This is a genomic window from Roseinatronobacter alkalisoli (genome assembly GCF_028745735.1).
GTDB lineage: Bacteria > Pseudomonadota > Alphaproteobacteria > Rhodobacterales > Rhodobacteraceae > Roseinatronobacter > Roseinatronobacter alkalisoli.
In genome coordinates, this window is the sequence record NZ_JAQZSM010000006.1 from 172,000 (window position 1) to 221,764 (window position 49,765).

Annotated in this window: 47 protein-coding genes and 1 tRNA gene (1 of these 48 cut by a window edge); 19 read left to right on the top strand and 29 right to left on the bottom strand. The window is 60.2% G+C overall.

What is annotated here, in order from left to right; genetic code table 11:
* The 4 genes from PUT78_RS09120 to PUT78_RS09135 form a co-directional block, all read right to left on the bottom strand.
* On the bottom strand, positions 1–946 hold the beginning of the coding sequence (locus tag PUT78_RS09120; RefSeq protein ID WP_274351939.1) for an LPS-assembly protein LptD. The gene continues 1,241 nt to the left of window position 1, outside the view; only the first 946 of its 2,187 coding nucleotides appear in the window; its start codon is at positions 944–946; its stop codon lies off the left edge, out of view.
* Positions 946–2,040 (bottom strand): LPS export ABC transporter permease LptG, encoded by a 1,095-nt coding sequence (gene lptG, locus PUT78_RS09125; RefSeq protein WP_274351940.1) that lies wholly within the window; start codon positions 2,038–2,040, stop codon positions 946–948. The genes PUT78_RS09120 and lptG overlap by 1 nt, the downstream gene beginning before the upstream one ends.
* Complete coding sequence (locus PUT78_RS09130; protein WP_274351941.1) at positions 2,037–3,170, bottom strand: LptF/LptG family permease; 1,134 nt, start codon at positions 3,168–3,170, stop codon at positions 2,037–2,039. Before PUT78_RS09130 ends, lptG begins: the two co-directional genes overlap by 4 nt.
* Before the next feature lie 290 nt (positions 3,171–3,460).
* Positions 3,461–4,231: a DUF1223 domain-containing protein gene (locus PUT78_RS09135; protein WP_274351942.1), complete on the bottom strand. Its 771-nt coding sequence runs from the start codon at positions 4,229–4,231 to the stop codon at positions 3,461–3,463.
* Positions 4,232–4,432: 201 nt separating this feature from the next.
* On the opposite strand from PUT78_RS09135, the gene acnA reads away from it, so the two are divergent.
* Both acnA and PUT78_RS09145 read left to right on the top strand, forming a co-directional pair.
* Positions 4,433–7,183, top strand: a complete 2,751-nt coding sequence (acnA, locus tag PUT78_RS09140; RefSeq protein WP_274351943.1) for an aconitate hydratase AcnA — start codon at positions 4,433–4,435, stop codon at positions 7,181–7,183.
* 137 nt (positions 7,184–7,320) lie between these two features.
* Positions 7,321–7,716 carry a hypothetical protein gene (locus PUT78_RS09145; RefSeq protein ID WP_274351944.1) on the top strand — a complete coding sequence of 132 codons (396 nt, stop codon included), beginning with the start codon at positions 7,321–7,323 and terminating at the stop codon, positions 7,714–7,716.
* On the opposite strand, the gene PUT78_RS09150 is transcribed toward PUT78_RS09145, so the two are convergent.
* The 16 genes from PUT78_RS09150 to PUT78_RS09225 form a co-directional block, all read right to left on the bottom strand.
* Positions 7,717–8,118, bottom strand: coding sequence for a GNAT family N-acetyltransferase (locus PUT78_RS09150; protein WP_274351945.1), 402 nt, complete (start codon positions 8,116–8,118; stop codon positions 7,717–7,719).
* Entirely contained in the window at positions 8,115–8,651 is a 537-nt protein-coding gene (locus PUT78_RS09155) for a DsbE family thiol:disulfide interchange protein (protein WP_274351946.1), read from the bottom strand. Before PUT78_RS09155 ends, PUT78_RS09150 begins: the two co-directional genes overlap by 4 nt.
* On the bottom strand, positions 8,644–8,799 hold the full coding sequence (gene ccmD, locus PUT78_RS09160) for a heme exporter protein CcmD (protein ID WP_274351947.1): 156 nt from the start codon (positions 8,797–8,799) through the stop codon (positions 8,644–8,646). Before ccmD ends, PUT78_RS09155 begins: the two co-directional genes overlap by 8 nt.
* The gene (locus PUT78_RS09165; RefSeq protein WP_274351948.1) at positions 8,799–9,530 is read right to left on the bottom strand and encodes a heme ABC transporter permease; all 732 of its coding nucleotides are present in this window, start codon (positions 9,528–9,530) and stop codon (positions 8,799–8,801) included. Before PUT78_RS09165 ends, ccmD begins: the two co-directional genes overlap by 1 nt.
* Positions 9,531–9,582: 52 nt before the next feature.
* A complete protein-coding gene (ccmB, locus tag PUT78_RS09170; protein ID WP_274351949.1) occupies positions 9,583–10,239 on the bottom strand; it encodes a heme exporter protein CcmB in 657 nt (218 codons plus the stop codon).
* The gene (gene ccmA / locus PUT78_RS09175) at positions 10,236–10,859 is read right to left on the bottom strand and encodes a heme ABC exporter ATP-binding protein CcmA (protein WP_274351950.1); all 624 of its coding nucleotides are present in this window, start codon (positions 10,857–10,859) and stop codon (positions 10,236–10,238) included. The genes ccmB and ccmA overlap by 4 nt, the downstream gene beginning before the upstream one ends.
* A gap of 59 nt (positions 10,860–10,918) precedes the next feature.
* A complete protein-coding gene (locus tag PUT78_RS09180) occupies positions 10,919–11,275 on the bottom strand; it encodes an Mth938-like domain-containing protein (RefSeq protein WP_274351951.1) in 357 nt (118 codons plus the stop codon).
* Between the two features lies 1 nt (position 11,276).
* Complete coding sequence (gene secF / locus PUT78_RS09185) at positions 11,277–12,248, bottom strand: protein translocase subunit SecF (RefSeq protein ID WP_274351952.1); 972 nt, start codon at positions 12,246–12,248, stop codon at positions 11,277–11,279.
* A gap of 14 nt (positions 12,249–12,262) precedes the next feature.
* On the bottom strand, positions 12,263–13,930 hold the full coding sequence (gene secD, locus PUT78_RS09190; RefSeq protein WP_274351953.1) for a protein translocase subunit SecD: 1,668 nt from the start codon (positions 13,928–13,930) through the stop codon (positions 12,263–12,265).
* A gap of 150 nt (positions 13,931–14,080) precedes the next feature.
* On the bottom strand, positions 14,081–14,404 hold the full coding sequence (yajC, locus tag PUT78_RS09195; protein ID WP_274351954.1) for a preprotein translocase subunit YajC: 324 nt from the start codon (positions 14,402–14,404) through the stop codon (positions 14,081–14,083).
* A 182-nt stretch (positions 14,405–14,586) separates the two neighbouring features.
* Positions 14,587–15,357 (bottom strand): squalene/phytoene synthase family protein, encoded by a 771-nt coding sequence (locus PUT78_RS09200; protein ID WP_420793487.1) that lies wholly within the window; start codon positions 15,355–15,357, stop codon positions 14,587–14,589.
* Positions 15,350–16,081, bottom strand: coding sequence for a class I SAM-dependent methyltransferase (locus PUT78_RS09205; RefSeq protein WP_274351955.1), 732 nt, complete (start codon positions 16,079–16,081; stop codon positions 15,350–15,352). Before PUT78_RS09205 ends, PUT78_RS09200 begins: the two co-directional genes overlap by 8 nt.
* Entirely contained in the window at positions 16,069–17,697 is a 1,629-nt protein-coding gene (cimA, locus tag PUT78_RS09210) for a citramalate synthase (RefSeq protein ID WP_274351956.1), read from the bottom strand. Before cimA ends, PUT78_RS09205 begins: the two co-directional genes overlap by 13 nt.
* 184 nt (positions 17,698–17,881) lie before the next feature.
* The gene (cysS, locus tag PUT78_RS09215) at positions 17,882–19,411 is read right to left on the bottom strand and encodes a cysteine--tRNA ligase (RefSeq protein WP_274351957.1); all 1,530 of its coding nucleotides are present in this window, start codon (positions 19,409–19,411) and stop codon (positions 17,882–17,884) included.
* A 269-nt stretch (positions 19,412–19,680) separates the two neighbouring features.
* Positions 19,681–20,037 carry a DUF5368 domain-containing protein gene (locus PUT78_RS09220; protein ID WP_274351958.1) on the bottom strand — a complete coding sequence of 119 codons (357 nt, stop codon included), beginning with the start codon at positions 20,035–20,037 and terminating at the stop codon, positions 19,681–19,683.
* A gap of 67 nt (positions 20,038–20,104) precedes the next feature.
* Positions 20,105–21,427, bottom strand: a complete 1,323-nt coding sequence (locus PUT78_RS09225) for an NAD(P)/FAD-dependent oxidoreductase (RefSeq protein WP_337994668.1) — start codon at positions 21,425–21,427, stop codon at positions 20,105–20,107.
* 188 nt (positions 21,428–21,615) lie between these two features.
* On the opposite strand from PUT78_RS09225, the gene PUT78_RS09230 reads away from it, so the two are divergent.
* Entirely contained in the window at positions 21,616–22,389 is a 774-nt protein-coding gene (locus PUT78_RS09230) for a DUF4394 domain-containing protein (RefSeq protein WP_274351960.1), read from the top strand.
* A gap of 267 nt (positions 22,390–22,656) precedes the next feature.
* Positions 22,657–23,172 carry an RrF2 family transcriptional regulator gene (locus PUT78_RS09235; RefSeq protein ID WP_274351961.1) on the top strand — a complete coding sequence of 172 codons (516 nt, stop codon included), beginning with the start codon at positions 22,657–22,659 and terminating at the stop codon, positions 23,170–23,172.
* Between the two features lie 24 nt (positions 23,173–23,196).
* Here the strand turns inward: PUT78_RS09235 and PUT78_RS09240 are convergent, their stop codons facing one another.
* Genes PUT78_RS09240 through ihfB form a run of 3 tightly spaced genes read right to left on the bottom strand, consistent with a single transcriptional unit; the run spans position 23,197 to position 24,514 of the window.
* Positions 23,197–23,862, bottom strand: coding sequence for a phosphoribosylanthranilate isomerase (locus PUT78_RS09240; protein WP_274351962.1), 666 nt, complete (start codon positions 23,860–23,862; stop codon positions 23,197–23,199).
* 6 nt (positions 23,863–23,868) lie between these two features.
* Positions 23,869–24,222: a lipopolysaccharide assembly protein LapA domain-containing protein gene (locus tag PUT78_RS09245; protein WP_274351963.1), complete on the bottom strand. Its 354-nt coding sequence runs from the start codon at positions 24,220–24,222 to the stop codon at positions 23,869–23,871.
* 1 nt (position 24,223) lies between these two features.
* Positions 24,224–24,514 carry an integration host factor subunit beta gene (gene ihfB / locus PUT78_RS09250; protein ID WP_274351964.1) on the bottom strand — a complete coding sequence of 97 codons (291 nt, stop codon included), beginning with the start codon at positions 24,512–24,514 and terminating at the stop codon, positions 24,224–24,226.
* Between the two features lie 276 nt (positions 24,515–24,790).
* Between ihfB and PUT78_RS09255 the strand changes: the two genes are divergently transcribed.
* The 4 genes from PUT78_RS09255 (at position 24,791) to clpX (ending at position 28,696) form a co-directional block, all read left to right on the top strand.
* Entirely contained in the window at positions 24,791–25,981 is a 1,191-nt protein-coding gene (locus PUT78_RS09255) for an RSP_2647 family RNA methyltransferase (protein WP_274351965.1), read from the top strand.
* Positions 25,981–26,523 carry an RSP_2648 family PIN domain-containing protein gene (locus PUT78_RS09260; RefSeq protein ID WP_274351966.1) on the top strand — a complete coding sequence of 181 codons (543 nt, stop codon included), beginning with the start codon at positions 25,981–25,983 and terminating at the stop codon, positions 26,521–26,523. The genes PUT78_RS09255 and PUT78_RS09260 overlap by 1 nt, the downstream gene beginning before the upstream one ends.
* Before the next feature lie 126 nt (positions 26,524–26,649).
* Positions 26,650–27,273, top strand: coding sequence for an ATP-dependent Clp protease proteolytic subunit (locus PUT78_RS09265; protein ID WP_274351967.1), 624 nt, complete (start codon positions 26,650–26,652; stop codon positions 27,271–27,273).
* A 160-nt stretch (positions 27,274–27,433) separates the two neighbouring features.
* Entirely contained in the window at positions 27,434–28,696 is a 1,263-nt protein-coding gene (gene clpX, locus PUT78_RS09270; protein WP_274351968.1) for an ATP-dependent Clp protease ATP-binding subunit ClpX, read from the top strand.
* A gap of 432 nt (positions 28,697–29,128) precedes the next feature.
* Here the strand turns inward: clpX and PUT78_RS09275 are convergent, their stop codons facing one another.
* Positions 29,129–29,782 (bottom strand): thiamine phosphate synthase, encoded by a 654-nt coding sequence (locus PUT78_RS09275; protein WP_274351969.1) that lies wholly within the window; start codon positions 29,780–29,782, stop codon positions 29,129–29,131.
* 95 nt (positions 29,783–29,877) lie between these two features.
* Between PUT78_RS09275 and PUT78_RS09280 the strand changes: the two genes are divergently transcribed.
* The 3 genes from PUT78_RS09280 (at position 29,878) to PUT78_RS09290 (ending at position 33,589) form a co-directional block, all read left to right on the top strand.
* On the top strand, positions 29,878–30,639 hold the full coding sequence (locus tag PUT78_RS09280; protein WP_274351970.1) for an RNA methyltransferase: 762 nt from the start codon (positions 29,878–29,880) through the stop codon (positions 30,637–30,639).
* 329 nt (positions 30,640–30,968) lie between these two features.
* Complete coding sequence (gene ctaA, locus PUT78_RS09285) at positions 30,969–32,123, top strand: heme A synthase (protein ID WP_274351971.1); 1,155 nt, start codon at positions 30,969–30,971, stop codon at positions 32,121–32,123.
* The gene (locus tag PUT78_RS09290; protein WP_274351972.1) at positions 32,120–33,589 is read left to right on the top strand and encodes a carboxypeptidase M32; all 1,470 of its coding nucleotides are present in this window, start codon (positions 32,120–32,122) and stop codon (positions 33,587–33,589) included. The genes ctaA and PUT78_RS09290 overlap by 4 nt, the downstream gene beginning before the upstream one ends.
* Here the strand turns inward: PUT78_RS09290 and PUT78_RS09295 are convergent.
* The gene (locus PUT78_RS09295) at positions 33,584–34,936 is read right to left on the bottom strand and encodes an ATP-binding protein (protein ID WP_274351973.1); all 1,353 of its coding nucleotides are present in this window, start codon (positions 34,934–34,936) and stop codon (positions 33,584–33,586) included. The two genes, PUT78_RS09290 and PUT78_RS09295, sit on opposite strands and share 6 nt — an antisense overlap.
* A gap of 125 nt (positions 34,937–35,061) precedes the next feature.
* Between PUT78_RS09295 and PUT78_RS09300 the strand changes: the two genes are divergently transcribed.
* From PUT78_RS09300 to PUT78_RS09320, 5 genes are all read left to right on the top strand, one after another.
* The gene (locus PUT78_RS09300; protein WP_274351974.1) at positions 35,062–35,949 is read left to right on the top strand and encodes an MBL fold metallo-hydrolase; all 888 of its coding nucleotides are present in this window, start codon (positions 35,062–35,064) and stop codon (positions 35,947–35,949) included.
* A gap of 60 nt (positions 35,950–36,009) precedes the next feature.
* Positions 36,010–36,084, top strand: a tRNA-Asn gene (locus PUT78_RS09305).
* Positions 36,085–37,199: 1,115 nt separating this feature from the next.
* Positions 37,200–38,060 (top strand): hypothetical protein, encoded by an 861-nt coding sequence (locus PUT78_RS09310; RefSeq protein WP_274351975.1) that lies wholly within the window; start codon positions 37,200–37,202, stop codon positions 38,058–38,060.
* A gap of 126 nt (positions 38,061–38,186) precedes the next feature.
* On the top strand, positions 38,187–39,908 hold the full coding sequence (locus PUT78_RS09315; protein ID WP_274351976.1) for a type I secretion system permease/ATPase: 1,722 nt from the start codon (positions 38,187–38,189) through the stop codon (positions 39,906–39,908).
* Complete coding sequence (locus PUT78_RS09320) at positions 39,905–41,338, top strand: HlyD family type I secretion periplasmic adaptor subunit (RefSeq protein ID WP_274351977.1); 1,434 nt, start codon at positions 39,905–39,907, stop codon at positions 41,336–41,338. The genes PUT78_RS09315 and PUT78_RS09320 overlap by 4 nt, the downstream gene beginning before the upstream one ends.
* Before the next feature lie 456 nt (positions 41,339–41,794).
* On the opposite strand, the gene PUT78_RS09325 is transcribed toward PUT78_RS09320, so the two are convergent.
* On the bottom strand, positions 41,795–42,727 hold the full coding sequence (locus PUT78_RS09325; RefSeq protein ID WP_274351978.1) for a pirin family protein: 933 nt from the start codon (positions 42,725–42,727) through the stop codon (positions 41,795–41,797).
* Between the two features lie 177 nt (positions 42,728–42,904).
* Between PUT78_RS09325 and PUT78_RS09330 the strand changes: the two genes are divergently transcribed.
* A complete protein-coding gene (locus tag PUT78_RS09330; protein ID WP_274351979.1) occupies positions 42,905–44,437 on the top strand; it encodes a VOC family protein in 1,533 nt (510 codons plus the stop codon).
* 59 nt (positions 44,438–44,496) lie between these two features.
* On the opposite strand, the gene PUT78_RS09335 is transcribed toward PUT78_RS09330, so the two are convergent.
* The 3 genes from PUT78_RS09335 to PUT78_RS09345 all read right to left on the bottom strand — a co-directional run bounded on the left by PUT78_RS09335 (position 44,497) and on the right by PUT78_RS09345 (position 47,863).
* Entirely contained in the window at positions 44,497–45,039 is a 543-nt protein-coding gene (locus PUT78_RS09335) for an NADPH-dependent FMN reductase (protein ID WP_274351996.1), read from the bottom strand.
* Positions 45,039–46,817 carry a monovalent cation:proton antiporter-2 (CPA2) family protein gene (locus PUT78_RS09340; protein WP_274351980.1) on the bottom strand — a complete coding sequence of 593 codons (1,779 nt, stop codon included), beginning with the start codon at positions 46,815–46,817 and terminating at the stop codon, positions 45,039–45,041. The genes PUT78_RS09335 and PUT78_RS09340 overlap by 1 nt, the downstream gene beginning before the upstream one ends.
* 104 nt (positions 46,818–46,921) lie before the next feature.
* Positions 46,922–47,863 (bottom strand): ring-cleaving dioxygenase, encoded by a 942-nt coding sequence (locus PUT78_RS09345; RefSeq protein WP_274351981.1) that lies wholly within the window; start codon positions 47,861–47,863, stop codon positions 46,922–46,924.
* A 73-nt stretch (positions 47,864–47,936) separates the two neighbouring features.
* Between PUT78_RS09345 and PUT78_RS09350 the strand changes: the two genes are divergently transcribed.
* Both PUT78_RS09350 and PUT78_RS09355 read left to right on the top strand, forming a co-directional pair.
* The gene (locus PUT78_RS09350) at positions 47,937–48,905 is read left to right on the top strand and encodes a LysR family transcriptional regulator (RefSeq protein WP_337994669.1); all 969 of its coding nucleotides are present in this window, start codon (positions 47,937–47,939) and stop codon (positions 48,903–48,905) included.
* A 745-nt stretch (positions 48,906–49,650) separates the two neighbouring features.
* On the top strand, positions 49,651–49,765 hold a 115-nt coding region (locus tag PUT78_RS09355; RefSeq protein ID WP_337994670.1), incomplete at its 3' end, for a LysR family transcriptional regulator.

Below are 49,765 nucleotides of genomic sequence, written 5' to 3' on the forward strand. Positions count from 1 at the left end.
TCAGGTTGAAGGACAACTCATATCCGCGCCCCAGCACGAATTCCCCACGGGTATAGCCCATGGCCCGCGTTGACCCCGGGCGAATGGAATCGCGCGCGACCAGCCCGCCCAGTTCCAGCATTCCCGTGGCAAATGCCTGCCGGTAGCGCAGTTCCAGCGCACGCGACCCTTTGGACGCAAGAAAAGGCGTCAGCGTCAGATCCTTGTCATGCGAAATCGCAATGAAATACGGCGCGCGCAGCCCGACACCATGCCCTGTATCCAGCGAAAAACGCGGGCTAAGCCAGCCTGTCGCACGGTCAAGCCCCGGATCGGGCACGCGCAGGCGCGGCAGATATGCGACCGGCAGACCAAACAGGCGGAACTGCGCATTCTCGAAATAGATCTGCTGTTCCTGCTGGTCATGCACCACCCGAGAGGCGCGCACCTCCCATAGGGGGGTCTGCGTTTCCTCACAGATTTCACATGCCGATGCGATGACCGAATTCATCTGGGTGAACCGGTCATCGACACGTTCCACCTGATGCGCTGCGATCTGCAACTGCTGATCCAGGATGACGCGCGCAGACCGGATCAGGCCGCGCCGGAACCCGTCATGCATTTCCGCAGCATCGGCCAGCACCAGCACCCTGTCCCCTTCCCTGAGGGTCAGCGGTCCTTCGATCTGCAATGCGCCGGACTGGCGGTCATAGATGATGCGTGTGGCGCGCATGCGTGTCTGACCCGACAGCGCTTCGACATTGCCTTCGGCAATCAGCCGGTGCGGACCATCCAGATACAGGCGGTCGGCAACCAGTGTCGCAAACCCCTGTTCCGGCCCATCCACCTGCGCCGATACCGGCAGTGGTGCCGCCAGCGCCAGCGCGCAGGCCAGAACCAGCGCGGCGCAGCCCGACCGCGCGACAGAACGCAATTCCCGGCGATGTTGCGGGCAGGCCCGAGGCATCAGCCTTCCTCCAGATTCAGCAGCAATCCGACTGCAAGCAGCAATGTTGCGACAGGCGGCCCCCACGCGGCAAGCATGACTGTCACCTGTCCGGTTTCCCCCAAAACCTGCGCAAAGTTACGCAGAAAGAACAAGGTGAATCCAGCCAGAATCGTGATCAATGCCCGAATTCCTGCGCCACCCGCGCGGGGGTGGTGAATACACAACCCGAAGGCCAGCAACATCATCCCGGTCATCAGAACCGGCAGCGCCAATTCCATGTTCAGCCGCATGCGGTGTTCCAGCGCGGCAAATCCCGCCCGTTCCAAGGCCGCGATGAAACCGGGTAGCTGCATCAGCGGGACAGTGCGCACCTGCGCGAAGCTGTCCCTTATCTGTTCAGGTGTCAGGTCGGTGGGCAGGCTTACGCGCGGGCTTTCGGTGGCGTCCTGTTCGGGGTTCATGTCGGACAGGCGCCATTGCTTGACCTGATGCAAATGCCACGCCCCTTGCTGCAATTCAGCGCGCGCGGCACGCAACCGCAGCGACAACCCGTCATTGGCATGAAATATCAGAAAGGTCGCGTCATAAAGGATGGTACCCGTTTCTGCAGCGCGCGGCGCGTGGATGACCGTCTGGCCCAGCACATCGGCCTGACGCAGCCAGACATCCTGCCCGCTGATGATAACGGCACTGCCCGGATCGCCCCGCAACTGCGCCTGGGCGCGGTTATATTCGCGTGCCGTACTGGCCACCAGCGGGTTCATGACACCGACGAAAATACTGCTCAGCACCAGAAACGCCAGCGCGGGCACAACAATCAGTCGCGGGACCGACCGCCCCGCCGCGCGGATGACCACAAACTCCGAACTGCGCGACCATGCCAGCGCCACCCACATCGCAGCCAGCATCAGCACCAGCGGCGCAATTTCGTAAAGCGCCTCTGGGGTGTTCAACGCCGACAGGTGCAGAATCCGGCCCATCCCTGCGGAGTAGCCGCTGAAGCGACGCATCTGTTCAACCATGTCCAGCAACAGCAGCATGCCGACAAAGACGCCCAGGACCATGATGAAGGCCGCCAGCAAACGCCGGATCAGATACAGATCAAGTGTCATGCCGCCCCTCCTGCGCGGGCGCGCGCGGTCCACCCTGTGCCGCGCGAACGGCTGGCCCACCACAGCATGCCCGCCACCACGCCCCCGCCCAGACCGACAGGCACGAAGGCCAGCCATGCCAGCGCGGCATTGCGCAATGCGAATCCCGATGCCGCGTTGCCCGCCAGCTGGACCAATGCCAGCACAATGATTGCGCCAAGAACCTGCCGCCACACCCCAAGCCGGCTGAACTGGCCCAGACAGATAGCCACAAACCCGATCATCGAAGTCATGACCGCAAGCAAAGGCTGCGCAAAGCGGCTGGCCAGTTCAAAGCGAATTTCGGGCAGGGTAATTCCTAGGGCGGCCATTTCATCAGAATCGGGCGACAGCAGCAGATTCGTCGGCAGTTCGCGTACATCCGCGCGCCGCCCCGCCGGACCGACCAGCCCGCCCACATCAAAGGTGAGTTCATCGAAACTCAATGTGCCCAGACGGTCCGGCCCATCACGATAGATCAGCGCAACCCCGTCCAGCATCACCAGTGCCGGCCCCTGCCCGCCGGGCACCAGAAGCGCGGAACTTGCACTGTATTCAACGCGCGTTCCTGTGGTTCTGGAATCGGACAGGAACACATCGACAAGTTTGCCTTCTGGTGTGATCTCGCGCAGAAAAACCACAACCCCGTCGGCAGGTTGCAGGAATTCTCCTGCGCGCAGCAGACGTGTGGAAATATTCTCGGCGATCTGGACCTGGCGTTCTGCCAGTTGCATCCGCGACAGTGGCATCAGCACATGCATCAGGAATGCCAGCATCAGCGCGACCACCAGCCCGAATATCGCCACAGACCGCAACATGCGCGCATATGACAGCCCCGTCCCCTGCAACACAACCAGTTCATTGTCGCGCGTCATGCGCATGGCCACATACACGGCTGCAGCAAAAGCGGAAAGCGGCAGAACCACACGGATGACATTGGGCAGAGTCAGCGCCGAAAGTTCCAGAAAAACCCAGAAACTCTGGCCATCACCGACAATCGCATCAAACAGCCGAGCCGCGCGGTTGACCCAGTAAACCGAAATCAGCACCAGCGAGAAGAAGGCAAAAACTGTCAGCAACTGAACCAGAAGATATCGGTCAATCCTGCGCACTTCGGCCACACTCCAGATACTGTAAACTGCGCAAGACAGTATGGCCAAGGGCAGATAATTGAAAGCGATTCGGATGAGGGCCGCACCACAGATGTTACGCAGACAGCCGCTTGCGCGCCCAGGCATTACCCTAGCCGCGTATAGCGCAGGATCATATCTCAAGGAATCGCAAAGCGGTCAGTTCCGGGGCAGAAGCAGGTATCCGCACACCGCAAAAGCGCGGGGCGGACCCCTAGGCCCGCCCCGCCGATACCCGTTTCAGGCCGGAAAGCGAAAAGCGAAGACTGGCATCAGCGCGCGCGCGCGGCCGCCAGAATCGGCCCCTGTCCGCCTTCCTGTATGATGACAACCACAGGCCCCGCCTCATCCAGTGCAATCTCACGCTGAAAAGGCCGCACGCCGTCCCATTGCGCGATCACCTGCCAATCGGTGACAATATTATGATAGGTGATCGTGCGCCCTTCATTCTCGCCGCCGGTGATTTCCACCTGCGCGGTATCGCGATAGCGCACAAGCTGAATATCGGCGGCAGGCTTCAACGCCTGATCTGAACGCGCCTCAATACGTATATGCGGATCAGCCCCGCTGCTGATGGAAACCGTGACCCGCGAATCAGACCCGGCCTGCGCCAGTTGATCCTGAATAAGCCCCATGACCCGCATGGAGGCCGATCCCTTCGCTTCATCGCGGCCACCAATGATCATCTGCGGCGTATAGACAGATGCGCGACCATTGTTGCGTGCATAGACCTGCTGGCGACGGCTGAACGCAGCCTGCCCGAAACTGTCGGCCCAACCGATGTAATCCCAGTAATCCACATGCAGGCCCAACGCGATGACATCTTCGCGCCCCGCCAGTTCCCGCAGGACCACATCAGCGGGCGGACAGGCGGCACAACCCTGCGATGTATAGAGTTCCACCACAACGGGATTGGTCTGCGCCTGGGCAACGGATGCATATCCCAACACCATCCCGATCATGGCATAAACAGCAGCTTTCGGGCCGGGCGCCAATCGCATGTCTTTCCCTTCCAGTGTCATCGGATGGTCCGATCTAACCATGTCTGCCGCCGCACGCCAATCAAGGTTTTGAGAGGATGCGAAATCCGCAACCAGAAGGTCACAATGCCCCATTGCACCCCAAAAACCGTCTTTTGTGCACAATGGTATACAAAAAATGCGCATTCCCACTTGAACGAAAGCCATTGTTAGGGCAAATGCTAACGCAGCAAAACCCTTCAACCCCTTAAGGGAGGCCACCTCATGACAATTATCGTCGGACAGGACAGTGCAAAAGCACGCAGAACCCTGAACACAGGCGGAAAGACCGTCGCTTACTATTCGATTCCTGCTGCTGAAGCCGCAGGTCTGGGGGAGTTTTCGAAACTGCCCGCCAGCCTGAAAGTCGTGTTGGAAAACATGCTGCGCTTCGAGGATGGCAAGACCGTGTCGCTGGACGACATCAAGGCCTTCTCTGACTGGGGCAAGAATGGTGGCCGCAACCCGCGCGAAATCGCATACCGTCCGGCCCGCGTGCTGATGCAGGATTTCACCGGCGTTCCGGCGGTGGTTGATCTGGCGGCAATGCGCGACGGAATCAAGGCACTGGGCGGGGACGCACAGAAAATCAACCCGCTGAACCCGGTTGATCTGGTCATTGACCACAGTGTGATGATTGACGAATTCGGCAATCCGCGTGCGTTCCAGATGAATGTGGACCGCGAATATGAACGCAATATCGAACGCTACACCTTCCTGAAATGGGGACAGAAGGCGTTCAACAATTTCCGCGTTGTGCCGCCGGGCACCGGCATCTGCCATCAGGTTAACCTGGAATATCTGGCCCAGACTGTCTGGACCGATGAAGACCAGAATGGTGACACCGTGGCCTATCCCGACACGCTGGTCGGCACGGACAGCCACACCACCATGGTCAATGGTCTGGCCGTGCTGGGCTGGGGCGTTGGCGGTATCGAAGCAGAAGCCGCAATGCTGGGCCAGCCCGTGTCGATGCTGATCCCTGAAGTGGTGGGTTTCAAGCTGACCGGCGCGATGAAAGAGGGCACCACTGCAACCGATCTGGTGCTGAAAGTCGTTCAACTGCTGCGCGCCAAGGGTGTGGTGGGCAAATTCGTCGAATTCTATGGCGACGGGCTGGACCATCTGCCACTGGCCGACCGTGCGACAATCGCCAACATGGCCCCCGAATATGGCGCGACCTGCGGTTTCTTCCCGATCGATCAGGAAACGCTGCGCTATCTGGAACAGACCGGCCGCGACAAGGACCGCATTGCACTGGTCGAAGCCTATGCCAAGGAAAACGGCTTCTGGCGCGGTGCGGATTACGCGCCCATCTATACTGATACGCTGGAACTGGATATGTCCACAGTTGTACCAGCGATTTCGGGGCCGAAACGCCCGCAGGATCACACTGCCCTGGATCAGGCCGCACGGAAATTCCTGGATGTCGTGTCCGAATACCGCGGTACTGCGGTCGGTTCGCAGGCGTCCGAAATGGCGGATGAAGGCCCTGCCCCCACTGCACCCGCGGACCCGCGCAAAACCGCCAGCGTTGACGGCGAAGATTACACGATCCGCGACGGGTCGGTGGTGATCGCGTCCATCACGTCCTGCACCAACACATCGAACCCCTATGTGATGATCGGGGCCGGTCTGGTGGCACGCAAGGCGCGCGCGCTGGGTCTGACACGCAAGCCATGGGTGAAAACCTCGCTCGCGCCCGGCTCTCAGGTCGTGTCCGCCTATCTGGAAGCGGCGGAGTTGCAGGAAGATCTGGATGCCATCGGCTTCAACCTTGTGGGCTATGGCTGCACCACCTGTATCGGCAATTCCGGCCCGCTTCAGGAAGAAATTTCCAAAGCCATCAGCGAAAACGACCTGATTGCCACATCCGTTCTGTCGGGTAACCGCAACTTTGAAGGGCGCATCAGCCCTGATGTGCGCGCCAACTATCTGGCCAGCCCGCCGCTGGTGGTGGCCTATGCGCTGGCCGGTGACATGAATATCGACATCACCAAAGACCCCATCGCGCAAACGCCTGACGGCAAGGATGTCTACCTGAAAGATATCTGGCCCACCCAGAAGGAAGTCGCCGAACTGGTCGAAAGAACCGTCACGCGCGAAGCCTTCATGTCGAAATATGCCGATGTCTTCAAAGGCGACGAGAAATGGCAGTCGGTCGAAACCCCGGATTCAGAAACCTATGACTGGCCCGCATCCTCGACCTATATCCAGAACCCGCCCTATTTCCGTGACATGGGGCCCGAAGCCGGCACCATTTCCAACCTGAAAGGCGCGCGCATTCTGGCGATGCTGGGCGACATGATCACCACCGACCACATCAGCCCTGCAGGCAGCTTCAAGGCCGAAACACCCGCTGGCAAATACCTGACCGAACGCCAGGTTCCGGTGCGCGAATTCAATTCCTACGGGTCGCGCAGGGGCAACCATGAAATCATGATGCGCGGCACATTCGCCAATATCCGCATCAAGAACGAAATCCTGGACGGGGTTGAAGGGGGCTATACCAAGGGTCCGGACGGACAGCAGACCTCGATCTTTGACGCCTCGATGGCGTATCAGGAACAGGGCACGCCGCTTGTCGTGATCGGCGGTGTGGAATATGGCGCGGGTTCAAGCCGGGACTGGGCGGCCAAGGGCACAAACCTGCTGGGCGTCAAGGCCGTGATTGCGCAGTCCTTTGAACGCATCCACCGTTCCAACCTTGTGGGTATGGGGGTCATTCCGTTTGAATTCACCGGCGATGACAACCGCAAGACACTTGGCCTGACCGGACAGGAAACCATTTCGATCAGCGGGCTGGAAGGCGATCTTAAACCGCTTTCCGAAGTGCCCTGCACCATCACCTACGCGGATGGCACCGAAAAGGAAATCACCCTGAAATGCCGTATCGATACCGGCATTGAAAAGGAATATGTCGAACATGGCGGCGTGCTGCATTACGTGCTGCGCGATCTGGCAAAATCGGCATAACGCAGCGCTTCGGGCTACGAAAAATCATCAGACCCCGGCCATTGCGCCGGGGTCTTTTGTTTTCGCCTGCCTGTCGGTTGACGCCACCAGCCTTAGACATTAGGCAACATCATCACCCCCCGGAACGAGATGCACATATGTCGACACGTGTCATTGCCCTGGCCCTTCTGGCATTTGTGCTGGGGTTCATCTTCCTGATGGCTTCGGTCACATGGCTTGTCCGCGACCCGTTACCCATTGTCGGGGCCAATCAGACGTTGTTGCTGCATTCCGTTGAAATACAACCGCAGATCAGAACCGCAGTCGCCATTGACGGGGGCTATCGGGTCGATCTGACGCTTACGCATGACGGCGCACAAGACCCGCATGCCCTGCTGCGCCCCGCTGGCGGTCAGCCGATCGCGCTTGATGCGGGCACCGACAGTGCAGGCGCATGGTCCGCCGCAGGGCAGATGACCCAGCCGGGACGCTGGGAACTGGTGCTGACCGAAGGCACCGCACGCGAAGTGATCGCGTTTATTGTGCGGGAATGATCACGTGCGCTGCGCGAAAACGAACGCGCCGTCATGGCGCTTGAAACCCGCAGCGTCATAGAATGATACCGCCGCAGGCGCCGATAGCAGCAGGCATGTCCGCACATCCGGTGCGGCCAGCGCAGTCCGTTCCAGAAGCGCCTTGCCTATCCCCCGGCCCTGATAAGCGCTGTCGACGCACAGATCCGAACAATACAGGCAATAGGCCCAGTCGGTTATGGACCGCGCCACACCGACAAGCCGTGTGCCATCACGGGCCGTAATTATGACCTGCGCACCGCGCAACATGGCCTCCAGTCGCGCCGGATCGGACGGTCTGCGCGCGGCCAGCCCCGATGTTTCCAGCACGCTCTGGAATTCCTCTGCACTCAGCTTGGGTTCAGACTGATACGTAATGCTCATCGCGCAGCCGCCCGTTCAATCGCAGGGCGGATGCGGTTTGCCACCACCTCGCGCGTGATAGGCCCGGCGAAGCGCAGAACAATTGTTCCGTCACCGGCCACGACATAGGTTTCAGGCACCCCGTAAAGGCCCCAATCCAGTGCCATGCGCCCCGATGCATCCTGCCCGCTGGCCGCAAACGGATTGCCCAGTTCATCCAGAAAATCCAGCGCGCGGTCGGCCTGATCACGGTAATTGACCCCGTAAACCGGCAGTTCCGTGGCCAGTTCTTCCAGCAACGGGTGCTCTGCCCGGCATGGGGCGCACCAGGACGCCCAGTAATTGACCAGCTTGACCTCTCCGTCGCGCAAAGTGTCATCGTCGAACGAGGCCAGATCACCCAGTTGTGTCAGCATCACGCCCGGTGCCTGCTGCCCTTCGCGCGCGGATGGCAATGCATCGCGGTCATCACGCATATTGCCGAACCAGAACAGCGCCGCCAGCGCCACAAAAAGCAGCGGTGGCAGAAACATCAGCGGTCTGAATTTACCCATTTCCAGTCCTTCGTTTTTCAACCTCGTCCAGTTGCTGGCGCACGGAACGCCCACGCAGCCAGTACCACAACACCAGCGCCCCGATCAGCCCGAGAGAGGCCAGATAAGCCAGCGAAACTTCCAATGCGTAGCGGCCAAGATCAGGCATCAGGCCATCCTTTCGCGCGCAACAAGCGCCTTCATCCGGCGCGCGCGGATTTCGGTGCGCGTACCCGCCAGAACAAGCGTCACGAATATCAGGCCGAACCCGACCATGCAGATATAAAGCGGTGCCTTATAGGCCCAGTCCATGCGCGTTCCCGGTGCAACCGACAGGGACGCACCCTGATGCAACCCTTGGTTCCAGAACAGCGCGGCATAACGCGACAGAACCGCAAAGACCGAACCGACAAGACATAATACCGCAGTAAGGTCCGCGCCTGTATCGGGATCATCAATCGCCGACCACAGCGCGATATATCCCAGATAGAACAGAAACAGGATCAGGAAGCTGGTCAATCGCGGGTCCCAGGCCCACCATGTCCCCCACATCGGCTGGCCCCAGACCGCGCCCGTGATCAGCCCGATCAGGGTCATCACCAGCCCTATGGGGGCTGCGGCCTTGGCGGCCAATGCACTGACATGGTGCCGCCGGATCAGCCAGACGAGCGACGCCACCAGCATCATCACCCAGGCATTGATGGCCATCATCGCGGCGGGCACATGGATGAACACGATCTTGACAGTGGCCCCTTGGCGGAAATCATCAGGCGTGAAGAAGAACCCCCAGACCAGACCGATTGTTGTGACCACCACCGCCGCCACTGCCACGACCGGCAACAGCCAGTCCGTAGTGCGCATGAATTTCAGCGGGTTTGCATATTCCCAAAGCGATGCCATGCCGCTCACCTATCCTTAGTTCGGGCCGCTCTCAAGCCTGCCGAGATGGCGTTCACCGAAGGTTTATCCGGATCACAAGGGCAGATGCAAAGGGCAATAATGCCACAGCCCCTGCCGTGATCCCCGCCAGCAGGGCAAGCGGCGTGGCCACATCCAGCCCCTGCGCGCCGCGCGCCACCACTTCAGCCCCGAAAACCAGCGTCGGAATATACAACGGCAGCACCAACAGCGACAGCAACAAGCCCCCGCGCTTCAGCCCCACAGTCAGCGCGGCCCCGAATGTGCCGATCACCGACAGGGCCGGTGTGCCAAGCGCAAGCGACAGAACCAGCCAACCATAAGCCTGTGGCGGCAGATATAGCAACAGGCCCAAGACCGGCGAAATCAGGACCAGCGGCAACCCTGTTGTCAGCCAATGCGCCAGCGCCTTGACCGACACGACCCCTTCCATCGGTACAGGTGCAGTCGCCAGAAGATCAAGCGATCCATCCTCATAATCCAGCGCAAAAATGCGGTCCAGCGACAGCAGACAGGCCAGCAGCGCCCCCACCCACAGAATACCGGGCGCAATGCGCGCAAGTATTTCCGGCTCCGGCCCCACACCAAGCGGCACCAGAACCGCAATGATCAGGAAAAACGCAAGCCCCAGTCCAAAGCCACCACCCGCCCGGAAGGCCAGCCGCAGGTCACGGACCAGCAGCGCAATCACAGGAATGCCTCGTCGAAATGGCCGCTGCCGGGCGGGGGCAGAACCGCCCGGAACGTCGTCAGATCCAGTATTCCGGCCTCTGGCAAGCCAAGGTCGATATGGGTGGCCATCAACGCCATCCCCCCGCCCGACAGATGGGCGCGCACCACCTCGCCGAATAGTGCGACTGACGCGGTATCCAGCGACACGGTCGGTTCATCCAGCACCCAGATGGGCCGCCCTGTGACCATTAGCCGCGCCAGTCCCAGCCGCCGTTTCTGTCCCGCCGACAGGTTTTGCGCCGCGCGTGGCGCAAGGGCGCGCAGGTTCATCTGCTCCAGCGCGGCATCAATGCCTTGCGTGCCATAGACGGCCGCCCAGAAGGACAGGTTTTCAGCAACGCTCAGGGTGGTTTTCAGCCCGTCCGCATGCGCGGCATAGGCGATGGAATCTGGCGGGCAGTCCACCTGCCCGGCCAGCGCTGGCTGCAACCCTGCGACAGTTCGCAAAAGCGTTGTCTTGCCGCAGCCATTGGGACCACGTAGCACCAGTGCCTGCCCGGCATTCAGGGAAAAACTAACCCTTTCCAGCAGCGGAAAGCCCCCGCGCGCGCACGCCAGGTTCGTGACGGTCAGCCCCAAGATGCGCTCCTGTTCGACACTGCCCGCCCCTTCATCTTGCAAAAATGCTCAAACGCGCCCTATCCGACAGGCAGCAACGCAACGGCAACGCGCCGCTGTTCGGACAATACCACATTATAGGTGCGACAGGCAGCGGGGCTGTCCATGATCTCCACCCCCAGCCCTGCGGCTTCCAGCTTGTCGCGCAATGCAGGCGGGATATGTGCGATCGCGCCGCCAGTGCCAATGAACAACACATCGACATGCCCCGCCAGTTCCAGCAGCGCAGCATCGTCGTCATACCCGCCCCAAGGCAGCACCTCTCCGGCGACCAGCAGCAGTGGCGCGGGATGAACATTTCCCCCTATGCGGAAGAAATCCTTCCCATACCCGTCAACGGGTCGCGCCGCGCCGAAATCAACCTCGGACAGGTGCATGTTACCCTTCCTTGACGCCGAATTGCGTACCCGCGGAATCGCCTGCGTTCTTCGACCAGTCGCGTTTCACGCCCAGCCGCAGCAGCACCGCCGATGCGACAAAGACGGATGAATAGGTGCCTACGATCACGCCCCAGATCATTGCGAAGACGAAACCGCGGATCACATCACCGCCCAGAATGAACAGCGCCAGCAGCGCCAGCAATGTCGTGACAGAGGTCATGACCGTGCGCGACAAGGTGTCATTGATCGACAGGTTCAGAACTTCCTTGAGGGGGCGCTTCTTGAACTTGATCAGGTTTTCGCGCACGCGGTCAAACACAACCACCGTGTCATTCAGAGAATAACCCACGATTGTCAGAAGTGCGGCAATGATCGCCAGATCGAACCGGATCTGCAAGATACTGAACACCCCGATGGTCAGCACCACGTCATGCACCAGTGCGGCAACAGCGCCCACCGAGAACTGCCATTCAAACCGCAACCAGATGTAGAACAGCACCGCAGCAAGCGCCAGCACAACCGAAATCACCGCAGAGCGGATCAGTTCGCCCGATACTTTCGGCCCGACGGAATCCACTGCTGCGAATGTCAGGCTGGGGTCCAGGCTTTGTAACGCATCGCGCACCGCGCTGATTTGTTCGGGGGTGATGGCCTCCACCCCTTCCTGCGCCTGAATCCGGACCATCGCAACATTGCGGTCCGTTGCGAAGGCCGGGTCAAATACCTCCGTTATCGCAACATCTCCGAACCCCAGTTCCGCGATTGCACCGCGATAGGCGGCAATATCGACAGGGGCCTGCGCTTCGGTCCGGATGGACGTGCCGCCGCGAAAATCGATGCCGAAATTCAGCCCCATCACCAGAAAGGCCGCAACGGAAAGCACCATCGCCAGAATGGACGCGCCGAAGGTCATCTTCCAGTAGCGGAAGAAGTCGACATTTGTGTCCTGTGGAACAAGTTTCAATCGCATATGCCTGTGTTCCTTCAGATGGTCAGAGTTTTCGGGCGACGACGTTCAAAATAGATGACCATCATCAGGCGGGTCACCATAAGCGCGGTAAACACGGATGTCAGAATTCCCAGTCCCAGCGTGACTGCGAACCCCCGCACCGGCCCCGACCCCATTGCGAACAGAATCAACGCCGTGATGAACGTGGTGATATTGGCATCCAGAATGGCAGACAGCGCTTTTTCATAGCCCAGCTCAATCGCGCGCGCCGGTCCTTTTGCAGTGCGCATTTCTTCGCGGATCCGCTCAAAAATCAGCACGGTCGCATCAACAGCCATACCGATGGTCAGCACAATGCCCGCAATACCCGGCAAGGTCAGCGTGGCCCCGATCAACGACAGAAGCGCGAAAATCATCGAGACATTCAGCACCAGTGCGATATTGGCAATAATGCCGAAAATGCCGTAGCTGGCCAGCATGAAACCCAGCACCGCAATCATGGCAACAATCGCGGCAATCTTGCCCGCGTCAATGCTGTCCTGCCCCAGTTCTGGCCCGACAGTGCGTTCTTCCAGAAAGTCCATTTCCGCAGGCAATGCGCCGGACCGCAGCAGCACAGCAAGGCGACTGGTGTCTTCAACCGTGAAACGGCCGGTTATGATACCGGACCCGCCCGCAATATGGCTTTGGATAACAGGGGCAGACACCACTTCGCCATCCAGAACAATCGCGAAGGGATTGCCTATATTCTCAGCCGTATACAGACCAAAAGCGCGCCCGCCCGCCGGGTTGAACCGGAAATTGACTGCAGGGCGGTTATTCTGGTCCATGCCCGGTTGCGCATCGACCAACTGGTCGCCTGTCACAACGGGCGTCTGCTCCACAATGTAATAGACACCCTGCTCGTCCATGGACGGATAGATCACATTGCGCGGCCCGGGCACGTCGTCAGGGTCTGATGTAACACGGACCACCGCATGAAATGTCAGCCGCGCCGTGGTGCCGATAAGCGCCTTCAACTCCTCCGCCGAACCGATACCCGGCACCTGAATCAGAATGCGGTCTGCGCCCTGACGCTGGATCGTTGGTTCGCGCGTGCCAGCTTCATCCACGCGGCGGCGGATGATTTCCAGCGACAGGCGCATGGTGCGTTCATCGGTCGCGGCGCGCTCTGCTTCGGACAGGGTGACGACAATTTCCTCACCCTCCACGCGCACATCAAGATCGCGCGCAGCGCCGAAACCGCCAAGAGATTCAGTCGGTTGTGCAAGTTCGCGCACATAAGTCGCCGCCTGATCAATGACATCGGGGTTTGCGATACGCACACGCAATTCACCTGCATCATCGGATGGCATGCGCCGCACGCCCCCCACGCTGGCACGTTCCGCTGTCAGACGGTCGCGCACCGCAGGCCACATTCCGTCGATACGGTCTGCATAGACATCGGACACGCGGACTTCGGCCAGCAGATGCGCGCCGCCGCGCAGATCAAGCCCCAGATTGACCAGAAAACCGGGCAGGAAGCCGGGCCATGCATCTCTGTCCGCTTCCAGTGCGGCGTTGCCCTGCCCTGTTTCAAGCGCGACGACAGCATCATTATGCCGTTCCACACGTTCATAAAACAGGTTGGGTGCGGCGAACAGAAGCGCAAGCGCGCAGGTCGACCAGATCAGGATGCGTTTCCACATCGGTATTTGCAACATCGGCGCGTGGTCCCTGTGGTATCTGTGGGTGTTCAGGGCATCTTTGTGTTCGGATGAGACATTTCAATGCCCTGACATGGTGTTGTGTTCATATGCGGCAATAACACTGCGCAACGGCGCGGGAATTGCGCATTCCGGCGAAAGCGGGGTTTATTCTTTCGCCGCCGGTTCGGTCTTGGACATGACTGTGGCGATGGTTTGTTTCACCACACGTACCTTGACGCCATCGGCAATCTCGACTTCCAGCTCGCCATCTTCCTTGACCTTGGTAACCTTGCCGATCAGCCCACCTTGCGTGACTACCTGATCACCACGGCGCAGCGATTCAACCATCGCTCTGTGGTCCTTCATCTTTTTCTGCTGCGGACGGATCAGCAGGAAGTACATGATCACGAAGATCAGGACAAACGGGATGATCGAGATCAGACCACCGGCGGCACCGGCATCTTGCGCATAAGCAGGGGTGACGAACATGAAAGCTCCTTAAGGCTGTTGCACCCGACAGTCGGGCATACGGACCACCCCGCAGCAAGCGCAACGGGGCGAATTGGCGCGCACCCTACTGGCAGGGCCGGGGCTTGGCAAGGCGGCGCAAGGCGCAATCGGGGCAGCATTCCGGGCATATCTGCCCCGGATCATCATAAAATCCGCTGCAGCTACCAGCGGCCCGACAAGGCACGCAGTACCAAAGCCCCGCGCCGCGCAAATTCCGATGGCCGCAAGCGCCCCTGCGCCACCAGCTGCGGCTGTTTGGCCGCGCGGCGCAGTATCGCGCCCGCCTGCCAGCCGGTCAGCAATGCAGGCGTCGCGGCAGCGGGCACCAGATGGCGCTGCGCCCGCGCCCGCGCCAGATGCGCCAGCCCGTCGCGCGCCAAATCCGCCACCGCTGCATCACGCCCGTCGACAAGCGGAATGCGCCCCGCCACCTGAAGCTGCGGGATCGCCACAAGCCAGTTCGCCAGCCCCGCCGCAAAGGCCATATCGCGTACCGGCATTTCGGCCTGTGGGGGCGCACCCAGCGCAAGCGCTGCCAGCCACATCAGATTGCCCGATGTTGCCTGAAGATGCGCGCGAAACGCCGCGTCATCGGCAAACGGGGCGCGGTAAATATCCCAGCGTCGCGCCGCAACCATCGCCTGCCCCAGTGCAACGGGCAGATCAGCCGCCTGCCAGATCTGCGCCAGCGGGGCCGCGACCTGATGGGGGCGTGCGGGCTTGCCAGCCGCAATATCATCCAGAACATCCGCCCAGAATTGCAGACGCATTTCGGCAATCAGCGGTTCCTGCGTCACCCATGGCGCGCGCGCAAGTTCCAGATTGAACGCATATAGCGGCCAGAGCGCCGCGCGCGCCGCATCCGGTGCGGCAATCGTCGCGGCATAGCGATCGGGGTCGCCCTGCTGCACAAGGGCCGCAAGTTCATCCATCAACAGGGGCCACCACCATCAGCGCATAGGCAATTTCCGATGGCGCGGCTTTCCACCGGGCGATTTCCTGTTCTGCCTCGTCCAGCGCGTTGGCCAGAACGCCCGTAGCACCGGGCCGCAGGCTGGCAATGCGTCTGGACATGGGGGTGTAATACGCTTCCCACGCCGCGCCGATCTGCATCTGTTCGCCCAGAACACGGTAGCCTGCCGCCGCAACGCGGGCACGAATGCCTGCGACATCAGTGATCTGCGGATATTCGGCCCAGAAGGCCCGTGCAGCCGCTGACGGTCGCGCCAGAAGGCAAGGTTCGGAAAAGGCCACAGCGCCCCCCGGTGCCAGCGCGTCGCGCCACAGGCGCAAGGCTTCGGTGATGCCCAGAAAATAAACCGCGCCCGCGCACCAGATCAGATCATAGGGGCCAGAAAGCGCCGCCATATCGCCCTGCCGCACCTGCACACGCGCGCCAAAAGGCGCTGTGCGCTTCTGCGCAGCCGCCACGAATTGCGCAATCTGGTCGATGGCGTCAATCTGTGCCTTGGGCCGTTCCTTGGCAAGGGTCACTGTATCCGCCCCCGACCCGCAGCCCGCGTCGCATATCCGCGCGTCAGCGGGCGTTGCCGCAACTGACAGCGCCCAGCCCAGATCCGCCGCCGCCCCCGGCCCTTCGCGTGCCAGATCACTGTAAAGCGTCAGAAACGCGTCATCCGGTGTCAGTTCTGGCATGGTTGCACCCCGTCACGCAGGAATTTCCAGATCACGGCATCCAGCAGTGCCTCGAAACTGGCATCCACTATATTGGGGGACACACCCACTGTGGACCAGCGCTGCCCCTGCCCATCCTCGCTGTCGATGATGACGCGGGTCACCGCCTCTGTGCCGCCCTGAGTGATGCGCACCTTGAAATCGACCAGTTTCATGTCGTCGATTACCGCCTGATAAGGGCCAAGATCCTTGGCCAGCGCCTTGGACAGGGCATTAACCGGCCCGCGGTCATGCCCTTCGCTGTCCATGGATTCCGACACGGACAGCTTCTTTTCATCGCCGATTTTCACCACGACCACGGCTTCGGACAGGGTGACAATCCTGTTATACTTGTTCTTGCGCCGCTCTACTGTCACGCGGTAGCGCTTGACCTCGAAGAAATCGGGCACCTGACCCAGTGCGCGCCGCGCCAGCAATTCGAAACTGGCCTGCGCAGAATCATAGGCATAGCCCTGATCCTCGCGCTCCTTGATCTCATCCAGAATGGCCCCCAACCGCGCATCGCCCTTTTCGACCTGAACCCCCATATCGGCCAGCCGCATGCGCAGGTTCGACTGCCCCGCCTGATTGGACATCGGCACAATGCGGGCATTTCCCACCTGCGCGGGGTCGATATGCTCATAGGTTGTGGGGTCTTTCAGAATCGCGCTGGCATGCAATCCCGCCTTATGCGCGAAAGCAGACGCACCCACATAAGGCATGGTCCGCAGCGGCACACGGTTCAGGATATCATCGAGCTTGCGCGACATGCGCAAAAGGCCCTTCAGTGCGTCCCGGCTGACACCGGTTTCAAAGCGGTCGGCAAAGGCCGGTTTCAGCAATAGCGTAGGGATCAGCGTGGTCAGCGACGCATTCCCGCAGCGTTCCCCCAGCCCGTTGAGCGTGCCCTGTATCTGGCGCGCGCCTGCCTCCACCGCCGCCAGCGAACCGGCCACCGCCTGCCCTGTGTCATCATGGCAATGAATGCCGATATGCGCGCCCGGAATACCACTGTCGATGACCGCGCGGGTGATGGTGCTGATTTCTGATGGCAGCGTGCCGCCATTGGTGTCGCACAGCACCACCCAGCGCGCGCCCGCGTCATGGGCGGCATGCAGGCATTTCAACGCATAGTCGGGATTGGCTTTGTAGCCATCGAAGAAATGTTCCGCGTCGAAATGCGCCTCGCGTCCCTGCGCGACACAATGCGCGATGGAGGCGCGGATGTTTTCAAGGTTCTCATCAAGGCTGATGCCCAGCGCCGTGGTGACATGGAAATCATGGGATTTGCCCACCAGACAGACCGCATCCGTGCCCGCATTCAGCACCGCCGCCAGCACGTCATCATTTTCCGCCGACCGGCCCGCGCGCTTGGTCATGCCGAATGCGGTGAAAATGGCCCTGGTCTGCGGTTTGTCGGCGAAGAACTCGCTGTCAGTGGGGTTCGCCCCCGGCCAGCCGCCTTCGATATAGTCAATACCAAGGCTGTCGAGCATCGCCGCAATGGCGTGCTTTTCCGGTGTGGAGAATTGCACGCCCTGCGTCTGCTGGCCGTCACGCAGGGTGGTGTCGTAGAGGGTGAGGCGTTCGCGGGTCATATGGCATGTCCCCTTTGCAAGTGTGACCTGTCAGAACGCGGGCAGCGCCCGACCGCATTACGAACAAGCTCTGACAGAGCGCGCGGGATGCCTGCATCCCGCTTCGCCCCCGACCCGCCCCCCAGGGCGGGGGCGAAAACGCCCCCCCCCTCGGATCGGGGGCTACGCTTGCGTTGCGAAAAAGTCATTCGATGCGCTCCAATTCATCCAGTAATTCTGAAGCGACCAAACTAATATACCGATCAACAAGCGCAGAAGCGTCAATGCTGCCGTCCGATTTATAGAGATCGCCGAAGACCTCCTTACGCTCTGACTGCTCAATTTTATCAAAATAGGCATCGGCGAAATCAAAAGACGTTTGAGGCTTGACCTTTCCATCCGGCATATCAGTGATCGAAATACCGCGTTTCTTCAGTGCATCCCGAATCCAGTCTGCACGGGCAAAGTTCTTTTCTTCTTTCGCAATTCGGCGCTTCTGAAGCAAAATCTTTAGTGTGTCATTTGCGGCGTAAAAGAGTTTTCGACGCGAATACCAAGCGCCTTGCCCATCATTCAACAACCCGAGCAGTCGAGCGTTGAATAGAAGCGCTCTAGGCTGAGTCTCCAATTTGTGAAGTGCAGCGAGTGCACCCGGCGTGTTTAGATCACCTGCAATCTCGTCAAGAACACTCTCTTGAGCAACGTTTGCAGGGACGACACCTTCGGTAAGCTTGCGCCATTTGAATAGTGTTTGTGCTGCTTCTTCGGCTTTGGCGGCGGTCCAATCCATCGGACTGCGGTAATGGGTCATCAGCACAACGTAGCGGATCACTTCACCCGGTATTCCCTGATCCAGCAAATCCCTCACCGTAAAGAAATTGCCCAAAGACTTGGACATTTTCTTCCCCTCCACCTGCACCATTTCATTATGCAGCCAGTAGCGCGCGAACCCGGCATCTGGGAAAGCGCAGCAGCTTTGTGCGATCTCGTTCTCATGGTGGGGGAATTGCAGGTCGATTCCGCCGCCATGAATGTCGAAACTCGCGCCCAGCAGTTCATGGCTCATGGCCGAGCATTCGATATGCCAGCCGGGCCGCCCCCGCCCCCATGGGCTGTCCCAACCGGGCAGGGCCGCATCGGAGGGCTTCCACAGCACAAAATCCATCGGGTCGCGCTTATAGGGGGCCACTTCCACCCGCGCGCCTGCAATCATGTCATCCACCGACCGCCCCGACAGCCGCCCGTAGTCTGGGTAGGACCGCACATCAAACAGCACATGGCCCGACACCTCATAGGCATGGCCCTTGGCGATCAACCCTTCGATCATGGCAATCATCTGGGTGATGAACTGCGTCGCGCGCGGCTCATGGGTCGGGCGCAGCGCGCCCAGCGCATCCATATCGGCATGATACCAGGCAATCGTTTCATCCGTCAGCGCCTGAACAATCGCGTTCAGGGGCCGCGTGTCGCCATCCGCCTGCATAGACGCCGCGCGCGCATTGATCTTGTCATCAACATCAGTGAAATTGCGCACATAGGTTACATGATCCGCGCCATAGACATGGCGCAGCAACCGGTAGAGCACATCAAACACCACCACAGGGCGCGCATTGCCTAAATGCGCGCGGTCATAGACCGTGGGGCCACAGACATACATCCGGACATTTTCAGGGTCCAGCGGGGTGAAATCCTCCCGCTTGCGGGTGCGCGAATTGTGCAACCGTATCTTGGTCATGTCCTCTCCTCTCGGGCCATGCTGGCGCGCGGGCGGGGGATGCAGTGATCAGGGAAATGACAACAAGACCGCCCGCCGGAAACTCAGCGGCAAATGCAGCAGCAAATCATGCGGGTCAAGGTCTTCATGACGCGACCATACGCCCGCCCCCCACGGCTGCCAAGCCCAAAAACAGCGAAAGCCCGCGCCTTTGGGAGGAAGAGCGCGGGCTGGCAGGCCAGGGTCATGTCGGAGGAGCACCCCTTGGCCGGTCTTCAGTCAGGCGGGGGTCAGATGTCAGCCTCCTTGCCCCGCATCAGTGACTGAACCACATAAACCAGAATTGCGAAACCCACGGCCCCTGCGGCAAAAACGCCCAGCAGCACAATCCAGTCGATCGGCCCGCCAATGTCAGAAAACCCGGAATTGGTCATCATCATGACAAAACCCACCGCAGCTATCCCGCCAAAGGGCATCGACAATTGCGCCAGCAGAAACTTGCGCATCGACATGGCGCGGTCGCGCACCAGAACATAGATATAGCCAAGTGTAATGATAACGGCCACGGCAACCATGGCCCAGAACAGCCAACGCCCGAAGATTTCCTCGAACACGGTCAGCAATGTCATCAGGGTGAAGTCTTCCATTCTCTCATCCTTTTCATGCGGGCGGTTTCGTCTTGCCCGAAATACGCGCAGGGGTCCGGGGGGACGATCAGGCGCGCCCGCGCAGCATGGCATTATACGTGGCTTTCAGCGCGACTTCCTTCATCAGCCAGCTGATCCACAATTCTTCCAGGGGCGCGATCACACCGGGGAAGGACGGGGTCAGATTGTCCTGATAGTCGAATTCCACCAGCATGGCGCGGCCAATGCGGGTAATCAGCGGACAGGAGGTGTAGCCATCATAGCGGCGAGTCCCTTCGCGGCCCGCAATCTCGCTGACCAGATGATCCTCGACCACCGGAATATGGAACTTGACCGACGCCGCAGTCTTGCCCTTGGGGACACCATTGATATCGCCAATCCCGAAGATATTGGCATAACGCGCATGACGCAGCGTGTGCATGTCCACTTCGATCCAGCCCTGATCAACCCAGCGTTCTGCCCAGGACAGGCCAGAATCGCGAATGACCTGCGGCGCGCGCTGTGGGGGGATGATATTGATGAAATCCCATTTATCGCTCACCTCGCCCTCGGGCGTCGTATAGGTGGCAGTCTTCGCCCCCAGATCAATGCCCTTCAGCACATGCTGGTAGCGATAGGTGATGTTGCGTTCATCCATGATCTGGCGCACGCGGTGGTGAATGACCGGCACCCCGAACAGGTTTGTGGCCTGCGCGTTATAGATGAATTCGCATTTGCCGCGATTGCCCTTGGTGGTGGCAATATCTTCGCCAAGGAAACATATCTTCACCGGCGCGCCCGCGCATTTCATTTCAGTCGCGGGGCGGCCGAACATGCCTATGCCGCCTTCGTCGGTAAATTTATCCAGCGCCTGCCAGCTGAGTTCGGCATGTTCGGGGCTGGCATAATGGGCGGCGATCCCGTTTTGCGGGCCTGCCATGCTTAAGTCAAACCCCTCAATCGCGTCCCAGTCGAGGGTCAGCCCGGTCGCGACAATCAGATAGTCATAATCGATCCGCTGCCCGCCGGTGGTTGTGACGCGGTTTGCTTCGGGGTCCAGTTCGGCGGCATATTCGTTGACATAATTCACACCGCGCGGCAGCCATTGTTCGGTGGACGATATGGCATAGTCTGCCTTGCGCAAACCAGAAGCGATCAGGGTGAATCCGGGCTGATACCAATGCTGCGGGCGCCCATCCAGCACGGTGATCTGCGCCCCGTCCAGACGCGCGGCCAGCCGGTTGGCAATACCTGCGCCCCCTGCCCCGGCCCCCATGATCAGGATGCGCGCATTCGTGCGTTGCGCACGCGCCGGTTGGCCTGATGCGCCCAACGCGATGGCAGCACCGCCGCCTGCCGCAAGCCCCATGAACCCGCGACGGCTGGTCGCAAGCTTTTGCAGATCGATCATCGAATCCCCCCTTCTGGTCATACACAATTCCATTACATTATATCTATATATTGCGATATATGATCTAGATCAATTTCACTTTGCGTTTGCTCACGTCATCACAGCTCTGTGATCGTCGCGCTGAAACTCTCTGTCTGCCGGTTCCGTTTCCCAAAGGTTGACGAACCAAACCGGAAATGGAGATTACAATGCACAAACTTGCAGCACCCACCCTGATGGCCGCTTTGATGGCCACTGGCGCATCCGCAACAACAGCCATCGGGCTTGCAGGGGACCGGACGCTTGTGTCCATCGATCTGGACACCGCACAGGTCACCGGAATGCAGGATGTGGACTATGACGGGCGTATCCTCGGGATTGATTTCCGCCCTTCCACAGGGATGATCATCGCGGTCACCGACCAGTTTGCAGTGGTCAATATCGACCCGGACACCGGCGCGTGGGACGAAGTGGTCACGATGGACACACCGCTGGAGCATGGCGAAGGGGATGTCGTGATCGTGGACATCAACCCCGCCGCTGACGCGCTGCGCTTCATGTCGGGCACGACCAACCACCGCGTCAATCTGGGCAGCGGTGCAGTGATGGTTGATGGCAGCCTGAGTTTTACCGACGGCACGGACGGCATGCCGATGGTCGGCGGGACTGCCTATTCCAATTCCCATGGTCAGCCCGAAAGCACCATGATGTTCAATATCGACATTTCGCTGGCATCGCTGTTGCAGCAGACCGCCCCGAATGATGGCGACAATGTTGTTATCGGTGCAACAGGCGCAACATTCGACGGGCCGGTTGCGTTTGACATTGCCACCACGACGGATGGGGAAAACACCGCATGGCTGGTCGCCAACGGCGCATTCCACAGTATTGACCTGTCCAGCGGCATGATCACGCAAACATGGCAGATCGGGGCACTTGATGTCGTATTGCGCGACGTCACGGTCTTCCATCCCGCCGACTGACCAGCATAGTTCGTACCGGCCCGACGCGTTGGTAACAAGTATTTCCTGAACGGGCCACAGGGCGCAGCGCAAATGTTGCGCTGCGCCCATTTTGATTCCGGCCAAGGCCAGCTTGAAGGCCCTTTGAGCCGTGCGCGTCCCCCACAGCTTGATCCTGATCAATGACAGCCCTGCAAGACCCCCCGATAACACTTACCAGAAGGTCATCATTTCCGCACGAGTCCGTTGCCTGCAATCGTGCTATGTCAACTACGGGAGAATTCTTGAATGCGTTTGACAACCCGCACCAATCTGGCACTTCGCACCCTGATGTTCTGCGCAGTCAATCATGACACGCTTGTACGTAAACAAGACGCCGCACAGGCCATCAACGCATCTGAAAACCACCTTGCGCAGGTCATCAACCAACTGGGACAGGACGGTTTCATCACAACGCTGCGCGGGCGGCATGGCGGGTTTCATCTGGCGCGCGATGCGGGATCCATCAGCGTGGGAGAGGTGTTCCGCGCATTTGAATCGAGCCTGCCCTTTATCGAATGCTTCTCCGATACCAACACATGCCCACTGAAAGATCACTGCGTGATGCGTCCGCATCTGTCCCGCGCGGTCGAAGCGTTCTATGGCGCATTGGACGATCTGTATCTGTCGGATCTGGTACGCTGCAATACCGGGCTGGAAGCGATCCTGCAGGTCGAAGGGCCGCGCGTGCCCAAACGCTGCGCCCCTGTCCGGGCCAATACCGGCACCGGCTTTCCGGGGATCGCCCCCGAAGCGGCAGCCTGATATTCAGATCAGCCCCTGACGCAATCAGACAGGGAATGTATTTGTGGCCGATTGCGCCGCGCTGATAAACGCATTGATGCGGGCTGCATCCTTTTTCCCCGGCGCGATTTCCACCCCGGAAGACACATCAACCTGCCGCGCACCCGTCAGCCGAATGGCAGCGGCGACGTTTTCAGCATCAAGCCCGCCTGCCAGCATCCACGGGCAAGCCCAGCGCCGCCCCGCAATCAACCGCCAGTCGAAACTCAGCCCGTTACCACCAGGCAGCATGGCATCTGCCGACGGTTTGGCATCGACAAGCAACTGGTCAGCAACCTTGCCATAGGCATCAAGCGCCGCCAGATCTTCGGGTCCGGCCACGCCCACGGCCTTCATGACCGGCAGGCCAAAACGCTGGCGCAGCGCGGTCACCCGCGCGGGCGTTTCGTGGCCGTGAAGTTGCAGCATATCCAGCGGCACCTCCTGTGTCAGCGCGTGCAGCATGTCATCATCGGCATCAACCGTCAGCGCAACCTTGGCCACGCCTTCGGGGACGCACAGCGCCAATGCGCGGGCCTGCGCAAACGTAACATTGCGGGGGGATTTCGGGAAAAACACAAACCCCACATAGCGCGCACCCGCAGCAACTGCGGCCTGCACATTATCGGGGTCGGTCAGACCACAAATCTTGACATGAACAGCGTCTGACATAACGCCTCAGCGCGCGTCCAGCACGGCAAGCACATCATCCTTGCGGGTCTGGGGGGCCATGGTTTCCACCCGCTTCAGATCGGCGCGCAAGGCATCGGCTTCGCGCCGGGCGCGCGCTGCTTCGCTGCGGTAGCCATGTTCACGCAGCCATTCCCACACAAAACCCAGCATCAGGCCAAAGCCGATGGCCAGACCCAGAATGACAAACAACGGCAGCGTCATCGACAGGTTGCCCCCCAATACACCCGCCAAGGCATCCGGCAACAGCTTTACGGTGATCAATGCCCTGTTGGCCAATGCAACTGTCAGCAGGGCAAGGGCGACAACCGCAAGCACCCCGTAACGCAGATAGGTCAGCATTCTATTCTTCCTCAATCCCGTTCAGCCGGTCGCGCAGTAATTTACCGGTCTTGAAAAACGGCACGGCTTTTTCTTCGACCCGGACGCTTTCGCCGGTGCGGGGGTTGCGCCCGATGCGCGCCTCGCGTTGCTTCACCGAAAACGCGCCGAAGCCACGCAGTTCCACACGTTCGCCCCGCGCAAGGGCTTCGGTGATTTCCTCGAAGATCGTATTGACGATCCGTTCAACATCCCGCTGGAACAGATGCGGGTTTTCTTCGGCAAGTTTCTGGATCAGTTCTGAACGAATCATTCTGTTGGCCCCCCAAATCTGGTGTGCATCGCCCCTTCCGCAGTAAATTGGTTGCAGATGAAGCTACAGCATTTTTCCGTGACTATAGGACGAATTGCCCCGCGAAGGAATAACCAATAATCCCTGAAAGCGTCTGCTTTTGCAGCTATTCTTCGCCATCCGGCAACTTCCCGCCGCCGCAACCGGGAATTGTGGCACCCGTCTGCGCGCGTCTTGCCCTTTCCTTGGGCGCTTTGCTGGCGTAGGGCTGGCGGCGAATGCCAAAAGGTGCCGCATATGTCAGAACGTCCCGTCATCCGCCTGAAACCCAAAGCCGAAGCCCGCGCCATCCGGCACGGATTCCCTTGGGTCTTCGCAAATGAACTTGTCACCGACCGGCGCACGCGCGCATTGCCCGCAGGCTGTTTTGCCCGGCTGGAAGATTCGGAATCCCGCCCTCTGGGTCTGGTAACAGTCAATCCGGCATCGAAAATCATCGCGCGGATGATGGACCGCAACCCCGAGGTGGAAATCACACGCGACTGGCTGGCTGAACGGCTGGAACGTGCGCAGCAATTGCGCGCATGCCTGCATGATGCGCCATATTACCGTCTGGTCCATGCCGAAGCCGACGGGCTGCCCGGTGTCATTATCGACCGTTTCGGCGATGCAGCCGTCATCCAGCCCAACGCCGCATGGGCCGAAGCGCAGTTTCCGATGCTGGCCGAAGCGCTGCAGCAGGTCACCGGCGTTCAAACTATCGTCAAGAATGGCAGCGGCCGGTCCCGCGCGCTGGAAGGTCTGGTCGAGGAAACGGCGCTGTATTGCGGCACACTGGACGGGGCGCTGCCTGTGCCAATGAATGGCGCAACTTATATGGCCGATCTTCTGGGCGGCCAGAAAACCGGACTGTTTTTCGACCAGCGCGACAACCACGCCTTTGCCGCGCGACTGGCACAGGGCGCGCGCGTGCTGGATGTGTTTTCCCATGTCGGGGGTTTCGCGCTGGCCGCACTAGCCCAGGGCGCGCAGCACGCGCTGGCGGTGGACAGCTCAGTACCCGCGCTGGACCTTGCCACCAGCGGCGCACAAGCCAGCGGCGTGGAGGCGCGTTTCCAGACCCGTCAGGGCGACGCATTCGCCGTGATGGAAGCCCTTGCCACTGAGGGCGCGCAATTTGATCTGGTGGTCTGCGACCCGCCGGCGTTTGCGCCCAACAAACCCGCATTGGACAAGGGGCTGCGCGCTTATGAACGGGTGGCCAGACTGGCCGCGCCACTGGTGGCACCGGGCGGTTATCTGGGCCTGTGTTCATGTTCGCATGCCGCCGATCTGACCAGCTTCCGCAATGCCAGCGCGCGTGGAATCGGGCGTGCAGGGCGGCGCGGGCAGTTGATTCACACCGGCTTTGCCAGCCCCGACCATCCGCAATTGCCGCAACTGGCCGAAAGCGGCTATCTGAAGGCCGTCTTCTTCCGGCTGGACTGATGCGCGCGGTTCTGGATGCCTGCGTCCTTTACCCCACAGTGCTGCGCGAAATTCTTGTCGGCGTGGCTGCACGCGGTGGGTTCACGCCCTTGTGGTCAGCCCGCATTCTGGCGGAATGGCAGCGCGCCGCCGCGCGGACAGGACCAGCGGATGCTGTCATTGCCGCAGGTGAAATCGCGCATCTGCGCAGCCTGTGGCCCATGGCCGAAATCACTGCTGACCCCGGCCTGGAAGCCCGCCTTGACCTGCCCGACCCGGCTGACAAACATGTTCTGGCCAGCACCATCACGGCACAGGCAGATCGCATCATCACCCTGAATCTACGTGATTTCCCGGCCCGTCTGGTGCAGACCGAAGGGGTACAGCGCGCCGAAAGCCCCGATGATTTCCTGATGGCGCTGTGGCTGGACAAGCCCGAAACCGTTGAAGCCGCGGTTCACGCGGCCCGTACCGCAACCGAGGCCGCATCCGGGCGCGCACAACCGCTGCGCCCGCTTCTGAAACGGGCGAAACTGCCGCGACTGGGCAAGGCGCTGGAATGACCCCTGCCAGCCATGCGCAGACAAATTCCTGCCTGCCCCTTGCAGCCCCCCATGCGCAGGGCTAAGATTCAAGCAACCTATTTGAGCTATCAATGACCCCAACAGGTCCAGACAAAGGCAGGCGTAATGCAAGACCCGATTGAAACCTACATGAACCTTGTCCCCATGGTTGTCGAACAGACAAGCCGGGGTGAACGGGCCTATGACATCTTCTCACGGTTGCTGAAGGAACGGATCATTTTCGTCAACGGCCCTGTGCATGATGGGATGGCCAGCCTGATCGTGGCGCAATTGCTGCATCTGGAAGCAGAAAACCCCTCGAAAGAGATCTCGATGTATATCAACTCACCCGGCGGCTCTGTGATCGCGGGGATGAGCATTTACGACACGATGCAGTATATCAAACCCGCCGTATCGACACTGGTCTGCGGGCTGGCCGCGTCGATGGGGTCGGTCATCGCGCTGGGGGGGGAAAAGGGCATGCGTTTCTCGCTGCCGAATTCCGAGTTTCTGGTACACCAGCCTTCGGGCGGCAGCCAGGGCACCGCAGCTGATATCCTGATCCAGTCGCGTCATATTGAGCAAACGCGCGAACGGTTCTACCAGCTCTACATGCGCCATACCGGCCAGGATTACGAGACAGTGCAACAAGCCCTTGACCGCGACAAATGGATGACACCCGAAGAAGCAAAAGACTGGGGCCATGTCGATGAAATCGTGACCTCACGCGCCGATACGGCCAGCGCGTGACGGGAAATCGGGATCAGGGCAGGTTTTTTGCAGGACTGTGCGCAGTTTTGCATTGTTCCTGCCCCCCGACTGACCTACCCTTGAATGACAAGAAGGCCGGCGCGACGGGCCTGTTCCGGCCAACAGGCCCTTATCGCAGCCAAGACCACAGAGGTATGTGATGGCAACATCGGAAAAAGACAGCAAGAACACCCTTTATTGTTCCTTCTGTGGCAAAAGCCAGCACGAAGTGCGCAAACTGATTGCGGGGCCAACAGTTTTCATCTGCGATGAATGCGTTGAGCTTTGCATGGATATCATCCGCGAAGAAACCAAGACCGGTGGCCTGAAAACCACCGACGGGGTGCCAAGCCCGCGCGAGATCTGCAATGTGCTGGATGATTATGTCATCGGGCAGGAACAGGCCAAGCGCGTGCTTTCTGTTGCGGTTCACAACCACTATAAACGACTGAACCATTCCGCCAAATCGGGTGAAGTGGAACTGTCAAAATCCAATATACTGCTGATCGGGCCAACTGGCTGCGGCAAGACATTGCTGGCCCAGACGCTGGCGCGCATTCTGGACGTGCCCTTCACCATGGCCGATGCGACCACGCTGACCGAAGCCGGCTATGTCGGCGAGGATGTGGAAAACATCATCCTGAAACTTCTGCAATCCAGCGAATATAATGTCGAGCGCGCCCAGCGCGGCATCGTCTATATTGACGAGGTGGACAAGATCACGCGCAAATCGGACAATCCGTCCATTACGCGCGACGTGTCGGGTGAAGGGGTGCAGCAGGCGCTTCTGAAACTTATGGAAGGCACCGTCGCCAGCGTGCCGCCCCAGGGGGGTCGCAAACACCCGCAGCAGGAATTCCTGCAGGTGGACACGACCAATATTCTGTTCATCTGTGGCGGGGCCTTTGCCGGGCTTGACCGAATTATCGCGCAACGCGGCAAAGGGTCGGCCATCGGCTTCGGTGCCGATGTGAAAGATGAAAGCGCGCGCACCATCGGCGAGTCCCTGAAAGTGCTTGAACCCGAAGATCTGCTGAAATTCGGTCTTATCCCCGAATTCGTGGGCCGCCTTCCGGTGATCGCCACGCTGATGGATCTGGATGAAGATGCGCTGGTCACCATTCTGACAGAACCCAAGAATGCGCTGGTCAAACAGTATCAGAAGCTCTTTGACATCGAAGGGGTTGATCTGAGCTTTACGGATGAAGCGCTGCGCGCGATCGCAAAACGCGCCATCACCCGTAAAACCGGTGCGCGGGGCTTGCGGTCTATCATGGAAGACATCCTGCTTGATACGATGTTTGAATTGCCGAGCCTGGAAAACGTCAATGAAGTCGTGGTCAACGAGGAAGCCGTAAATTCCGAAGCGCAGCCGCTGATCATCTATGCCGAAGCCAAGAAAGGCACGGCGAGTGTAGGGTAAGCCCTGCCCGATATACTTAAAAAAAACCCGCCGGAATGGCGGGTTTTTTCGTTGGGGCGCAGAAGTATGCATATTCGTGATTTATCGTGACATGCGCGTTGAGAACCCGTCTGCGCGGTCTGGAACTGGCCAGACCCGGTGAAAATGCGCGCCAGGCTGTTCTGGGGCCTGAAGGGGACGTTCGCGCTTGGATCAAGCCCGCGCTATCGGTGGGCCGGGGACTGCCGATCCCACGTTCAAAGAATGCAGTTTATGCAGGCGGCATCTTTCTGAACCCAAAGGACTGAACTGCCCTTGGGTCATCGGCAGGCCGCGGGACGGCCCGCCGATAGCGCGGCGGCCTTGCGGCCTTGATTCCGCGCCTTTGGGTGACTGCTTCTAGGCCAGAACCGTCCCGCCCTTCGACTTCTCTCGACGCGCGGGGAACGCTGCTCAGCGCAAGGGCTGGATCAACTCGCGCAGGGCGGCAACCGGGTCCGCCTGTGTCCAGATTTCTTCGCCAAAGGCAAAGAAATCAGTGACAGGCGCCAGAGCCGCAACCAGATCGCGATTCAGAGCCCCTTCAGCGACGACCGGTAGTTCGATCATCGCAGACCACCATTCGAACAGTTCATGCGGGGCAGCCTGACCATCGCCCAGCGCGGTTTTCCCGACTGGTCCGAAGCTGACATAATCCGCGCCAGCCTCGCCCGCGCTGATGCCATCATGGCGCGAATTCCCGCAATAGCTGCCGATAATCGCATCCGCGCCCATTTCCGTGCGCAACTTGCGCAGGGGTTTTGTGGTGTCGGACAGATGCACCCCGTCCAGCCCCAGACGCTCCACCATCAGAACATGGTCAGCAATGACAAGCGGAATGTCGCGGGCATGGGCAATTTCACGCAGCGCATCGGCACAGCGCAGAATCGTGTCTTCATCGCGGGTGGCAAGCGCCAGCCGCAAACATGCCACCGGGTGGCTGTCCAGAACACGCGCCAATGCCTGCGGAAAGCTGTCCATATCCGGGGCGGGCGGTGTAATCAGGTATATCTGCGGCGAGTCGTCGGGCATGAAGCTTGCACCTTTCGCTTGAACTGAACCGGTCATACCCTGCACCCGGGCCGGAAACAAGCAGGTGCAACTTGAAGCGCGCGCCCTGCCCCGCTATTGGGCGCATACCCATCCCAGCCGCCAGAGGCCCTATGACCCCGCTTGATGATCAGCTATTCGACGCGCCCACCCCCGTCATGGTGCTCGTGCGCCCGCAGATGGGCGAGAATATCGGCGCCGCCGCCCGCGCAATGCTGAATTTCGGCTGCGCGCGCATGCGTCTTGTCGCCCCCCGCGATGGCTGGCCCAACCCGAAGGCCACAGCCATGGCATCGGGCGCGTCGCCTGTGCTGGAGCGCGCTGGCGCGTTTGACGACCTGCCCGCAGCGATTGGTGATTGCGATTATGTCTTTGCCACCACGGCGCGCGGGCGCGGGCTGACAAAACCTGTTCTGACACCTGACCATGCCATGATGCAAGCCCGCGCCATGGTGGCAGAAGGCAAGCGCGTGGCGGTCCTGTTCGGGCCGGAACGCGCGGGGCTGGAAAATGACGACATTGCCCGCGCCAATGCCATTATTACGGTACCGGTCAACCCGGCCTTCTATTCGCTGAACCTGGCGCAATGCGTGCTGCTGGTTGCGTATGAATTCGCGCGCCATGGAACAGAGACCCCGCCTGAAGTGATGGCGATGGCCGGCACCGATTTCGCGACGGCACTGGAACGCGAGAAACTGGGCGACCATTTCGAGGACCGTCTGGACGCGACAGGTTTCTTTCACCCCCCCGAAAAAGCGCCCAACATGCGGCTGCGACTGCGCAATATGTGGGCAAGGCTGCCGCTGACACGCGCCGATGTGCAAACGCTGCATGGCATGCTGCGCCAGTTGACGCGCAAGCCCGACGGGCAATGAACGCGCATTCGTGGCCGGAAGCGGACGGTTGAAGCCCGCGCTATCGGCGCGCCGGGGTTTGCCGGTCCCACGTTGGAGTAGTTCACTTTATGCAGGCGGCATATTCCGACATCCAAGGCTTGGCGTGACGAAGGGGTCATCGGCAGGCCGCGGGACAGCCTGCGGCCTTTGCTCCGCGCCTTTGGGCGCCGCCTCCAGGTCATTTCGTCCATTCTGCATGTCTACATGTTGCCATCACACTTCAGGCTGAGTGCTTTGACCGCACCCCTGCCCCTTGATCCCGCAACGGGCACACACTAGCTTGCAGCGCGACCAGACAGGAGGGCCAGATGGCCAACAAACGCCCCATATTCGAAGATGTCGCAGCGCCGCGTCCGCAGCCCCCCCCCCAGGGCGGTGTCATTGACCGCCGCCCCAAGGGTGCGCGCGGCGCAATCCGGTTATGGCTGATGGTGCTGTTTGCACTGGTTTGTGTCATGATCGTCGTGGGCGGCATGACGCGGCTGACCGATAGCGGGTTATCCATCACCGAATGGCGCCCTGTCACCGGTGCAATCCCGCCCCTGAGCGCTGAAATGTGGGCACAGGAATTCGACAAATACCGCCAGATTGACCAGTATCAACTGATCAATCGCGGCATGACATTGGATGAATTCAAGGTCATCTATTGGTGGGAATGGGGCCACAGGCAGTTGGGCCGTGTCATCGGGCTGGTCTGGGCGCTGGGGTTTGCGTTTTTCTGGCTGACAAAACGCATTCCCAGCGGTTGGACCGTGCGCCTGCTGGGGCTGGGCGCGCTTGGCGGTCTGCAAGGGGCCATCGGGTGGTGGATGGTGGCGTCAGGCCTGAGTGAAGGCATGGTCGCTGTCGCGTCCTACCGGCTGGCAACGCATCTGGGGCTTGCCTTTGTCATTCTTGGGCTGATCGCGTGGTATGCCTTCTTGCTGAACCGCCCGGAAACCGAATTGATGACAGCGCGGCGCGCGCGCGAAGCGAAGCTGTTTTCTATGACCACCGGGTTGATGCATTTCGCCTTTTTGCAGATCCTGCTGGGCGCGCTGGTTGCAGGCATTGACGCAGGGCGCGGATATACCGACTGGCCCTTGATGAATGGCGTGTTTTTCCCGCCGGAATTTCTGGCCATGCAGCCCCTTTGGGTCAATTTCTTTGAAAACCCCGCAACGACCCAGTTTCTGCACCGTATGGCGGGCTATTTGCTGACCGCTTTCGCGGTTGTTCTCTGGCTGCGGGGGCGCAAATCTGTGCATGGGGCCACGCGCGCGGCGTTCAACGCGCTGTTTGTCGTGATGCTGGGCCAGATTGTGCTGGGGATTGTCACTGTGCTGCATGGCGCACCGTGGCAATTGGGGATCGCCCATCAGGCAACGGCCGTTCTACTGTGGGTGCTGATCATCCGCGCCCGCCATCTGGCACAATACCCGCGCTTTGACAATTTGCGCGGCACAGGAAGGACATCAGCATGACCGCTTATGAAAACGCCATGGCCCATGCCCGCCAGACCGAAGCGCTGGCCCAGATCGCGGGTCGGCTGGGATGGGACCAGCAGACCGTCATGCCGCGCGGCGCGAATGCGCAGCGGTCCGAAGAAATGGCCGCGCTGGAAGATGTGCTGCACGCGCGGCGCACCGACCCCCGTCTGGGTGACTGGCTGGACGCGGCGCAGGCCCCCGATGAAGCGGGTGCCGCCTGCCTGCGCGAATTGCGCCGTGCCTATGCGCGCAATGCAAAGGTTCCGGCACGGCTGGCATCGGAACTGGCGCGGATTACCCCGCTGGCGCAGGATGCGTGGGAAGCGGCCCGTCATAATGAAGATGTCGCCAGTTTCCTGCCATGGCTGCAGAAAATGATCACCTTGCGCCGCGAGGAAGGACAGGCCATCGCGAATGGCGGCGATCCCTATGATGCGCTGATGGAAGATTATGAACCCGGCACCGGTTCCGATGCCATTGCCACCATATTCGACCGCATGCGCCCGCGTCTGGTGGCGCTGCGCGAAGCGATTCTTGGCGCGGACACACCGCCCGCGCTGACCGGCCATTTCCCGCAGGATGCGCAATTGCGTCTGTCGCGGCGCATGGCCGAACATTTCGGCTATGATTTCACCCGCGGGCGCATTGATCTGGCGGTGCATCCGTTTTCATCAGGGTCGGGCGATGATGTGCGCATCACCACCCGTGTTGCCGTGGATGATCCGTTCAACTGCCTGTATTCCACGCTGCATGAAGTGGGCCATGCCGCCTATGAACAAGGGGTGGACCGCGCCTATGCCCTCAGCCCGATCGGGCAGGGTGTGTCCATGGGCGTCCATGAAAGCCAGAGCCGGATTTACGAGAACCAGCTTGGCCGGTCGCGCGCCTTCACAGGCTGGGTGTTCGGGGCCATGCAGCAGGAATTCGGCGCACTGTCCGTCCCGGATGAAGATGCGTTTTATGCGGCGGTCAACCGCGTGACCACAGGCTTTATTCGCACCGAAGCTGACGAAGTGCAGTATAATCTGCATATCATGCTGCGTTTCGATCTGGAGCGCGCGCTGATCCGGGAAAATCTGGATGCGACAGACCTGCAGGAGGCGTGGAATACGCGCTTTCTGGCCGATTTCGGCTATGCCGTGGACCGCCCGTCGCATGGTATCTTGCAGGATGTGCATTGGTCGGTCGGGTTGTTCGGCTATTTCCCGACTTATGCGCTGGGCAATATTTATGCAGGCTGCCTGTTCAAGGCAATGCAGGCAGATATTCCCGACCTGCAACAGGGTCTTGCAACAGGCGACGCACAGGCCGCAACCACATGGCTGCGCGACCGCCTGCAGCGTCACGGCGCCTTGCGCCCGCCCGTTGATACCATAACCCATGCCTGCGGTTTTGCCCCCGATGAAGGGCCGCTGCTGGAGTATCTGGAAGGCAAATTCGGCGCGCTTTACCGGTTATGACGGCGCAGTATTCAGCGGCAGGCGCAATGTTGCGCGCAGGCCGCCAAGCTGTGTGCTGTCACTCAGCACCAGCCTGCCTTCATGGGCGCGCATTGCCTCGGCCACAATCGCAAGGCCCAGCCCGACCCCCCCGCCCTGATCGCGGTTGCGCGCGTCATCCAGCCTGACAAAGGGTTCGGTGGCGCGCACGCGGTCCGCTGGCGGAATGCCGGGGCCGTCATCGTCGACCGTGATGTCAAGCCAGTCATCCCCATCAAGGGCGATGCTGACCTGCGCATTCGCACCGTGCCGCAGCGCATTGCTGACCAGATTATCCAATGCGCGCTCCAGCAAATCCTTGTGCAGGGGTACATGACGCAGCTGCGGCACCGGCCCCGCCAGCAGGATGGCATGACCGGTCGCGATATAGCGATCCACCAGTTCCGTAACCAGAATGACCGGGTCTGTCGGAATTTTAGGTTCATCGGATGTGACCCCGCGCGAATAATCCAGAAACCCGTTCAACAGGTTTTCAAGGTCTGCGATTTCCGTTGCAAGGGCTGCGGTATCTTCCGACGTATCCATCATCGACAGGATCAGGCGCATCCGTGTCAGGGGCGTGCGCATGTCATGGCTGACGCCCGACAGCATCAGCTTGCGTTGCGCATTCTGCCTGTCAATCCGGTTGCGCATATCAATGAAAGCCAGACTTGCCGCGCGGATTTCCCGGGCACCTGCCGCCCGAAAAGGCATTGTCTTGCCACGGCCATAAGCTTCGGCGGCCTGACCAAGCCTGCGGATCGGACGAATCTGCAAGCGCAGAAACTGAAACGCAATCAGCGCCATAAGGCCGGATGCAAGGAAAACTATCACCAGCAACTGATGCGGGTTTGACGTTGTGACCAACCGGCGCGGAATGTTCATCTGCAATACGCCATGGGGACTGTCCAGCCACAGGACCACTGTATTGGGCACTGATTCAAGGTCTGCGCCCAGATAGGCTGGCAGGCTTTGACGCAGAACACGCAGAATCTCGCGTCCTGCCAGATCCGTCCAGTTGCGCGTGTCGCCACCCGTTCCCGGCCGCGCAGATGCGAGAACCGCAACGTCGATCTGCATGGCATCTGTCAGGGCGGCAAGCTCCTCCAGCGCCACAGCGGCCTGCGGGCTGGTATCAATCCGGTCGGCCAGAAAATGAATGTCGCGCAGGGTGTTTCCGGTCATTTGCGCCGTGACACGTTCATAATGGCGCTGAATAAACACAACCGACAGGACTATCTGGATCACAATGATCGGAACGATCAGGATCAGAACGGCGCGCCCGTAAAAACTGCGCGGCAATATGCGTTTCAGGGTGTTGCTCCACATGGGATGCACCCTAGCGGATAAATGCATCTTTTCCAGTGAAATGGGCAGATTCGCCGCAGTCACCACCGCGCCGGGGCGCAGGTGCGGATTGACCTTCGGCCCGCGCTGTTCATAAATCCTGCATCATGACACAAACCCTGCCAGAACCCGATCTGCGGCTGGTCCGCGCCCCGAACCCTTCGCCAATGACAGGGCACGGAACCAATACCTATATCGTCGGCACCGGCGCGGTCTGTGTCATCGACCCCGGTCCGCCGGATGACAGCCATCTGCGCGCCATCCTCAACACGCTTGCCCCCACAGAAAATGTGGCCTGCATTCTGCTGACGCATAGCCACCTGGACCATTCCCCACTGGCCAGAAAACTGGCGGACGTGACGGGCGCGCGCATCATGGCCTATGGCGACAGTCAGGCAGGGCGATCAGCGCTGATGCAACAGCTGGCAGCGCAACAGGTTACCGGCGGCGGTGAAGGTGTGGATCATGCGTTCAGACCCGATCATTGCCTTCAGGACATGGAAATCATCGCCTTCGGGCGTGAGCAGATTCGCGCGGTCTGGACGCCGGGGCATATGGCCAATCACATGTGCTTTGCATGGCGCGGGGCCGTGTTCAGCGGGGATCATGTCATGGGCTGGGCCAGCTCGCTCGTATCCCCGCCCGACGGGGATCTGGGTGCGTATATGCGGTCGCTGGACAAGCTTGCAGGGTTGGGCGCGCGGCGGCTTTATCCCGGCCATGGCGCGCCGGTCGATGACCCGGGCGCCCGTGTGCAGACCCTGCGCGATCATCGGAAAATGCGCGAGGCGGCAATCCGCGCGCATCTGGCCAATGGGGTTGGCACAATTCCTGATCTGGTCAGCCTGATTTATGCCGATGTGCCGGGGCATCTGCACCCGGCTGCGGCCCGCAACGTGCATGCTCATCTGATCGATCTGTGGGAACGCGGTCATGTCAGCGCAGACCCGGCCCCGGCAGCGGATGCCCGATACAGGCTTACCGGCACAGCGTAACGATTTTATGCGATTCGGGTCTGGACGCGCCCGAAAACGGTTGCTATAGCAGCGCAGTGTTCCGGCGTAGCTCAGCGGTAGAGCAGTTGACTGTTAATCAATTGGTCGTAGGTTCGATCCCTACCGCCGGAGCCAAAATCCTCAAGAAATTTCAGGATATTGGCAGACCATAATCCAGTTGGAAAGGTCTGTCGCTACAAGCATAATCGACAACCGCGGGCTTGATTCAGCGTCATCCATTTTGACGATTTCTTCGCCTGATGCTGACGCGCCCTTACAACCACATCTACTGGCAACAACAACGGCGTCAGGCTGGCAACATTTGTGCAGGCCGGTTGAGGCACATATTGAGGACCGCCCCCGCCTTGGTGGTTGTTATAAATATTTGAACTTGTTCTTTTGACCATAACCACAATGAATAGCCCCGGATTTGCCGGAGGCCAGCACCTTAAATAAAGAGAATGGTTATGACAAAAAGCGAAATGGAAAATCGCTGATCTCCTGGCTAAGAAGGTTCAGAAAACAATCCGAGAGATTGTTTACCCGACGAAACGCGCGCGAACGGGATCTTTCTGAGCTGCGCAAGGCGTTCGGCATCGGTCCTGAACCAGTGGTGGCAATGGTCCGCTAAAGAACCTGCAGTGTAGGTTAATGCGAAACGGTCGGTGCAATCAGAAACTGAATTCCGGCAGATTCAGATATACACAGGCGAGTGTTGAAGCCGCAGAACCTGATTCGGAAAGCTTGCCACAATGAAAGTGGAAATTCTGTAATTTCAGCGATGCAACCCAAAGAACACAACCCAGAATTGAATCATGATTCAACACCTCACCTACAAGCGGTGCGGTGCTTATAAATCAAGCAGAATTACTATACATTTTGATATAAATCGTTCGCGAAAACGCGTGAGAGATAATAAACTGTCTTTAGTGATCCGACGGCGCATTTTTTGGCTGGATTGGGCACTGCGGGCATGCATCCGTGCTGGGAAATTTGGTCCGGGCGGCGTGTACTGTTTCAGCGATGGAAACAGTCGATATGCACGTTTTTGTGTGAGAAAGCGGCACTACGGTCAGGAACATCGCATGGCGGCGGTGGCGCAATAGTCTTGGCGTACGAGGCACACATTTCTGAATGACATAGCGGACGGCAGATCCGGATCGAGCAAGTGAGAGTGCTCTGTTTGGCTGGAACCATCTGGTTCCGGGCTCAGCAGAGTATTGGTAAACTCATTTAATCGGAGAACTGCAATGAGTACGAAAACATTCACATTCGAAGGCGACGGCTACAAGTTCGAAGTCGAGCTGACACTCGATGCGGACGGCAACGTCACTGCAAAAGTCACCGCGGTCGAAGGCTCGGCTGACTTCAACGCCTTCTTCTGGAGCGACGGCGACGACACCGCCGATTTCGACGGTTTCTCGCGGAAGGAGAGCTCGCTGAACATGAACGGCGAGGGCTCGAAATACGAAGGTGAAGACGGTGTCGAGGACGTATTGTGGGACGGGGCCCATGTAAACTCGCTTCCCGGCCTCGGCAAGGAAGGTGAGGGAAAGCAGTCATTCGTCGGAGAGGGTGACACAAAGACCTTCGATCTCGCAGGGATGACAGCAGAGGATTTCGAGAACCTCGAATATTTCGGCATCCGTGCAACCAGCGTGAACGGCGATGGCTCGCTGAAACTGGTGGAGAAACCGGAGGAAGATATGGATCCCCCGCCGGAGACCGATTTCTTCCCGGAATGGCCGCAGGACATCTCGAACGCCGTGTTCTACATTGACACCACCGGCGATGGTGAATGGGACCTGGCGGTGAAGATCGACAGCTTCCCCGACGACGATGAAATCGGATGGATCAGCAATGATATGGACGATTTCTACGCCTGCATGTTCGAATACATCAAGAAGGTGGACGACCGCGTCGACGACGACTCCACGCTGATCGGTGTGTCGATCAAGGGTGGCACGTCAGACGACGCCTTCTTCCTTATCGAAGGTGACGAGAACGGACCGGAACCGGACGAAGGCCCCACAATGAATACAGGGCCGGGAACGACCGAATACGAATACGAAGACTTCTATGACTTCTACCAGGAAGATTGCGTCGCCTGACGCGGCGTTTTCGTGATCGGTGGCGGATGAATGGGCCGAGCCATGGCTTCGCCCTGTCATCGATGATCAAAGTCGGCGGGCCGCAATCACGCGGCCCGCCCTGAATGATCTCGGTCCAGAGTTTCCATGCCCAACTTCCCAGACAATCTGAAAGCGGCACGTTCAGAGAACCGCGGGTTGCTGATCCGCGTCGGCCTGTTCAGCATCTTCGTCAATCTGCTGATGCTGACCGGCCCGCTGTTCATGCTGCAGATCTATGACCGCGTACTTTCCAGCCGGTCGGAACCCACGCTGGTGGCGTTGTTCGTACTGGTGGCGTTTCTGTATCTGATGATGGCGCTGCTGGACCATTCGCGCGGATTGATGGTGGCGCGGGTTGCGGCACGGTTTCAGGACCGGCTGGACCATCGGGTGCTGTCGGCGTCCATGCAGCGGCTGGCGCTGCGGGCGGGCGATCCGCTGGCGCAAAACGCGCAGCGCGATCTTGACAGCCTGCACCGCTTCATTGGCTCGCGCGTATTTCTTGCGCTGTTCGACCTGCCGTGGGCGCCGATCTTCCTGACCGCGATCTTCATCTTTCACCCAGTTCTGGGCGTTGTGGCACTGGGGGGGGGCGCGATTCTGGTGACGATTGCCCTGACCAACCAGCGTCTGACCAAGGGACGCCAGCAAAAAGCGATGCAACTGTCCGAGGAAGCCACCCGGCTGGAAGGGCAGATCAAGAACGAGGCCGAGACGATCCAGAGTCTGGGCATGATGAACACCATCATGGGCCGCTGGCAAAAGGCCCGCCGCGCCGCAATCGAGGCCGATGTGGCCGCAAAAGACCGCGCCGACGGGTTTTCAACCAGTTCACGTACCTTTCGCCTGTTCCTGCAATCCGCGATTCTGGCGGCGGGTGCCTGGCTGGTGCTGCAGAACGCGCTGACGCCGGGGGCGATGATCGCGGCCTCTATCCTGCTGGGCCGGGCGCTGGCACCGGTCGATGCCACCATCGGGCAATGGTCGAATGTGCAGCGCGCGCAGGAAGGCTGGCGACGGCTGACGCAGTTGCTGGGCGCGGTACCGCCTGCGTCCGAACGCACGCCCCTGCCCCGCCCGGACGGGCGGCTGGACGTGCAGAGCATCACCATCACCCCGCCCGGCGATACGCGCTACGTGCTGCGCATGGTGGCCTTCAACCTGGAGGCGGGGCAGGCCTTGGGGGTCATCGGGCCCAGCGGCTCGGGCAAATCCACCCTGGCGCGGGCACTGGTGGGAAGCTGGCGGCTGGCTGGTGGGCGCATCAAGCTTGGCGGTGTGCCCCTGGACCAGTACGACCCGGATGTGCTGGGGCGGCTGATCGGCTATCTGCCGCAGCGCGTGGGCCTGTTCGAAGGCACGATTGCCGAAAACATCTCGCGCTTCGATCCTGACCCCGACCCTAATGACATCATCAATGCCGCGCGCGATGCCGGGGTGCATGAACTGATCGTCACGCTGCCAGAAGGGTATGACACCCGCATCGATGCCCGCGGCGGAAGGCTGTCCGGCGGGCAGGCCCAGCGCGTGGGCCTGGCGCGCGCGCTTTACGGTGCGCCGGCCCTGATCGTGCTGGATGAACCGGACGCCCATATGGACCGCGAGGGCGTGGCCGCAATGGACAGCGCCATCAATACCTGCCGGGCGCGCGGGACGACGCTTGTGGTAATCGCCCACCGGCCCGCAGCGCTTCAGTCCTGTGACATGCTGCTGGTGTTGGAAAGCGGAACCCGCGTGGCCTTTGGCCCACACGCAGAGGTGATGGCCAACATGGGCAAGAAGAAACCCCCGAAGTTTCAGGGTCGGATTGTAGGGGCCGCGCCATGACCGTTCCTGCCGCCAACAAGGCCCAGGGCGAACTTCCGACAGCCGGACCCCCTATGGATGTCACTCCGGCACGGGGACCCGCCGCCTTCATGCCCGCCCGGATAGAGCGGCACCCGCCCCGCGACATTCCACAACCGCCGCTGCGAATTTCGGTGCGCAAGCCAAACCTCATCGGCTTTCTTGCGATCCTGATCCTGCTTGGCGGCTTTGGCTCATGGGCGTTCCTCGCCAACATTTCGGGCGCTGTCATTGCGGCCGGGGAACTGGAAGTCGAGCAGCGCCGCCAGATCATCCAACATGTCGACGGGGGTATGATTCAGACAATTCTGGTCACAGACGGCGATCATGTGACCGCTGGCCAGACGCTGCTAGAACTTGATGGCACGCGCCTGCGGGCAGAATTTGCTATAACTGAAGCCCAGTTTTTCGAAACCCTGGCGCGCATCGGACGTCTTTTGGCAGAGCGCGATGGCGCCGATGAAATCCGGTTTCCCGACATCCTTCAGCACACCGCCAAGGATCGGCCTGATGTCATGGAACTGATGATCGGGCAGCAGGGCCTGTTCGAAGCCCGCCGGACACGGCACCAACAACGGACCGAGCAACTGGAACAGCAACAAATTCAGGTCCGCAGTCTGGTCGCTGGCATTGAAGCACAGATCGTGTCAGTCGAAACGCAGTTGCAGATTGCGCAAGAGGAACTGGTCGCGCAAGCGTCGTTGACAGAACGTGGGCTGGCAACCACCGCAAGGTTGAATGCCTTGCAGCGCGAAGTTGCCGAGCGGACAGGAGATATGGGCAACCTTGTTTCGCGCAGGGCAGAGGCACTGGAGCGTATCACAAGCATTTCCCTTGAAATAATTTCCCTGAATTCGACACGGCAGGAAGAGGCGATAACCCTGTTGCGCGAACTGCACGGCGCGCAACGTCAATTATCTGAACAGATGCAGGTTTTGACGGATCGCATCGGCCGGTTGGAAATACGCGCTCCGGTCGCCGGCATAATTCATGGGCTTGAGGTCAACACAGTGGGATCTGTCGTGAAAGCTGCAGCAAATGTGATGTCCATTGTGCCGCAAGATCAGCCACTTCTGGTGAGCGCACGAATCGAGGCGAATGACATCAATCGGGTCTTCACCGGGCAGCGGGTCACCTTGCAGTTTCCTTCTTTCAGTTCGCGCGCCATGCAGGAGATCAGCGGTCAGATCATACACATTTCCGCTCATGTCTTTATGGATGAGCGAACCCGCAGTAGCTACTATCAGGTACGGATCCGCCCCAATGAAGATGATCTTTCATATCTGGAAGGCCGCCACCTGGTGCCGGGTATGCCCGTCATTGCCTTTGCCCAGACAGATGCACGTTCACCGGTGGATTACCTGACAAGACCACTGGCGGATTACTTTCGCAGGGCATTTCGTGAAGAATAGCTTACAACTTCCTGAAAACCTGTCGTTTCCGGCGTGATAAGGTAGACTTTGACACCCCTTCAAGAAGATCTTGCCGACGCCGAAACATATGCGCGGTTCATCCCCGTCGGTTGGGGGGAACAGGTTTTGCGCACTACGCTAATGGCCGGATTGGCACGCGCGCCAGAATGGCCTGGAAGACCTGATCTTCCGACAGAGGCGCATGTTGAGGGGAGTGATCTGTTGACGGATGTCACGCAGGATCTGCCGCCACCGGAACACAACAATGATGGGCCAGGCATGTGATCCGCACACGCCTTCCGTTCGCAAGAAGCGACCTTTGGTAATTGCCGCCAAGCCCAACACCGCTGCCGGGCCTACCTTGCTTGCAGCACAACTCTGTCATCTTCGCCCGGGCGGCATACTCCTGGAAAGGTCCAGCAAATCCCGTGCAAAGGTGATCCCTTCTGCAGACATTTATGGCAACGGAATATGCTCCGCGCGGTCTTTGGCAGGCAGGTCGAACAACCCTTGCCCCCATCTGGCAGCGCGCCATTCTTCCTTCGCGGCCTCGATCTTCTCGCGCGAGGAGGCGACGAAATTCCACCAGATATGGCGTGGCCCGTTCAGTGTTGCGCCCCCCAGCGCCATCAGCCGCGCGCCCTGCTCGCCCGCGCGCACGGTGATTCTGTCGCCGGGCCGAAACACCATCATGCGCCCCGCCTCAAACACCTCACCCGCGACCTCAATCGTGCCCGAAGTGATATAGACGCCCCGATCCTCATGGTCATCAGGCAACGGAAAGCGCGCGCCGGGTTCCAGCACAACGTCCAGATAGAAAGTTTCGGAATACATCGTAGCGGGGGCTTTCGCGCCATAAGCCGTACCAAGAATTAACCGCGCCTTAATGCCGGTATCAAGGATTTCAGGCAATGTATCCGCGCCATGATGCTCGAAAAACGGCAGTTCATCTTCGCGGTCCTCTGGCAGGGCGATCCATGTCTGGATGCCGAACAGGCTGGACGGCCCTTGCCGCATCACTTGTGGTGTGCGCTCAGAGTGGGTGACCCCCTTGCCCGCCATCATCCAGTTCAGCGCGCCAGGGCGGATGATCTGATCGGCGCCGGTGCTGTCCAGATGATGGAATTCGCCCTGATACAGGTAAGTGACGGTTCCCAGCCCGATATGCGGATGGGGGCGCACATCTATCCCCTTGCCAGTCAGGAATTCCGCAGGCCCCGCCTGATCAAGAAAGATGAATGGCCCGACCATCTGCCGCTTTGGCGCAGGCAGCGCGCGGCGCACCTCGAACCCGCCGATGTCACGCGCACGCGGCACAATCAGCGTTTCAATGGCATCTACCCCCACATCATCGGGGCATCCGGGGTCAAGAGTCGGGTTCCAGCTCATGGCGCATCCTCCTGTTATCAGATTAGTCTAGGACGACATGTCAAACCCGGCAAGCAAAGCCTGTTCGTCTGCGCCGAACACGGCATTCGCCCCTGCAGCGGTCGTGGTCTATTGCTATGACCCATATATGAGGGACGACCCAAAAGCGCGTTCGCGCCACAGCACGGAGGATTTCCCATGCCATCCGGATTTCACCACCTGACCGCAATCACTGCGCGGGTGCAGGCCAATGTCGATTTCTATGCAGGCTTTCTGGGCTTGCAACTGGTCAAGCAGACTGCCGGTTTTGCCGATGGTGCGCAGTTGCATTTGTTCTATGGCGATGCGGCAGGCAGCCCCGGCAGCGTGATCAGCTTCCTTGTGTGGGAAGCAGGCGGGCGTGGCCGTAGCGGGCATGGGCAGGTATTCGAGTTGGCCCTTGCCGTACCGCCCGCCAGTATCGGCGAATGGCTGGCCCGTGCGCTGCGCGCCCAAATCCCTGTCGAAGGGCCTGTGCGCGAATTTGGCGAACCGGTCCTGCGGCTGCGCGACCCTGACGGGATAATTGTCAAGCTGGTGGGCGCTGACCTGCCTGCAACGGCCCCGCTGCCGGACCCGATTGCACCAACGCGCCTGCGCGCGGTCACCCTGCTTAGCGATAAGCGCGATGCAAGCGCCGGTTTCCTTGCCCAGTTTGGCTATCGCGCAGGGCCTGCAGAAGGCGCTGTGCAGCGCCTAATGTCGGATACCAATGTGATTGACCTGCGCGATGGCAGCGGTTTCGTGCCTGCAATTCCCGGCACCGGGATGATCGACCATGTGGCATTTCGCGCGCGTGATGCAGATGCTGTGCGCGCCATGCAGCGCAAGCTTGGCACCGCGCAGGGACTGACCGAGATGCATGACCGGCACTATTTCCTGTCACTCTATGTCCGCGACCCCGCCGGTCATTTGATTGAATATGCAACCGATGGTCCGGGCTTTACCGTTGACGAGCCGCAAGAGGCCCTTGGCCAAAGGTTGTTTGTCCCGCCACATGATGCCGCGCGCGCGCAGGATCTGCGCGTGATGTTGCCACAATTCGCCCTGCCCAGCGCAGAAAGGACTCCCATGCGTGATTTGCCCTTTATCCACCGTTTTCATACGCCGGACGATCCCGATGGATCGGTCATTGTCCTGCTGCACGGCACAGGCGGGAGTGAAGCCGACCTGATGCCACTGGCCCATCGCATCGCGCCCCGCGCGACGCTGCTGGGCGTGCGCGGGCGGTCCACCGAGGAAGGCATCAACCGCTGGTTTCGCCGCTTTGATGCCGTGACCTATGATCAGGCCGATATCCGGTCTGAAGCAGAAGCGTTCAAAGGGTTCATGGACAGCGCTGTCCAAAGCTACGGGTTGGATGCGAGGCGCATCAGCTATCTGGGCTATTCCAACGGGGCGAACATTCTGGGCGCGGTGATGTTGCTGCATCCCGGTCTGGTGCAGCGCGCGATCCTGCTGCGCGGCATCGCTGTACTGGAGGATGCGCCAACCCCCGATCTGGCCGGGGCCGACGTATTGCTGCTATCGGGCGCGCATGATCCCTTCGCCCGCATGGCACCGGCGCTTGAAGCGGCGTTGCGCGGTGCCGGTGCCAGCCTTGACGCACAGACCCTGCCCGCAGGCCATGACCTCGGCGCGGCGGATCTGGATGTGTCAAAAGCATGGTTGGGCCAGCGAATGGTCAGTTGAGGCATGCCCTGAAGCGGCCCCCCGCCCCGCAGTCCGGGGCGGGGGGCTTTCAGATTCCGTCAAATGACTTCTGCAAATCCGCCAATGAAAGCTGCCAGCCGGTCCCGGCTGGCGGGATCGGCCAGGTTTCCATCCTCATCGAACAGATCACCCGCGCGCGGCACCATCAACCGCCCCTCCGCCCAGAATTCGGCCTTGAGCGTGCGCAGAACCGGTAGCCAGTGGTTCTGCGCCATGATCGTGCCAAACCCGCCGGGCGACGCGCCGATCACTGCGACCGGCTTTCCGACCCACATCTGCAGGCCCGGCCCGCGCGACATCCAGTCGATGGTATTTTTGAACACGCCGGGAATACCGTTGTTGTATTCCGGGGTCACCAGAAGCACCCCGTCTGCTGCCTGTAGCTGGGATTGCAGCGTTTTCACCGCAGGCGGCAGGCCAGAGGCTTTTTCCAGATCACCATCATAAAGCGGAACTTCGCGGATTGATCCGATCTCAATCTTTGTGCCTTCCGGCACCAGTTCGGCTGCGGCGCGCAGCAAACCCGCGTTAAACGACGCGCGCCGCAAGCTTCCGCTAAGGCCAAGGATTGTTTTTGTCATCATGCATCTCCTTCTGACAAGGGTTTGGTGGGCGTCAAGGGCTCCGGCACCGGCGCTGTCAGTATCTTGTCGCGCCCGGACATGATATCGCCCTGCACCTGTTCGGTCAGGCGCTGCGCATCGCGGCGGCGGACATCTTCCAGCGCCTCGGTCACTCGGGCCTCATCCCAGCCAAGGCGGCGTAGCCCTTCGGCCCCCATCAGCAGGGCCGATTCAACTGTCTCGCGTATCTCATAATCCACGCCTGCGCGGATCAGTTCCATCGAATGGCCCCGATCATAGCTTCGCGCCAGAACTGTCGCATTCGGGAACTCGTGCTGGACCAGTTCGGCAATGGCGCTGACCGCGCGCCGATCATCGACACAGATAAGTATCACCTGCGCCTGCGCCGCACCCGAAGCGTGCAGGATATCCAGCCGCGTACCATCGCCGTAATAGACCTTGAAGCCAAAGCGCGCAGCCTCTCGGATGCGGTCGGGGTTGTGCTCGATCACAGAAACATCCGCGCCGCGTGCCAACAGCATTTGCAGCGCGATCTGACCAAAACGCCCGAAGCCGATCACCAGAACCTGCCCGCGCAATCCATCTGCCGCATCAACCCCGTCCAATGCGGCCCCCGGATCGCGCAGCAGCCGGTCGGCCGCGATCAGGATCAGCGGTGTAATCGCCATCGACAGGATAACAACAGTCGAGAAAATCGCATTTTCGCGCGCATCGATCACCCCGCCCGCCAGCGCGGCGGTATAAAGGACAAAGGCAAACTCGCCCCCTTGTGCAAACATGACGGTGCGGCGCAACGCGGTCAGATTGGCCCCGCCGAAGGCCCGCGCTGTAGCATAGATGGCCACCGCCTTGACCAGCACATAGACGACCAGCATCGCCAGCAGCAGTGGCCATTCGGCGGCCACCACAGCCAGATTCAGCGACATGCCGACCGCAAGAAAGAACAGCCCCATCAGAAGGCCCTTGAACGGCTCGATATCGCTTTCGATCTGATGGCGATAGCTGGAGCCAGAGAGCAGAACCCCGGCCAGAAACGCGCCCATTGCCATCGACAGGCCCACAGCCTCCATCAGAAGGGCGGCCCCGAGTACGACCAGCAGCGCCCCGGCACTCAGCACCTCGCGGGTGCGCGCGCGCGCCAGAAGGGCGAAGAACGGATCAAGCAGCCAACGTCCGGCGACCAGCAGCGCCACCAACCCGGCCAGTGCCAGCACCATGGCACTCAGCCCGCCCTCACCCTGTCCGACAGGTGACAGAAAGGCCACAACCGCCAGCAAAGGCACGATCAACAGATCCTCAAACAACAGGATAGAGACGGATTTTTGCCCCTCAACACTCGCGATTTCACCCCGTTCCTGCAAGGTGGACATGATCACAGCGGTCGAGGACAGCACAAACCCGGCCCCAGCAACAAAGGCTGTAACTGGTGGAAGTGCGAAAACCACCACACCCGCCACCGACAGCAACGCAATGGCAAGGCTCACCTGTGCAAGCCCCAGCCCGAAAATCTGCCCGCGCAGCGCCCATAGCTTTTGCGGGCGCAGTTCCAGTCCGATGACGAACAGAAACATCACCACGCCCAGTTCCGCGAAATGCAGGATCGTGTCAGGGTCCGTGAACAGCGCCAGCACTGATGGCCCCACCAGCGCCCCGGCGGCAAAATACCCCAGCACTGACCCAAGACCCAATCGCCGGAACAGCGGCACGGCAATCACCGCCGCGCCCATCAGCACCACTACCGGGCCAATGACCGGCCCCAATCCTTCTGCGGCCATCGGCCCACCCCCTTCAAACTGAAACGCCTGTGCATATCAGCGCCAGACATTATTCAAGCTGTAATACCTGCCGCCGGGTCACCCGGCGACAGGCAATGGTTCTTTCACTCCAGCGGCTTCAGCCCCGCCTCTATCGCGGCACGACGGGGTTCAAGGAAGGGCGGCAGTGACAATGCCTCGCCCATCGTCTCGAACGGCTCGTCCACCGCAAAGCCCGGCCCGTCGGTCGCCAGTTCAAACAGATTGCCGCCCGGTTCACGAAAGTACAGGCTGCGGAAATAATAGCGCTCCACCTCGCCCGAACTGGGCATGCGTAAGGTATTCAATCGCTCTGCCCATTGGCTGAGTGCCTGTTTATCAGGCACACGGAACGCAACGTGATGCACCGCGCCTGCGCCTTGTTGCGCCATTGGCAGGCTGGGTTGCACAGCCACATGGAGTTCAGACACTGGCCCGCCTGCGCCCATTTCATAGACATGCACTTGGCCGATCCCGTCGGGGCTGGCATAATCGCGCACTGCGCGCATGTTCATCAGGCGCGTGAGCACCGCCTCGGTCGGGGCAAGTTGCGGCACAGATATGGTGATTGGCCCCAGCCCCCGGATCTGATGTTCGGCCGGAACAGGGCTGCGCGCCCATGGATGCGCGGCGCCGGATGCATCCGCCGTCAGACGGAAGCGCTGGCCCTCCGGATCCTCGAAATCAAGCGTGGCGCGGCGATCCGTCTGTTTGATGTCACCAGGGACCAAACCGGCGTCCCGCAGGCGAGCAGCCCAGTATTCCAGGCTGTCCTCAGCGACACGCAGCCCCGTGCGGCTGATCGCGTTCGTGCCGCGCCGTTCGCGCCCGACAGGCCAGTCGAAGAAAGTCAGGTCCGTGCCGGGACTGCCCGCGCCATCGGCAAAGAACAGATGATAGGCGGATGTGTCGTCCTGATTAACGGTTTTCTTGACGCGCCGCAGCCCCAGAGTTTCGGTGTAAAACCGGTTATTGCCCGGCGCGTCAGCTGTGATTGCAGTCAGGTGGTGAATTCCAGTCAGGTCCATAAGGGGCCTCCTTTCGTTCTGAACAATATGACAGGTCACAAAGCGATTGTGCAGGGCCTCATGCATCAACCCGGTGTTCGCGATTGCCGAACGACAGGGGCCGGTATATCCTCAGCTGATGCGCTACACGTTGGACGAGATCGAAACCTTCCTGACGGTGATGGAACTTGGCACCGTGACGGCTGCTGCGGCGCATATGAACCTGTCGAAATCCGTCATCAGCAAGCGTATTTCCGATCTGGAACGTGCATTGCAAGCCGCCTTGTTTCTGCGCAATGCAGGCCGTGTCACCCCAACCGAAGCTGCGCTGCGGCTGGCCGAGCAACTGCGCCCCGCCCTGACCGCCCTGACTGCAGCCACCGAAAGCGCGTCCTGGGGCATGGATGGCGCCGCCCCGTTGCGCGGGCGGCTGTCCATCACCGCGCCCATGAGTTTCGGCACATTGTTTCTCAGCCCGATTCTTGCGCGCTTCGCGCTGGCGCATCCGGGGCTGGAATTGCGTATCGACTATGACGACCGCGCCCGCGATCTGGTCCGCGACGGGTTCGATCTGGCTGTTCGCATTGGCGATTCCCGCGACAACGCCTTGATCGGCCGGACGTTGTGTACCGACCAGATGATCGCCTGCGCCAGCCCCGATTATCTGGCCCGTCATGGCCACCCGGCGACACCCGCCGATCTGGCGGGGCATCAGGTGCTCAGTTACAGCCATTTGCCAGACGGGCAGCTTTGGCAGTTTGCGAAGGACGGGAAACTTGCCCCGGCCCCCGTGCGCAGTTGCCTGACCCTGAACAACGGCGAGACCATGCGAGATTTCGCACTGGCCGGTCTGGGGCTTGCCATGTTGCCGGGCTTCATCGTTGCAGATCCGATAGCGGCAGGCAGGCTGGAACCCGTACTGCCGGGCCACGCAACACGAAAGATGCCAGTTTTGGCGTTGTGGCCACCAATCTCCCCCATGCCGGCCAAACTTCGCACACTTGTCGATCATCTTGCGCTGGAACTGGCGGGCGGGCGCCCCTGGACGGACCTTGACGGCTGAGCTCTGCACGCCGTCAGTCCCCATAGTCACAGGGATCATCTTTGCGTCACTTCCGACATATCACTTTATGTCAGGGACCGTGGTCCAGTTCCGGATGATCATATGGCGGCTTTCCACCCCTGCACAGGGGCCACCCGAAGCGACAAGGCCGACCCAGAGCAGTCATTGACTCCAAGGTCGAAGGCAGCGCAGCGTTCACGCGACCGGTCGTCGGCGCATCGCGCAGCATTTCCCTGTGGCGGATGACAGCAGTGCGGGAAATAGCGGTCCTCGTAACGGCCACTTCAGTGCACAGAAACCACCTCACCCAGCTTAGTTCTGCGCAGCCTTCACCACGGACTTGAAACTCGATTCATTTACGATTGCCCGGGCAAATTTTGTGGCCACGTCTTGGTCACCCTTATCAATCAGCCGATTCCGGATCAATCAATCGACGATATTGTTCGCCACAATTTGGGTATCGTCCGGGATATCTGTCTCAATGATTACCAACGCTTCTTCAGCTGTTAGATCTCGGCCTTCTTCTGTGCTCTTGACCTTGACCAGTTTCCTTAGAAGATCAGCCTGAAGGTTTGACAGCCAAACCAACTCATCCGTGGGGATGTAATTCTTGAAAACTCTTGCTTAATTTTGGCCGGGTTCACATCTCGTTCTTCTATATCTGGCGTCGCGCCCCGAGAGTAAATGTTACCCTTAAGCCAACCAAGCTTGGCTTGGAAAACATCCGCCAATTCGGCACAACAGCCTGACATTGGCCGCCGACGAACTGAATGTCAGTCAGGTCGCCGTCAGCAGACAGGTGCGTGTGCTGGAAGACTACATGGGCGTCACATTGTTCCGGCGCCTGAATCGCGGCCTGG

What these genes read in the sequence shown, in the direction of transcription:
- PUT78_RS09275 (WP_274351969.1), bottom strand. Translation starts at nt 29,782, where the DNA reads ATGACCGGTTCAGTTCAAGCGAAAGGTGCAAGCTTCATGCCCGACGAC.
- PUT78_RS09265 (WP_274351967.1), top strand. Translation starts at nt 26,650, where the DNA reads ATGCAAGACCCGATTGAAACCTACATGAACCTTGTCCCCATGGTTGTC.
- PUT78_RS09335 (WP_274351996.1), bottom strand. Translation starts at nt 45,039, where the DNA reads ATGACAAAAACAATCCTTGGCCTTAGCGGAAGCTTGCGGCGCGCGTCG.
- ccmD (WP_274351947.1), bottom strand. Translation starts at nt 8,799, where the DNA reads ATGCCTGATCTTGGCCGCTACGCATTGGAAGTTTCGCTGGCTTATCTG.
- secD (WP_274351953.1), bottom strand. Translation starts at nt 13,930, where the DNA reads ATGTTGCAAATACCGATGTGGAAACGCATCCTGATCTGGTCGACCTGC.
- PUT78_RS09235 (WP_274351961.1), top strand. Translation starts at nt 22,657, where the DNA reads ATGCGTTTGACAACCCGCACCAATCTGGCACTTCGCACCCTGATGTTC.
- PUT78_RS09155 (WP_274351946.1), bottom strand. Translation starts at nt 8,651, where the DNA reads ATGGGTAAATTCAGACCGCTGATGTTTCTGCCACCGCTGCTTTTTGTG.
- lptG (WP_274351940.1), bottom strand. Translation starts at nt 2,040, where the DNA reads ATGACACTTGATCTGTATCTGATCCGGCGTTTGCTGGCGGCCTTCATC.
- PUT78_RS09290 (WP_274351972.1), top strand. Translation starts at nt 32,120, where the DNA reads ATGACCGCTTATGAAAACGCCATGGCCCATGCCCGCCAGACCGAAGCG.
- PUT78_RS09220 (WP_274351958.1), bottom strand. Translation starts at nt 20,037, where the DNA reads ATGGAAGACTTCACCCTGATGACATTGCTGACCGTGTTCGAGGAAATC.
- PUT78_RS09230 (WP_274351960.1), top strand. Translation starts at nt 21,616, where the DNA reads ATGCACAAACTTGCAGCACCCACCCTGATGGCCGCTTTGATGGCCACT.
- acnA (WP_274351943.1), top strand. Translation starts at nt 4,433, where the DNA reads ATGACAATTATCGTCGGACAGGACAGTGCAAAAGCACGCAGAACCCTG.
- PUT78_RS09245 (WP_274351963.1), bottom strand. Translation starts at nt 24,222, where the DNA reads ATGCTGACCTATCTGCGTTACGGGGTGCTTGCGGTTGTCGCCCTTGCC.
- ihfB (WP_274351964.1), bottom strand. Translation starts at nt 24,514, where the DNA reads ATGATTCGTTCAGAACTGATCCAGAAACTTGCCGAAGAAAACCCGCAT.
- cimA (WP_274351956.1), bottom strand. Translation starts at nt 17,697, where the DNA reads ATGACCCGCGAACGCCTCACCCTCTACGACACCACCCTGCGTGACGGC.
- PUT78_RS09300 (WP_274351974.1), top strand. Translation starts at nt 35,062, where the DNA reads ATGACACAAACCCTGCCAGAACCCGATCTGCGGCTGGTCCGCGCCCCG.
- PUT78_RS09260 (WP_274351966.1), top strand. Translation starts at nt 25,981, where the DNA reads ATGCGCGCGGTTCTGGATGCCTGCGTCCTTTACCCCACAGTGCTGCGC.
- PUT78_RS09225 (WP_337994668.1), bottom strand. Translation starts at nt 21,427, where the DNA reads ATGATCGATCTGCAAAAGCTTGCGACCAGCCGTCGCGGGTTCATGGGG.
- PUT78_RS09150 (WP_274351945.1), bottom strand. Translation starts at nt 8,118, where the DNA reads ATGAGCATTACGTATCAGTCTGAACCCAAGCTGAGTGCAGAGGAATTC.
- PUT78_RS09205 (WP_274351955.1), bottom strand. Translation starts at nt 16,081, where the DNA reads ATGCCAGAACTGACACCGGATGACGCGTTTCTGACGCTTTACAGTGAT.
- PUT78_RS09200 (WP_420793487.1), bottom strand. Translation starts at nt 15,357, where the DNA reads ATGGATGAACTTGCGGCCCTTGTGCAGCAGGGCGACCCCGATCGCTAT.
- PUT78_RS09145 (WP_274351944.1), top strand. Translation starts at nt 7,321, where the DNA reads ATGTCGACACGTGTCATTGCCCTGGCCCTTCTGGCATTTGTGCTGGGG.
- PUT78_RS09295 (WP_274351973.1), bottom strand. Translation starts at nt 34,936, where the DNA reads ATGTGGAGCAACACCCTGAAACGCATATTGCCGCGCAGTTTTTACGGG.
- PUT78_RS09310 (WP_274351975.1), top strand. Translation starts at nt 37,200, where the DNA reads ATGAGTACGAAAACATTCACATTCGAAGGCGACGGCTACAAGTTCGAA.
- PUT78_RS09325 (WP_274351978.1), bottom strand. Translation starts at nt 42,727, where the DNA reads ATGAGCTGGAACCCGACTCTTGACCCCGGATGCCCCGATGATGTGGGG.
- yajC (WP_274351954.1), bottom strand. Translation starts at nt 14,404, where the DNA reads ATGTTCGTCACCCCTGCTTATGCGCAAGATGCCGGTGCCGCCGGTGGT.
- cysS (WP_274351957.1), bottom strand. Translation starts at nt 19,411, where the DNA reads ATGACCAAGATACGGTTGCACAATTCGCGCACCCGCAAGCGGGAGGAT.
- PUT78_RS09340 (WP_274351980.1), bottom strand. Translation starts at nt 46,817, where the DNA reads ATGGCCGCAGAAGGATTGGGGCCGGTCATTGGCCCGGTAGTGGTGCTG.
- PUT78_RS09255 (WP_274351965.1), top strand. Translation starts at nt 24,791, where the DNA reads ATGTCAGAACGTCCCGTCATCCGCCTGAAACCCAAAGCCGAAGCCCGC.
- ctaA (WP_274351971.1), top strand. Translation starts at nt 30,969, where the DNA reads ATGGCCAACAAACGCCCCATATTCGAAGATGTCGCAGCGCCGCGTCCG.
- PUT78_RS09330 (WP_274351979.1), top strand. Translation starts at nt 42,905, where the DNA reads ATGCCATCCGGATTTCACCACCTGACCGCAATCACTGCGCGGGTGCAG.
- PUT78_RS09320 (WP_274351977.1), top strand. Translation starts at nt 39,905, where the DNA reads ATGACCGTTCCTGCCGCCAACAAGGCCCAGGGCGAACTTCCGACAGCC.
- PUT78_RS09180 (WP_274351951.1), bottom strand. Translation starts at nt 11,275, where the DNA reads ATGCACCTGTCCGAGGTTGATTTCGGCGCGGCGCGACCCGTTGACGGG.
- PUT78_RS09280 (WP_274351970.1), top strand. Translation starts at nt 29,878, where the DNA reads ATGACCCCGCTTGATGATCAGCTATTCGACGCGCCCACCCCCGTCATG.
- clpX (WP_274351968.1), top strand. Translation starts at nt 27,434, where the DNA reads ATGGCAACATCGGAAAAAGACAGCAAGAACACCCTTTATTGTTCCTTC.
- secF (WP_274351952.1), bottom strand. Translation starts at nt 12,248, where the DNA reads ATGCGATTGAAACTTGTTCCACAGGACACAAATGTCGACTTCTTCCGC.
- PUT78_RS09345 (WP_274351981.1), bottom strand. Translation starts at nt 47,863, where the DNA reads ATGGACCTGACTGGAATTCACCACCTGACTGCAATCACAGCTGACGCG.
- PUT78_RS09240 (WP_274351962.1), bottom strand. Translation starts at nt 23,862, where the DNA reads ATGTCAGACGCTGTTCATGTCAAGATTTGTGGTCTGACCGACCCCGAT.
- PUT78_RS09135 (WP_274351942.1), bottom strand. Translation starts at nt 4,231, where the DNA reads ATGGTTAGATCGGACCATCCGATGACACTGGAAGGGAAAGACATGCGA.
- PUT78_RS09165 (WP_274351948.1), bottom strand. Translation starts at nt 9,530, where the DNA reads ATGGCATCGCTTTGGGAATATGCAAACCCGCTGAAATTCATGCGCACT.
- PUT78_RS09315 (WP_274351976.1), top strand. Translation starts at nt 38,187, where the DNA reads ATGCCCAACTTCCCAGACAATCTGAAAGCGGCACGTTCAGAGAACCGC.